Raw genomic sequence first — 55,814 nt, forward strand, 5'->3', positions numbered from 1 at the left:
AGCCCCTGCTCGGGCTGGAGCGGGTGCGGCTCTCCGTCCAGGTCCACCTCGAGCTGCCCGCACACCACGTACACGAACTCCTCGGAGTACGGGTGGTAGTGCTCACCGATCCGGTCACCGGGCTCGATGAGGGCCACGCCCATGAATCCACTGGTGGCGCCCACCGCGGCCGGAGTGAGCATGGCGCGCAGGTCACCGCCTCGCCGGCGGTTGGGCTCGACGTCGCTCAGGCTCACGATGTTGGGACGAGATGTGATCACGGGTTCCTCCGTTGAGGTGCTGCACCGACGCGGGAGAGGCGGTGCCGTCTCTCCCGCCGGATGGCGAATCAGGCGTCGGGCGACCGGCGGTCGGTGACGAGATCCATGCGCGCCAGTTCGAGCAGGCGCGCGAGGCTGCCGTCCTTGGACGCGACCACGTCCATGCCCGTGGTGTCGTCCAGCAGCGTCGTCAGCTCGGCCACCTGTGCCGAGTCGGACATGCCGAGGATGTGGGCGGGGTCGGCCGCCTCGATCCCGCCGTGCACGTCGATCAGCCGTACGACGACGTCGTCGCGCTGGAAGATCGTGCTGCGCAGCACGGGACTGTGCGGGTCGTCGGCCGCCGCCTCGTCACGATGGGCCAGGAGTTCGGCGAGCTGCATCCCGCGCTCCGGCCGCGTCGGGTAGTACAGGGCGTACCGTTCGGCCTGCGTGTGCTGCCGTTCGGCCATCACGTGGTGGACGGCCGGGAGTGCGGCCCTGGTGAAGAACACCCGGGCGGACTCGGGGTCGGCCAGGTCGCGGTCCTGCTCCAGATGCGGGTTGATGGCCTCTTCGACGGCCCGTACCTCGGGCTGGCGGGCGACGTGGCGCAGCGCGGCGAGCAGGTCGCCCCGCACCTCGACGGCCCGCACCACCCGGTTGCCGTGCATGAACAGCGAGGTGCGGCACAGGCGCGTGGTGTCGTCGACCCTGGGCTCGGGCGCGGCGTAGTCGGAGAGGATCTTGGCGACGATCTCCTCGCTGCCCGGCTTCACGGTGAAGGTGAGCGCGTGCCGGATCACGCCGTCGCCGACCCTGGGTGCCGACTGGAGCCTGCGATCCGCCTGGCCGGTGCCCTCCGCCGGGCCACCGGTCTCGCGGACCACGTGGAAGCGCAGTGAGCGGGTGTCGCGGACGCAGCTGTGCAGCGGCTCCACCATCCGCACGTGCTCCTCGCTGTTGACCCAGGCGAGGAAGGGCGGGGCGCTCTCCCACTCGCTGGTGATGAGCCACTGAGAAGGGTTCTCGATCGACTGGCACAGCTGGTCGCTGACATGTCCGGGTACGGACGCGACCTGGTTGCAGAGCTGTTCGTAAGCTTTGAGGAACTGGTGCTGGGCCCCGTCGTTGACGTCGACCAGGAGGACGACGCGCAGCCGGGAACCGTCGAACACGGACTGGGAGACATGGTGCGACGCCTGTCGGGCGCGCGAACCTTCCACCCGTTCGGACGTGGTGGTCATCCCGCACATCTCCTTCGCGGAGGGGAAAGTGAGCGCCGGTCGCGATGGTGCGTCGGCGTTCCTCGATCCTGTGGCCGTCCCCGCGCATCGCGCGACTCGGACGGCGTACGCGAGTGACGGGCGCCGGACGCCCAAGTGCGCCGAGAGGCCGGACGGATCAGCCGATCCGGCCGGTCCCGGACCGCCGGTCGCGCTCCCCCGCACAGGTGACGCGGACAGCGGCGGGGGCGGTCGACCGGACGCCGGCCGACCGCCCCCGCCGGCGCGCCCGGGTCTTCAGGCGACCGCCAGCGCGGTTCTCAGGACCTGGTGCAGTACCGCCTCGGCGTCCGCCTCCGGTCCCTGCGCCCGCCATACGACGAATCCGTCGGGCCGGACGAGCACCGCGCCGCCGGGGCCCGTGCCGTGGCGCTCGGCCCAGTCGGCGTCGTCCTCCGGCACCAGGTCCGCCTGGGCGCCGGTGCCCACCCGGTACGACGTGAGCGGGAGGGCCAGCCTGCCGGCGAGGCTGACGGCCGCCCGGTGCCACTCGTTCGGCTCGGCGGCGTCGCTGAGCAGCACGAGGGAGCGCTCGTACAGGTCGAGCGTGGAGAGCCGTTCGTCCCCTCGGCGCACCCACAGGTGAGGGGCCCTGCTGCCCGGTCCTCCGTTCAGGTCGAGGCGCTCGGGCACCACCGGGACCGCCGGATCGGCGCCGACGACGGCACCCTGCGGGTAGCGGTAGCCGAGGGCCACGTTGAGGATGCCCTTCTGGGGACCGCCGCCGCCCGCTCCGGGGGGTGGGGCGAAGCCGGGGTGGCTGTGCTCGGCCGACCGGGCCGCGGCCCGCGCGCTGGTGGCCTCGGCCACGGGGCGGCGCTCGGCGTCGTAGGTGTCCAGCAGCTCCTGTCCCGCCCACCCGTCGAGCACCGCGGCCAGTTTCCAGGCGAGGTTGTGCGCGTCCTGGATGCCGGTGTTGGAACCGAAGGCACCGGTGGGGGACATCTCGTGCGCCGAGTCACCGGCCAGGAAGACCCGTCCCGACCGGTAGCTGCGGGCGACCCGCTGGGCGGCGTGCCAGGGCGCCTTGCCGGTGATCTCCACGTCGAGGTCGGGGACCCCGACCGCACGGCGGATGTGCTCGACGCACCGCTCGTCCGTGAACTCCTCCAGGGTTTCCCCGTTCTCGGGGTGCCAGGGGGCGTGGAAGACCCAGTTCTCGCGGTTGTCCACCGGCAGCAGGGCACCGTCGGCCTCGGGGCCGGTCAGGTAGCAGACGATGAAGTGCCGGTCTCCCACGACGTCGGCGAGGGCGCGGGAGCGGAAGGTGAGGCTGACGTTGTGGAACAGGTCGCCGGGCCCGCTCTGGGTGATGCCGAGCTGCTCCCGCACTGGGCTGCGCGGGCCGTCCGCGGCGACGAGGTAGTCCGCGCGGACGGTGGTGTGCTCGCCCGTCTCGCGGCTCTTGACGACGGCGGTCACACCGCCCGCGTCGCTGTCGAACGACATCAGCTCGGTGTGGAAGCGCAGATCGCCGCCGTGCTCGCGGGCGTGGTCGAGCAGCACCGGTTCGAGGTCGTTCTGGCTGCACAGGCACCAGGCGCTCGGGCTGAAGCGGGCCAGGCCGCCACCCGGGTCGATGTCCCTGAACAGCCACTCGCCCGCGTCGCCGACCAGGGTGGGCGTCTGGAGGATGCCGTGGTTGACGGCCAGGGTGGCGGCCGCGTCCTTGATCCCCTGTTCGACGCCCGCCACGCGGAACAGTTCCATGGTGCGGACGTTGTTGCCGCGGCCCCGGGGGTGGATGGAGGTGCCCGCGTGCCGCTCCACCAGCATGTGGGGCACGCCCAGCCGTCCCAGGAACAACGAGGTGGACAGGCCGACCAGGGAGCCGCCCACGATGAGGACCGGAACGCTGACGGTGTGGGGGCCCGCCCGTCCGGCTCGTTCGTTCATCACTCTCGCCTCCAGCGCATCGATACCGCCGACCCGGCCGGATACGGCGGAGATCCTCATGCATGCCCCGGGAAGCTGACGGCGGCTCAGGCTTCACCCGCCTGCGCCGCGACGCACAGGGCCCCTCGGCGTCCGTAGACCGACGGCCGTCGACCCGGGAGATGCCTTGCCCGCCGCCCCGGGTTGGCCTGTACCAAAGCCTTGACAGCCGCTTGTGTCACTTCTTAACTCATGCATTGAGATAAGCCCCACTCCCCTCCCCTGCCCCCACTCACGCCGCTTCGCCGGCACAGGAGAAGACGTGCTCCGACTCACCCGACCATCCCTCGCCGGACGGCGGACCGCTGTCCTCGCGGCCGTGGCCACCACCGCCTCCCTCCTCATCGGCCTCCACCCCGCCCGGACCGCCCCCTCGGCAGCGGCGGCCCTGCCCACCGGCTGGTCCACGGTGGTCAACAACGGCAGCGGCAAGTGCCTGGACGCCCGCGCCGCCGCGACCGTCAACGGCACCGCGGTGCAGCAGTACGCCTGCAACGACAGCACCGCCCAGCAGTGGAGCTTCACCCCGACCAGCGACGGCTATGTACGCATCGGCAACCGCAACGACGCCCAGCAGGTCGTGGACGTCAGCGACGTGTCCACCGCCGACAACGCGGCGGTGCACCTGTGGAGGTACGGCGGTGGCGGCAACCAGCAGTGGCGGGCGGTCGACGAGGGCGGCGGTGCCTACCACTTCGTCAACCGCAACAGCGGAAAGTGCCTCGACGTGCCGTCCGCCGCCACGGCCGACAGCGTCCAGCTCGTGCAGTACACCTGCAACGGCACCGCGGCGCAGCGCTTCCAGGTCGCGCCCGTGAGCACCGCGCCCGGCGACGTCGACCTCGGTCCCAACGTGGTGGTCTTCGACCCGTCGATGCCGTCGTCCACGATCCAGAGCCGGCTGAACTCCATCTTCCAGCAGCAGGAGACGAACCAGTTCGGCTCCCAGCGCTACGCGGTGATGTTCAAGCCCGGCACGTACAGCAACGATGTGAACGTCGGCTTCTACACCCAGGTCCTGGGCCTGGGCCAGTCGCCGGACGCGGTCACCATCAACGGCGCCGTGCACGTCGAGGCCGACTGGTTCCCGCCGCAGAACGCCACGCAGAACTTCTGGCGCGGGGCGGAAAACCTGTCGGTGAACCCGACCGGCGGCACCGACCGGTGGGCCGTCTCCCAGGCCTCCGGGTACCGCCGTATGCATGTCCGCGGCAATCTCGAACTCAGCGACGGCGGCTGGTCGAGCGGCGGTTTCATGGCCGACAGCAAGATCGACGGCCAGGTCCGCTCGGGCACCCAGCAACAGTGGCTCACCCGCAACTCCCAGCTCGGCGGCTGGACCGGCTCCAACTGGAACATGGTGTTCGTCGGCAGCCAGGGCGTGCCGGGCAACACCTTCCCCAACTCGCCCTACACGACGGTGAACCAGACCCCCACCGTCCGCGAGAAGCCCTTCCTCCAGGTGGACGGGGCCGGGGCGTACAAGGTGTTCGTGCCGTCCCTGCGGTCCGACTCCTCCGCCACCACCTGGGCGGGCGGCAACGCGCCCGGCACCTCGCTGGGCATCGACCGGTTCCATGTCGTCAAGCCGGGCGCGACCGCGGCGCAGATCAACGCCGCCCTGGCCGAGGGCAAGAACCTCCTGGTGACCCCGGGCGTCTACCACTTGGACCAGACCCTGCGGGTGACCCGACCGGACACCGTCGTGCTGGGTCTCGGGCTCGCCACCTTCGTCCCCGACAACGGCGTCACCGCCATGACCGTCGCCGACGTCGACGGGGTCAAGGTCGCGGGTGTCCTCTTCGACGCCGGCACCACCAACTCGCAGACCCTGATGGAGGTCGGCCCGGCCGGGTCCGCCGCGGACCACGCGGCGAACCCGACGTCCCTGCACGACGTGTACTTCCGCGTCGGCGGCGCCGCCGTCGGCAAGGCGACGACCAGCCTGGTCGTCAACAGCGACGACGTCATCGGCGACCACATGTGGATCTGGCGCGGCGATCACGGCTCCGGGATCGGCTGGAACACCAACACCGCCGACACCGGGCTCGTCGTCAACGGCGACGACGTGACCATGTACGGCCTGTTCGTCGAGCACTACCAGAAGCACCAGACCGTCTGGAACGGCAACGGCGGGCGGACGTACTTCTACCAGAACGAGATGCCCTACGACCCGCCCGGCCAGGCCGCCTGGATGAACGGCTCCACCCAGGGCTACGCCGCCTACAAGGTCGCGAACTCGGTGACCAGTCACCAGGCCTATGGTCTGGGCAGTTACTGCTTCTTCAACGTCGACCCGTCCGTCACCGCCGAGCGCGCCTTCGAAGCCCCCAACCACCCGAACGTGCGCTTCCGGAACATGGTCACCGTCTCGCTCGGCGGCACCGGCACCATCCGGCACGTCATCAACGACCGCGGCGGCCCGTCGAACTCCTCGACCAACGTGGCGAATCTGGTGAACTATCCGTGACCCGGCTCCCGGCACGGCTGCTGCTCCTGCTGACGCTGGTGCCGGGGCTCACGGCCCCATGAACTACGACACGCCGCCGAGGAGGCCAGGGTCAGAAGAGCGAAGCCCAGGGCGAAACCCAGCATGGTGAGGACTCCTCGGGGCCAGAAGATGTGGCTGTCCCAGAACGACCAGCAGGCGGCCAGCAGAACCAGGGCAGCCGGCAGCACCCGCACGCCGTGCCGGCGCCAGAGCAGAGCGCTCGTGGCGAGTACGGCCACGACCAGCCCGGACACACCCGCCCGGCCCAGTTCGTCACCGGTCGCGAACAGCCGTCCGGCCGCCCCGTGGACGTGGTGGTCGACTACCACACCGGCCGAGATCCCGGCCACGGCGTCGAGCCCGGAGTAGAAGGCGGCGTAGCAGAGGGATCCGGCCCAGGCGAGCAGCGCCAGGACCCCGTCGATACCGCGAAGCGGCCTCCCCCTCAGGGGCAGGACCAAGCCGAGTACGAGGAAGGGAAAGACGGGCAACAGGGCGATGTGCATGGCGGTCCAGTGGCCCGCGGTGGCGGCGGTCAGATGCGCTGGATGCATGGAGCCTGCCACGGCCAGCAACAGAGGAGCGAAGGTCACCGGTGCCGTGGCACGCAGCGCGGGGAGGGATGTCATCGGGTCACCGTAGGAGACGCTTCGGTACGAGGAAGGTGTCGTCCACGGCGCGTAAGACACCCGTAAGCTCACCTAGCGCGCCACGCGATGGCGGAGAAGCACGACCCCCGAGCCGAAGGTGTGGGTCTCGACGAGTTCGAGACCCACCCGGCGCTCGTCCCGCGGGAAGAACGGGATGCCGCCGCCGACCAGGACCGGGTAGACCAGGGCCCGGTACTCGTCGATCAGACCGGACGCGGCGGCCTCGGCGGCGAGGTTCGCGCCGCCGAGGGCGATCTCCCCCTCGCCCGGCTCGGCGCGCAACCGCTCGATCTCCTCCGCCAGACCGCCGGAGACCAGGCGGGCCTGACCCCGCACCGACGTCAGCGTCCTGGAGAACACCACCTTCGGGAGCGGATTCCAGAGGTCGGCCCATTCCCGCTGCGCGTCGTCGAGCGCATCCCGATCGACGTCCTCCCAGTACAGCATCGTCTCCCACAGCCGTCGCCCCAGCAGATGGACGTCGACCTGCCGGATCTGGTCGATCCAGAAACGGAAGACGTTCTCGTCCGGCTCCGACCAGTCGAAGCCGCCGTCCGGCCCGACGATGTAACCGTCAAGTGAAACGTTCATCGAATAGGTCACGCTACGCATCGGAAGTCCTCCCGAGGGACAACGTTTCCCTCCATTCTTCACACAACTCCTCGAATTCTTCGCATAAGAACTCTCCCCCGCCGGAACGTTCGAACGGTCTGCTCTACCCTCATGTGCGTGGCCGATCACCGTCATTCGGCCTTTGAAGGGGATCGGCAGAGTCACCTGCGCCGGTAGGACCGCCGAAGCAGGGCTCGGACGCAGGCGTTGGCTCGCCTGTCAGGAGGACCGTTGCACCAGCACGAGCGGGCAGACCGGCCCGGCAGCCGCGGAGAGCACGAGATCCAGCACGAGTTGGCGACCACCGGCCGCGCCGATCGCTTCTACGACGACCAGGTGCTGGACCGGCTCAACCCCAGGATGAAGGAGTTCGTGGCCCGGCAGGAGATGTTCTTCCTCGCCACGTCGGACGGTCGCGGTGAATGCGACAGCACCTTCCGGGCGGGCCCACCCGGTTTTCTGCACGTTCTCGACGACGCGACCCTCACCTACCCGGAATACCGGGGAAACGGCGTCATGGCGTCGCTCGGCAACATCCGCGAGAACCCGCACGTCGGCCTCCTGCTCATCGACTTCTCCGTGGATCGCATCGGCCTGCACATCAATGGCCGGGCCCGCCTGGTGCCCGACGACAGCACGCGCCGCGACCATCCCGCTCTGCCCTTCGATCCGCTGCCGGGGCGCCGCCCCCAGATGTGGGTCGAGATCGAGGTCGAGGAAGCGTACATCCACTGCTCGAAGCACATACCGAGGCTGGTCAAGGCGCCTTTGCGACCTCGGACCGAAGGCAGACAGCCCACAGCCGGCACAGGTGAACAGGCCTGGGGCACGGACGACGTCAAACGCAAAGGCGGCGACTACTTCGAAGCGGCAAAGGAGAAGAACAGTCAAGCCCTGCGGTGATTGATCCGGGCGGATCCTGAGGCACACCCGGTCCGGGCGCCGTCGACGTCGCGTCGTGGAACAGTGGAGAGGGGAGTCAGGAGGCCGGGATGCGACTGCCGGTGCTGGTGGGTGTCGACGGGTCGGAGGGTGCCGGGGCGGCCGTCGGCCTGGCGGCGCGGGAGGCGACGCTGCGGGGCGTTCCGCTGCGGCTGTTGCACGCCTCTCCGCGGCTGCCCGGCGCCGTCGTCCCGGCTCCGGCCCAGCATCGGCTGCGTGACATCGGGGCCCGGTTGCTCCGGCGAACGGTCGCGGACCTCACCGAGCGCTTCCCGGACCTACGGGTGGAGAGCGCGCAGTCCGACGACGCCCCGGCCGGGGCGCTGGTCGCCGCGGCGGGTGACGCGGGGCTCCTGGTCGCCGGCATGCGCGGAACGGGCGGTTTCGAGGGGCTGGCGGTCGGCTCGGTGGCTCTGCGGGCGGCGGCAGCGGCCCCCTGCCCCGTCGTCCTCGTCCCGCACCGCCCCGGCACCTTCACCCAGGAGGGTCGCTCGGCGCACGGCTCCGGCCGGGTCGTCCTGGGCTTCGACGCGCACCGGCCGGTCGGTGAGGTGGCCGACTTCGCGTTCTCGGCGGCCGACGCCCACGGCGCGCGGCTGCACGTGGTGCAGGCCTGGGCCCTTCCCGCCGAATCCGTCTCGCCCCGGACCCTGGTGGTGACCGAGGAGGACCGGGCCGACTGGGAGGACCAGGAGGTGCTGCGGCTGTCCGACGTCCTGCGCCCGTGGCGGGAGAAGTATCCCGGGGTGAGCGTCGTCAGCGATCTCGTGCTGCTCCACCCCGCCGAAGGGCTCCTGAACGCGTCCGGGGACGCCGACCTGCTCGTCGTGGGGCGCCGCACCGAGCCGAGCGCGGCGGAAGGCCGTCTGGGCCCGGTCGCCCACGCCGTGCTGCACCATGCCCGCTGCCCGGTCGCGGTCGTGCCGTACGGAGGGGTCGTGCCGCGCGCAGGGTGAGCGCTCAGCCGTAGAAGTTCTCGAACTCGTCGTACAGCGACGCGTCCACCACCTTGTTCCGGGCGGTGGCGTCCGCGAGCGGGACGCGGACGATCCGCGTCCCCCGCAGGGCGACCATGCGGCCGAAGTCGCCTTCCCTGACCGCGTCGATGGCGTGCAGTCCGAACCGGGTGGCGAGCCACCGGTCGAAGGCGCTCGGGGTGCCGCCCCGCTGGATGTGGCCGAGGACCGTGGTGCGGGCGTCCTTCCGGGTGCGTGCCGAGATCTCCTGGGCCAGCCACTCGCCGATGCCGGACAGCCGTACATGGCCGAACTCGTCCAGGGACTGGTCCTTGACCATCAGCTGTCCCTCCTTGGGGACCGCTCCCTCGGCCACCACGACGATCGGCGCGTAGTTGATCTCGAACCGGCGCTTCACCAGCTCACAGACCTCGTCGATGTCGAAGGGCCGCTCCGGGACGAGGATCACGTTGGCGCCGCCCGCGACGCCGGCGTGCAGCGCGATCCACCCCGAGTGCCGGCCCATCACCTCCACCACGAGGGCGCGCATGTGCGACTCCGCGGTGGTGTGGAGGCGGTCGATGGCCTCGGTCGCGATACCGACGGCCGTGTCGAAGCCGAAGGTGTAGTCGGTGCCCGAGACGTCGTTGTCGATGGTCTTCGGCACGCCGACGAGGTTGATCCCCTGCCGGCTGAGCTCCGTGGCCGCTCCCAGCGTGTCCTCGCCGCCGATCACGACGAGCGCGTCCACCTCGTGCTCGGCGAGGGTGTCCCGCACCCGGCGCAGCCCGTCCTCGTGCTTGAACGGGTTCGTGCGGGAGGACCCGAGGATGGTTCCGCCGCGGGGCAGGATCCCCCGGACACGGGCGATGTCCAGCGGAACGATGTCGTTCTTGAGCAGGCCGAGCCAGCCGTCCCGCACACCGACGAAGTCGAACGCGTACTCCTGGACCCCCTTGCGGACGACACTGCGGATCACCGCGTTGAGGCCGGGACAGTCACCGCCGCCGGTCAGTACTCCGACCCTCATGGGCTTTCTCCCATCCGCTGCGCACCTTCGTCCGTCCGTCCGCCCGCGCCGCGCACGGCGCCCCGAGACGGCAGCCGGTCCTCGGAGGTCCGCCGCCTCCCCTCCAGCCTCCCTCGATTCGATCTGCGGTGGCCACTCGGGCGGGCCCGTCCGACGACGCTCCTGTGCCGCGGCCGTCGCGGCAGCGGGCACGTCGTGCGCGGGCCCCGGCCGGACAGTACGGTGCAGGAACGAAGGCCCGACGGCACCGCGGCGTGCGGAGGCGGCATGACGAACGAGCGGGCGGCGAAGGTGCCGCGCAAAGTGTACGAGAAGGAACTGCTGCGCTTGCAGACGGAGTTGGTGAAGCTCCAGGAATGGGTGCGCACCGAGGGTGCCCGGCTGGTCGTGGTCTTCGAGGGGCGCGACGCGGCCGGCAAGGGCGGGACGATCAAGCGGGTCGCCGAGCACCTCAATCCACGCGTCGCGCGGATCGCGGCGCTGCCGAAGCCCACCGAGCGCCAGCGCACCCAGTGGTACTTCCAGCGGTACGTCGAGCATCTGCCGGCCGCCGGGGAGATCGTGCTGTTCGACCGGTCCTGGTACAACCGGGCCGGTGTCGAGCACGTGATGGGCTTCTGCTCGAAGGAGGAGTACCAGCGCTTCCTGCGCCAGTGCCCGATCTTCGAGCGGATGCTGGCCGAGGACGGCATCCTGCTGCGCAAGTACTGGTTCTCGGTGAGCGACACCGAACAGCAGGAGCGATTCCGCCGCCGCCTGGAGGACCCGCTGCGGCACTGGAAGCTGTCACCGATGGACCTGGAGTCGATCACCCACTGGGAGGCCTACTCGCGGGCGAAGGACGAGATGATGGTGCACACCGACATCGCGGAGGCCCCGTGGTACGTCGTCGAGAGCGACGACAAGCGCCGCGCCCGGCTGAACATGATCGCCCATCTGCTGGACTCCGTGCCGTACCACGAGGTGCCGCCGCCCGTGCTGGAGCTGCCGGACCGTCCCCCCTCGACCGGCTACCAGCGCCCGCCGCGTGACCTGCAGACCTACGTCCCCGATCACACGGCCCGGCTCTGAGGCACACCGGTTCCTGGCTCTGCGGTCATCGGCCCTCTCGGCGAGCATGCGCCTCGGCGAGGAGGAGATAGCTGCTGGCCGTCCAGGTGTAGGCCCGGTCACGCAGGCCCGTTCCGGTGAGCGCGTCGAAGTTCTCGGCGAAGCCGTGGGCTTCGCACAGCGCGCGGAAGCGGGCGCTGATGTCGTCCGCGAGGCGCTCGTGCCCGGCGCGGCGCAGGCCGTCCTCGATGAGGACGGTGGCGGGGGCCCAGATCGGGCCGCGCCAGTAGCCGTCGGCGAGGTAGCGCGGTGAGGTGGGCAGTTCGGTGGCGAGGCCGTACGGCGTGAGATGGGCCTTGATGTGGTCGGCCAGGGTGCTGCTGATGTCGGCGGGCAGGTGTTCGCCGAGGACGACGGGCATCAGATCGAGGAGGCCGGCGCTGCTCCAGGTGTCCCCGGTGTCGACGGCCCGGGCCACGAACCGGTCGGTGTCCCAGAGCCGGTCCAGCAGCGCCGCCTGCGTCTGTTCGGCGATCCGGGTCCAGCGGCTCGCCTCGTCCGGCTTGTCCAGCGCGGTGGCCAGGGTGGCCAGTTCGTGGAGCTGGAGCACGAGGAAGGCGGCCAGGTCGGCGGTTTCGACGACCCGGGCGGGGTCGAAGGTCGTGGCGTTGTCCCAGCCGCTGTCGTTGCCGTGCTGGTAGTGGGGCAGCTCGGCGCCGGGGGCTCGCCGGGCGGTGAGCCAGAAGCCCGTCCAGCGTTCCAGCCGCCCGTAGGTCTCGGCGAGTTCGGCGGGGCCGGGTGGGGTGGGCAGGCGGCGGCGCAGCAGGCCGGAGGTCCAGCCGTGGATGGGCGGTTTGACGAAGTTGTACAGGACTTCGGAGTGGGTGACGGAGTCGGGCAGGGCGCCGGTGTCGTCCTGGTGGTCGAAGGGCAGGGCGAACTGGTCACGGGCCAGGTCGGGGCAACCGGGCGCGAGGGCGAGGGCGTTGAAGCAGTGGTCCCAGCTCCAGACCTTGTCCATCCAGTGCTTGGACATCAGCACCGCGGGCCGGGTGACGAGTCCCGTGGGACGCACGGTCGCCGACCAGACGACGTAGGCGGCGAGTTCGGCGGCGGGGGTGGCGGAGGAGCGCCATGGGGCCACCCGGTCGACGAACTCCGCGAACGAGCGCCGCTCGGAGTCGGTGATCGCGTCGAACGCCGCCGGGGACGCGTACGGCGGCCGGGCGGTGTCGAGTTCCTCGATCGCGATCTCCCAGGGGCCGCTCGCCTCCGCGGCCAGGGTGAGACCGCGGAGGCAGCCGCCCAGGCTCTGGGCGCCGGTGGCGGTGGCGGTGCCGGACAGCACGGTGACGCGGTAGCGGCGTCCGGTCTCGTAGGAGGTGAACACATGCGCGTCGGCGGCCGGGTCGCGGAAGAAGTAGGTTCCGCTGAACGGGGTGAGGGTCGGCGCGGCCGCCACCACGCCCATGCCCAGCCCGCTCCCCCGCAGGCGCACGGTGTCGGGCGATGCGTAGGAGAGATCGACGCGTCCGTCCGCGCCGATCCAGCTGAGCAGGCCCGGTGTGGTCTCGACGCGGGTCTCGGCCCGGTCGCCGGTCGCCGGGTCGAGCGGGACGAGGCGCAGGACGGCGTGCATGCCGTTCTGGTGCGAGACGAGGTGGAGGTCCTCGGCGTAGGTCTTCTCCGCCACCACGGGTGAGATGTCGAACCAGGAGCCGTGGGTGCTGAAGGGGATGTCGTGGACGGAGAAGGCCGGGCCGGATCGGGCGGCGGTCATGACGCTGACTCGTTTCTCGAGCAGGGGTCACCGGCCGGCTGACGCGCAGGCGGCCCGGTGGTGACGGGGAGGGTCGGGAGGGGGCGGCCGGGGGTCAGTCCTTGACGGCCCCGGCGGTCACCCCGGCGGCGATGTAGCGCTGGGCGAGGACGAGGATGACCGCGGCGGGCAGCGAGGCCACGACGGCGGTGGCCATGATGGCGTTCCACTCCTGGTTGTTGTTGCCGATGTAGTGGTAGATGCCGAGGGTGATCGGCTCGTGGGCGCCGCCGTTGACGAGGGTGCCGGCGAAGACGAAGTCGGACCAGGACCACAGGAACGCGAAAAGGGACACCGTGACGACGGCGTTGCGGCTCATCGGCAGGACGACGGACCAGAAGGTCCGCAGAGCCCCGGCTCCGTCGGTCTTCGCGGCCTGGAGCAGTTCGCCGGGGATGCCGGACATGAACGCGGTGAAGATGAGGACGCCGAAGGGCACGGCCAGTGTGGAGTCGGCGACGATCAGGCCGGGGACGGACTGGAGCAGGCCGAGGCTGAGGTAGATGGCGTAGAAGCCCATCGCCATGATGATGCCGGGGATCATCTGGGCGGCGAGCAGGACGAAGCTGAGGATGCCGCCGCCGCGGGGCCGCAGTTTGGCCAGGGCGTAGCCGGCCGGGGCGGACAGGGCGACGGTCAGGACGACGGTGCCCAGGCCGATGACGAGGCTGGTGCCGAGGTAGGGCAGCTGCTCGTGCAGGACCGTGCGGTAGCCGTCCAGCGTGGCGTGGGTGGGGAAGAGGTCGGGTGGGCTCTTGCGCATGTCCCGGTCGGGGGTGAGGGACACGTTGAGCATCCAGTAGACCGGGAAGAGCATGGCCGCGGTCAGCAGGAGTCCGAGGGCGGTCTTCCAGCCGGTGCGGCCGGTGCGTCGGGTCATGACAGCGCCTGCTTTCGCTGGACCTTGAGGTAGATCAGGCCGAACACCAGGGCGGTGACGACCAGCAGGTTGCCGACGGCCGCGCCGGGTCCGAAGGCGGGCAGGAGGTTGCCGAAGCCGAGCTGGTAGGACCAGGTGGCGAGGGTGGTCGACGAGTCCGCCGGGCCGCCCTTGGTCATGATCCAGATGATGTCGAAGACCTTGAGCGTGTAGATCAGGCCGAGGAGCAGGGTGATCGCGGAGACCGGGCGCAGCAGCGGGAAGGTGATGCGCCTGAAGCGCTGCCAGGCGTTCGCGCCGTCGAGCGCGGCGGCCTCGTACAGGCTGGCCGGGATGGACTGCAGGCCGCTGTAGAGCACGACCAGGTTGAAGGGCACGCCGATCCAGATGTTCGCGATGATCACCGAGGTCAGCGACCAGGACGGAGAGGTCAGCCAGTTCACCGGGGCGATGCCGAGGGCGTGCAGGGCGGCGTTGACGACACCCGATTCACTGTTGAGCATCCACGACCAGGTGGACGCCGACACGATCAGCGGCAGCAGCCACGGCACCAGGAACAGCGCGCGCAGGGTGGCCGACAGCCGGAAGTGCCGGCTGAAGAAGACCGCGAGGGCGAGACCGATGGCGTACTGGAAGACCAGGCAGACGCCGGTGAAGAGCGCCGTGTGGAGCAGGGCGGGGGCGAAGGTCGGGTCGTCGAAGACGGCCCGGTAGTTGTCGATGCCGGTGAAGGGCGCGTTGCCCTGGACGAAGGAGCGGACGGTGTAGTCGCGCAGGCTGAGGTCGAGGTTGCGGTAGAGCGGATAGGCGTAGAAGAGGACGAGGTAGAGGGTCACGGGGGTGAGGAACCCCCAGGCGGCCCACTGCGGGGAGGCCGGACGGCGCCGGACGGGCGCGGGGGCCGGGGGCGGGGCGGCGGTGGTCACCCCGCTCCGGGCGTGCGCGGCCAGGTGGTCCGGTGGGTGGGTGGTCTGCTTCATCGGACCCTCGTCACTTCACCGCGGTCTGCGCCGAAGTCAGGGCGTCCTCGGGTGACTTGGCCCCGCTGAGGGCGGACTGGACGGCCTTCCACAGCTGCTCGGAGATCTTCGGGTACCTGATTCCCAGGTCGTCGCTGGTGCGCCCCTTGGCCGACTTGACCGCCGCGACCCAGGGCTTCAGTTCGGCGTTCGCCGCGACCTGCTTGGCCTGCACCTCGCCGGTGGGGGCCACGTAGGACAGGGTGGTGTCGGTGTCGTAAAGGCTCTGGGTGCTGGTCAGGCAGGTCGCCAGCTTCCGGGTGGTGGCGTAGCGGCCGGTGTCGCCCTGGGTGGGGATGGTGACGAACTCGCCTCCGGTGGGCGCCGCTGCGCTGCCTCCGTCGGCGCCCGGTATCGGCAGGACGCCGTAGTCGAAACCGGCCTTCTTCGCGTTGGCGAGTTGCCATGTGCCGTTCTCGGCGAAGGCGTAGTCGCCGCCGGCGAACTCCTGCCAGCTGGTGGTCTGGGTGTTGTTGATGACGGAATTGGGGGCGTAGCCCTCCTTCAGCCAGTCCTTCCACAGCGACAGGGCGGACACGGCCTGCGCGGAGTCCAGTGCGGTCAGCTCGGCTCCCGCGCCCCAGAACCACGGCAGGAACTGGAAGCTGCCCTCCTCCGTGCCGATCGCGGAGAAGGTGATGCCCTTCTTGCCCGCCGCCTTCACCTTCGCCAGCGCCGCCGTCAGCGACTTCCAGTCCTTCACCGAGGCGATGTCCACCCCGGCTTCCTTCAGGACCTTCTTGTTGTAGTAGAGGGCGAGGGTGTTGGCGCCGATCGGGGTTCCGTAGGTCTTGCCGTCCGACTGGCCCGCGGCGAGCAGGTTGGGGTCGACCTTCGAGGTGTCGAGCTCGTTGTCCTCGGTGCTGGTGAGCACGCCGGCCTCGGCCAGGGTCGACACGACGGGGTTGTCGACGATGAGGATGTCCGCGGAGTTGTCCTGCTGGGCGGCCAGCAGCGCCTTGTTCGCCAGGTCGCTGGTGTCGTAGCCGGTCCTCTTGATCTTCACCCCGGCCTTGGCGCCGCACGCGTCCAGCAACTTCACCCAGGCCGAGCCCTTCGCGAACTGCGGGTAGGGGTCCCAGACGGTGTACGTGCCGCTGTCCGAGCCCTTCGCGTCGGCGCTGCCCGACCCGGAGGAACAGGCGGCACCGGTGACGGCGACGACGGTCGACAGGGCCACCGCGGTGAGCCGGCGCCTTGAGGAGCTGTGCATGGCGGGTCCTTCGTTCTGGGCACACGGGTGCCGTGGGAGGGGCGGCTGGGGGGAAGCGGGCACTCCGAACGGGCGAGGGTGAGGGGTCGGGTGCGCGTGAGGGAGGAGCGGAGCGAGGTGGCTGTGCGGTGCGGGTGCGGTGCGGTGCGGTCAGACTTCGGAAAGGGCGGTGCCGGTCGCGGGTCCGGTGCTGGCTCGCAGCGAGATCGGCGGCGCGAGCAGATGGTGCCGGGGCGGCGCGGCGGGGTGCTCGATCCGCTCGACGAGCAGGTCGACCGCGCGCCGGCCCATCACCTCGGCCGGTACGTCGGCGGCGGTGAGCTGCGGGGTGACCGTCTCCGCCCACCGGCTCGCGACGACCCCGGTGACGGAGAAGTCGCGAGGTACATGACGGCCCGCCTTCGCGAGCCCGCGGTACAGGCCGCCCAGTGCGGCCTCGTTCAGGGTGACCAGGGCGGTGGTGGCCGGGTCGTCGTACAGGATGCGCTCCAGGCAGGCCTGGCCGGAGGCCGCGTCGTCCCCGCAGCAGTACGCCCGTACCGTGAGCCCGCGTTCGGCCGCGGCCTTGGTGAAGCCGTCCAGGCCGCGCTGGGCGGACTCGTATCCGGCGCGCAGCAGTTGCTCGGGCCGGTTGACGAAGGCGACCCGGCGGTGGCCGAGGTCGGCGAGGTGGTGGACGCAGGCGGCGGCGAGCGCGGTGTGGTCCAGGCTCACCCACCAGCCGTTCTCCGGGTGGGCGGTGCGGCCGATGGCTACGGCGGGGAAGTCCAGCTCGGCCAGGTGGTCGACCCGGTCGTCCTCCAGCCTGATCTCCATCAGGATCGCCCCGTCGACCCTCCGCTCCCCCAGCAGCCGCTGGAACGACCGGTCGCTGTCGACGCCGCTGGGCGACAGCAGCACGTCGTAGTCGTGCACCGCCGCCGCCTCCACCACACTGCCGATGAAGTCCAGCTGCATCCCGGTGTAGTGGTTGCCCGCGGGCGGGAAGACGAGGCCGATGGTGCTGGTGCGCCCGTTGGCCAGGGCTCGCGCGCTGGCGTTGGGCCGGTACCCCAGATCGTCGATGACCTGCTGGATCTTGCGACGGGTCTCCTCCGACACCGAGCGCTTGCCGCTCAGCGCGTAGGACACGGTGCTCCGGGAGACACCGGCCCGCTTGGCGATCTCACCGATGTTCACGGGGCTGGCTCCTTGCTCGAACCGGTTCGACTCCTTGCCGGAAGGAGTGCTCGCCGGTTTTGCGTGTGAGGGGTGGGACAGGCGCGACGCGCGGCTGTCGAACCGGTTCGCGTGAAGTGAAGGTAGGAACTACCGGCAGGCATGTCAACATCCTGGGCGGCACTGTCTCGATCCGCTTGGGGAGCGGGCATCTCCTCGTGCCGCAGGGATTGCTGGGCGGGTTTCCCGGTGCTAGCTTCGCGAACCGGTTCGACGAAGTGATCCTTCCGGCGAACCCGGGCTGCTTCCGTGCCCGTGGGGAAGCGAGGAGCCGCCTCCACCATCCTGAGACGTGCTCGCGGTTCGGTCCGTCGAACCGATTCGACTTCCCTTCGACCTCGCTGCACCCACTGCTCGCCCGGCCGTCACACGCAGGAGCGGCCGGCCCGGTCCGGCCCGGAACCGCGTACCGCCGCTCCCGAAGCCCCCAGCCGCCGACTCCCACCACCGCCCCCTCAGAGATCGAGGACACCCTCCATGCCAACCGCTGACAGATCCGCCCGGCGGCGCGCACCCGCCGCCGTGACACTCGCGCTCGGCGCGGGCCTGCTGGCCGCACCGGCCGCCCCCGCGCAGGCGGCTCAGGCGCCCGAGCCCGCCGCCCGTTACACCTTCGACCAGGACGACATGGCGTCCGGGAAGATCACCGACAGTTCCGGCAACGGACTGACGGCGGACCTGGTGAACGGATCGACCGCCCGGTCCGTCGAGGGCACCGGCGGAGGCAAGGCCCTCGCCCTGCCCGGCGGCGCGTCCGACACCGAGGGCGCGTATGTGCGCCTCCCCCGCGCCGTGGTCGGCGACGCCACCGACCTGACGGTCTCCGCGCGCGTGAAGTGGAGCGCCGGCACATCGTCCTGGCAGCGGATCTTCGACCTGGGCACGAACACCACCAAGTACCTCTTCAGCACGCCGTACAACGGCAGCGGGCTGTTCCAGACCTCCGTGACCACCGGCGGTGGAGGCGCCGAGGCCCAGGTGCGCGGCTATGCGCCGCTGCCCGCCGACGAGTGGCGGACGGTCACCGTCACCCTCGACAGCTCCGCCGGCCGGCTCACCACGTACCTCGACGGTGTGGCGGTCTCCGCCGCGAAGACCGGCATCAAGGCCAAGGATCTGCTGGACGCCTCGGCCACCGCCGCCGGGTACATAGGCAAGTCCTTCTACCCGGACCCGTTGCTCAAGGGCGCGATCGACGACTTCACCGTGTGGCACGCGGCTCTGAGCCCCGAGGAGGTGGCCGGTACCGTCGGGTCCGTGCCGACCCTCCAGGAACTCTCGAAGACGTCCTTCGAGGCCCGCACCACGACCGGGACCGCCCCGTCGCTCCCCGTCGCCGTCCGCGCCTCCTTCTCCGACGGCTACGACCGCGACACGCCCGTCACCTGGGACGACGTCCCCGCCGACAAGTACGCCGCGCCGGGCACCTTCACGGTCGCCGGGACCGCGGCCGGACGCGCCGTGAAGGCCACCGTCACCGTGGTCCGCGAGGGGCAGCTCACCGTCGACCTCGGCTCGGACACCGGCGCGTTCCACGGCGGCGCCTCCGGCACCCTGTACGGCGTGTACGGACCGGACGTGCCGACCAACAACCTCATGGAGGGCATGGGCCTGCGCACGGTCTCCACCAAGGCGCAGGACGGCCCGCAGCACCCCGGTGCCGACGCCCTGGAGGTGGTCGAGCCGCTGGCCGACTCCACCGACGGTGACGTGTACATCTACATGACCGACATCCACCGCGGCTTCCCCTACCAGTGGCCGGGCGACACCCCCGCGGAGAAGCTCAAGACCTACGAGGAGAAGGTCGCCAAGCAGGTCGACCAAGTCCTGAAGCTACCGAAGCAGTACCAGGACAACGTCGTCTTCGTGCCGTTCAACGAGCCCGAGGGCAACATGTTCGGCACCGGCGAGTGGAGCTACGACAAGGTCAGCTGGCTCAACGACCCGGACGACTACTTCGCCGCCTGGGACCGGATGTACAAGCTCATCAAGGGCAAGATGCCGGACGCCCGCATCGCCGGACCCAACACCAGCATCCTGTACAACCAGGTGAAGGGCTTCCTCACCCACACCCTGGCCGCCGGTACCCTCCCGGACGTCATCACCTGGCACGAGCTGAGCCACCCGGAGGCGGTGCGCCAGAGCGTCGCCAAGTACCGGGCGTGGGAGAAGGACCTTTTCAAGGGCACCGACCGCGCGGGCACCCAACTCCCGATCAACATCAACGAGTACGCCTTCAACTACCACACCTCGGTCCCCGGCCAGATGATCCAGTGGGTGTCCGCGATCGAGGAGTCCAAGGTCGACGCGGACATCGCGTACTGGAACATCGACGGGAACCTCTCCGACTCCGCCGTGCAGTCCAACCGTGGCAACGGCCAGTGGTGGCTGCTGAATGCGTACGCCTCGATGAGCGGGCACACGGTGAAGGTGACCCCGCCGTTCCCCGGCGAGAACTACACCATGCAGGGCGTCGCCACGCTCGACGAGAAGAAGAAGCAGTCCCGGCTGGTCTTCGGCGGCTCCACCGGCAAGGGCCACATCGTCTTCGCCGGCGTACCGAAGACTGTCTTCGGCAAGCGTGTGCACGCCTGGGTGCGGGAGATCGAGTGGAGCGGGCAGATCGGCGACTCGTCCGGCCCGAAGCTGCTCGCCGAGTCGAACCTGAAGGTCGGCGCGGACGGCACGGTCACGCTCGACTTCGGCGACGGCACCCTGCCGAAGCTCAAGGAGTCCTCGGCCTACGAGGTGGTCCTCAGTCCGGCCGGCGAGGCGAAGGGCACGCAGGACCCGCCCGTGCGCTGGCAGTCCTCCTACGAGGCGGAGGACGCCGCGCACAGCGGCTCCGGCTGGTCGAAGAACGGGCCGGAGGGCTCGCCGCGTGACGTGTCGAAGTTCTACACCTCCGGCGGCTACGACGTCGGCGGCCTGCGCACCGGCTCGGACGTCACCCTCGACTTCACCGTGGACGTGCCCGAGGACGGCACCTACGACCTGAGCGTCTTCGCCAACTCCCTCAACACCTTCGACAAGGTCAAGGAGCAGGGCCCGACCAACGTCTTTCTGCGGGTGGACGGCAAGGCCGGCAGCGAGCAGGAACTGCACCTGCCGCTCGGCTACAAGTGGGTCGTCTGGGACCACACGGACACCAAGGTGCAGCTCACCAAGGGCAAGCACACCCTGACGCTCGCCGCGAAGAGCGCCGACGGCAAGCGCGCCACCCAGGGCGACGCGATCGTCGACCGCCTCACTCTCGCCCTCCCCCGCGCCTCGGCGGACACCCAGGTCTACGAGGGTGAACTGGCCTGGCCGGCGAACGGCGCACGTCCCGTCTACGACCTTCCGAAGCCGGCGGCGACCGGCTCCGGCGCGGTCCGGCTCGCCAAGGGTCAGAGCGCCACGTTCTGGGTCTACTCGCCGGCTGACCGCGAGGCCACGCTCAAGGTCGACACCCTGGGCGGAAGCGGCGCCCGGCTCGCCGTCAACGGCCATGACGTCCTGCGACTGGCCAAGGGCAGTACGCGTGCGGCGGTCTCCCTGTCCGGCGGTGTCAACAAGGTGACCGTGACCGGGGGTTCGGCCACGACCCTCGTCGACCGTCTCACGGTCACCCCGACCGAGGGCACGCTGCCGACGCGCACGTACGAGGCCGGGGAGGCGCGGCTCGCGGGCTCGGCCACGCTCACCCCGCTCTCCCTCGCCACCGGCGGCACGGCGATCACGGGCGTCGGCGGCGCCCCCGGCAACGGCAACACCGCGACGTTCACCGTCACGGCCGACCGGGAGGGCCTGTACGCGCTGCGCATCCGCTACTCCAACCCGGAGCAGTCCGAGGCCACCCACTACAACCCCGACCCGCTGGCCCGGCACGCCGACATCAGCGTCAACGGCGGCGCGGCGCGGCGCGTCGGATTCCCGCACAGCTTCCACCAGAACAACTTCTGGGAACTGACCGTCCCGGTGCAGCTGAAGAAGGGGAAGAACACGATCGGCTTCCGCTCCGAGGAGCTGCCGAACTTCGACGGCACCACCTACGCCTCGGACACGTTCCCGGGCGTGCTGCTCCGCTCCCGCTACGCGCCGCTGATCGACCGGATCACCGTCGCGCCGTATGCGCGGGAGGTGCGCTGAGGTAGTTCATTCGCTGAGGTCATCTCCTCCTGGAGGCGCCGCGGGAGCGCCGTGAGGCGGGGCAACTCCGGGTAGCCGCGTTCGTCGTCCCTGACAGCTGTCAGGGACGACGAACGCGGTTGGGTGCCTAGGGTCGGCCACAGGCGACGCCAGACCGGGCAACGGGCGGCTGTGCCGCATTCGTTGTCGCGCTTTCGGTGAGCCCCGGGTGGCCTGATGCGCCCCGGGGTCGGTGAGGAGCAGTCCGTGCGGTTCGACCGGCGTCTTTCCACCGTCGCGGGCGTTCTCCTGGCGCTGGCCGTGGCTCTGACGGGCTGTGGGGCGGTGGCGGAGCCCGCTGCCGGGACACGTCCGGCTGCGCCCGGGGGCGCGCCCCTCACCGAGGCGCAGCTCGCGGTGATCGACCGGGCGGAACTGGTGCTGACCAAGAAGTGCATGGCCCGGCACGGTCACCCCTTCTGGGTGGCCGCCTCGATGCGCGCGGACGAGCTGCGCGCGCCGGGATACGTGCTGGACGACGTGGGCTGGGCCCACCGGCACGGCTACGGCGGACGCATCCAGCGCAAGGCCCTCGCCACCAAACGGCACGACCGCAACATCGCCTACCGGGCAGGTCTGTCCGAGGCGGAAGCCCGGGCCTACGTCCGCGCGCTCTCCGGCGGCCCCGGCTCCGAGCTGCTCACCACGTCCCTGCCGGGCGGCGGAAAGGTCCGGGTGGGCAACGGCGGCTGCGAGGCCGAGGCGCGGAAGCGGCTCTACGGCGACCCGTCGGTCTGGTTCCGGGTGGACAAGGTCGCGACGAATCTGACGCCCCTCTATGTGCCGCGGCTGCTGCGCGACGAGCACTTCACGAAGGCGCAGCGGCGCTGGGCCGCGTGCATGCGCCGGGCCGGGCACTCCTACCCCGACCCCACAGCGATCCGTGCGGCGCTGCCCCGGCTCACCCAGGACCTCGACGCCGGCCGCGCGCACGCCACGGAGGTGCGGCTCGCCGTCGCGGAGGCCACCTGTGCCCGCGAAACGGGCTTCGCCGAGACGGCCCGCCGGCTGGAGCGGGAGCACAGCGCTCCGGTACGCGCCCGGTACGCGCGGGACATCGCCACGCGTGACCGTCTCCAGAGGGCGGCACTGGCCCGGGCCGAGCGGCTCCTCGGCGAGTAGAGCCCCCGCGGCGCACCGCCGCGGAACACTCAAGACACAGGAGAGTCATCCATGCGCAAGGCACGACACCTTCTGGCGACACTGGTCACCACGGCGGCGCTCGGACTCGCCCTCCCGCTGCCGTCCGCCCACGCGGCGGGCAGCGCCGCGACGGGGGCCGGCTGTGACGCCGAGTACTTCAAGTACAAGGGCGACGGCAAGGTCCGCGCGTACCACGAGACCGACTGCCGCGTCCTCCTCGGCGCCGACGCGGGTGACGACCCCAACTGGGGTGACGGCGCGGGCCAGTTCCAGGGCGGCGACAACGACAACGCCTTCTCGGTCCTCAACACCGGCACCTACTCCGGCGGTTACGACGTGGTCGCCTTCTACGTCAGCACCGACTACGACTGGCAGCGCGGCGGTTACAGCTGCCTGAAGCGCAGCGAGATCTACGTGGACGACCTCGCCCGCAACGACAGCACCGGCGGCTACCCCATGTGGTACAACATCAGCTCCCACCGATGGGTCACGGAGAGCGCCTGCGCCAAGTTCATGAGCTGACCTGCGCTCCACCTCCCCGCCGCACCAGGACAACGGCTGCGGCGGGCCTCAGCGGCCCGGCAACGCCCACATGCAGTACGCCTCCGGACACTCGAGGCAGAGACGCCGAGGCCCGTGCGTCAGGCGGCTCCGGCGAGCAGCCGGCACGGCAAGGCCCGCTCCCCCACGGTGTGGTCGTCCTCGTCCTGCACTCAGTACAGACACGCTCCCCGCCTCCGGCTGACGGCTTCCTCCAGGCGTCCCTCCACGAAGAGCGCCCCCACACCGTCCTCGACGGCCCACCCGGGGGACAACATGCCGGTCGCCACGGCTTCTCGGTACGAGGTGCGGCGCCCGGGTTCGCTGTCGTAGTGCGGGCACACCGAGCCCGGCAGGAGACCCAGGCCGTCCTGGAGAAACGTCAGCGGGCCGAAGGAGTCGGTGTGGGAGCCCCGGGCCCAGCAGTTGGCGCCGGCGCTGATCCCGCACAGCAGCGTTCCACGGTCGTAGGCGTCGCACAGTAAGCGGTCGACCCCGTGCGCGCGCCAGACCGCCAAGAGGTTCGCGGTGTTGCCGCCACCGACGTAGACCACGTCCTGGCTCAGCAGGAACGTCCGCAGGGAGTCGTCGTCCAGCTGTCGCCGGAACAGTGGCAGAACGGACGGCTCGCAGTCGCGTGGCTCGAACGCGCTCAGGAACTGGTCGACGTAGGCGGGTGCGTCACCACTGGCTGTGGGGACGAAGCACACTGCGGGGCGGCTGCTCCTGGCATGGCTGAGCAGCCAGTCGTCCAGCAGTCCGTCCTCGTCCGTCGAGAAGCCTCCGCCGAGGAGTGCCACGCCGCGAGCCGGGCCGCCCATCAGCCGTTCCTTTCCACCGTTTCGCCGCTCCTTCGACGTTCGCGGCGGCGGTTGTGCGTGTTCAGTCGAGGCAGAACTCGTTGCCCTCGATGTCCTGCATCACGATGCAGGACTCGTTGTCCTCGTCGGCCTCCAGCAGTCGCTGGCGTACCGCGCCGAGGGCGACCAGGCGGGTGCATTCGGCTTCGAGTGCGGTCAGGCGCTCCTCGCCCACGAGTCCGGTGCCGACGCGTACGTCGAGGTGCACCCGGTTCTTGACGACCTTGCCCTCCGGGACGCGCTGGAAGTACAGGCGCGGGCCCACGCCCGTGGGGTCGAGGGCCAGGAACCAGGCCCCTCGCTCCTCGGGCGGCAGGGAGCGATGGAAGTCGTCCCACGTGGTGAAACCCTCCGGCGGCGGCGGTACGACGTACCCGAGCACCTCGCACCAGAAGCGAGCGACCCGCTCGGGTTCCGCGCAGTCGAAGGTGACTTGAATCTGCTTGACCGACGGCATCGGGCCACCGTAGCAAGGAGCCCTGACGCTCACATCGGGTTTTTGATCAGCGCGCTGATGCGGCGAATGTGACGCGCACACGGACCTCGCCCTGCGCACAGCGATGAGTTTCATCAACGTGCCGGGTCTATTGGTACGTGGGGCACCGCAGGCCGCCGCAGGTGAAGGTGCCGGTCTCGCCACGGCCCACGCGCGCCGATCGGCCTCTCGTGAGGAGCACGACATGACCGCTGTCTACACGTTCGACGTCTTCTCCAGCCTCGACGGCTTCGGGGTCGCCGGTGGCGACTGGACCGGCTACTGGGGCAAGCAGGGGCCCGAGCTGCTCGACCACCGCCTCGCCCTCTACGGCGGGGAGCAGCGGATGGTCTACGGAGCCAACACGTTCCGGGCCTTCGCGGAGATGCTGGCCTCGAGCACCGGGGAATCCGACGTGCGGGACCCCTGGGTCACACGGATGCGGAACCTTCCCACAACCGTCGTGTCGACGACGCTGGAAGGCCCCCTCGACTGGCCGGACGCGACGGTGGTCAGCGGCGACGCCGTAGACGTCGTGGCCCGGCTCAAGTCGGAGTCGGACGTGCCGTTGCGCTCGCACGGCAGCCTGTCGTTGAACCGGGCGCTGATGGCCGCCGGCCTGGTAGATCGCCTGCAGGTGACGCTGTTCCCCGTCATCACCGGCCGCTCGGGGCTGGATCCGGTCTTCCGGGATGCGGCCGACTTCGATCTGGAGCTGGTCGAGCATCGCACGCTCGACGGTCACGTCCAGGAGCTCGTCTACCGGCCCACCCCGCATTGACCGGGCGTGGCCGAAGGTACGGATCGAGTCCGCTGCGACCGGTAGCCTCTCGCCATGGACGGACTGCCCCCGAGTGTGGACCACGACATCCTGGCGCACCGCAGCATCGCCGCGATCGCGACGATCCGCGATGCCCTGGGCTGCACGGTTCATCAGGCTGTCGATACGTATGCGCAGCGGTACGAGGAGCTGCGCCGCGACCGGCCGGGTGACTTCCGGCAGCAGCCGGGCCGTGACCGGCCCGACGACGACGCCCGGCCGCGCCCGGACGACCAGGGCCGCTGACGGCCCCGGGTCCGGGCTCCCGCCGTCAGGCGTTGGCGTGCCGGCGCCAGGCCGGCCTCCGGGGAGCGGCATGGTGCACGGGCTCCTCCGCACCGTCGTCGCCCTGCGCACGCTTCAGCCACAGGACGGTCAGGCCCAGCAGAGCGACGAAGACCACCAGGAACGCCACCGACACCCACATCGGCCGGCCCCCGGGGTCGTCCCATCCCGCCGACACGGCCGAGGCCGCCCACAGGACGGCGCCCCCGGCGTAGAAGGTGCGCATGCGGCGCAGCTGCCGCAGGGCTCGTACGGATGCCACGTGATCGGTTTGCGAAGCCATGCCGACGCAGGTACCCCGGAACGCGCTCCCTATCGGCCGTGACTTGCTGGATTCGCTCCTGCCCCGCTGGTGGGTAGGCCATAGTTGAGACTGCCATGGAAGGGCCGGGTCGCCGGCCAGGGGTGGGTCGGGGGGCCTGTGAGCGACTTTGACCGGATCTTCGAACCTCGGTACTCGGCGACCGAGTTGTTCACCAACCGTGTCGACGAGTACACGGCCTTCGCCACGGCACTCCGTGTGCACGGCGAGCGCGTCCGCGCCGGATCCACGGCTCTGGGGCATCCCGCTCGGCGGAACGTCCTCTCCTTCTACGGCATCGGCGGCATCGGCAAGACGGAGCTGTCGCGGCGTCTGGAGTCGTGGGCGCGGGGCGAGTTGTCCGATCCCGGTGACTGGGCGGGGAACGTGCCGCCCGAAGGCCCGCTGCACTCGGTGCGGATCGACTTCCACGGAAGCCGAATCGTCAACGCGGTGGACATCGTGCTGCGGCTGCGCGCCGCGGTCGCCGCCCGGGGGCGTCGCTTTCCCGCCTTCGACCTCGGCCTCGCCGCCTGGTGGTCACTGGCCCGCCCGGGAACGGCGCTGCCCGACCTGTCCGCCGGTGGTTTCGACGTCCGGGGGCAGATCACCGACACCCTCAACGAGACGCTCAGCGACGCCGGGGCGAGCTTCGGGCTCGGTCCCCTCACGGTCCGCACGGGCATCCGCATCGTCGAGGCGGTACGCGAGAACCGGCTCCGCAACCGGACGCTGCGCAGGTGCGAGCCGCTCGTCCACATCATGAACCAGACCCAGCAGGATCCGTCGGACTATGTCGCCGCGACGCTCGCCGGGCTGTTGTCATGGGATGTGGAGAACCTCGCCGCCGACAAGCGGCCGATCGCGGTCGCCTTCGCCGATGCCGCCGAGTACGTCCAGGGTGACGACCGTGCCCAGGAGCGTCTGTTCAACCGCATCGTGCACCTCACGCCGGGTGTGCTGTGGGTGGTCACGTCCCGTAACCGGCTGGACTGGGACTCGCCGCACCTCAACCAGTTGCTGCCCGCGACCGGCCCGCAGACCTGGCCGGGTCTGCGGCTGGAGACGCGGGAGGATCCCCGTCAGCATCTCGTGGGCAAGCTCTCCGACACCGACGTGGAGCAGTACCTGCGGGCCGCGTCGGGGACGGCGGGCAATCCGGAACTGGCTCCCGATGTGATCGCCCGGATCCGCGGCGGTGCGCACGGCCTGCCGCTGTACCTCAGCCTGTCGTTGTCCATCGCCCGCGCCGGGCAGGGAGAACGGCTCCCGGCGGCCGCCTTCGGCGGGCCCCTGCCGGAGCTCGCCACCCGTGTCTTCGCCAATCTGCCGGAACGGGAACGCGAGCTTGCCCGTGCCGCCAGTCTCGTCCCCCGCTTCGACGAGGACCTGATCAACCAGGCGACGGACGGGCTGATCGGGGACACGCACCGGTTCTGCCACCGCACGCTGGTGACCCGGGACGACCATCCGCTGTTCCCCTACCGACTGCACGACGCGGTGCGCGCCGCCATCGCCCACGAGTCGGTCGACGAGCCCGGAGCCTGGGCGCCCGACGACCGTACGGCCATGGCCCGGCGGCTGGTGGAAACGCTCGGAGCACGCAGCAAGTCCCTGCTGGGGGACAGCAACCGCCGGCTGGACGTACTGGAGCTAGCGGCCGGCCTGTGCGCGGACCACGACCTGGTCGCGCCCTGGCTGGCCGACGCGCTCACCGATCTGCCGGGGTTCGCCAGGACGGCGGAACGGCTGCCGCCGCCTTCGGCCGACAGCTGGACGGGGCAGCTTTCCGGCATGTTCGAGGCATGGCGTCAGGGGAGGTCCGGGTTGCGGCGGATCGCCTGCCTGGAGGAGTTCCTGGCGCAGCCGGTGCTGCGGGCGGACGTCCGGGCCCTCGCAGAGCTCAGGCTGGCCTATCTTCACAGGACCCGCTCCGCGTTCGACCCGTCTCTGCGACTGCTCAAGGGTTTGCTGGCGCAGACGCCCGAGTCGCAGTTCCTGCGCTACCAGGTCGCCCGCGGGCTGCAGATCAAGGGGGACTTCGACGCCCTGCATCGGCACCTGTCCGACTATCCCCTCGTCGATCCCACCACGGCACTGCGTATCAACAGCGACCTGGCCTATCTCCGTGGTCTCCTGGGCGAGTCGGTCGCCGGGCCGGTGACCCGCGCCGCCTACCTCCGCGAGGAGGGCAAGCACCAGTTGGCGCTTGACAACGACGCGACCGTCCTGTGGCGCAGAACCCTGATGGGCCGCAGTACACCGGAGGAGTGTGACACCGTCCTCTCCGAGGCCGACCGGTACGGCGAGACGCTGACCATGCGCACGGCTCTCGCGGCCAAGCTGATTTGCTCGGCAGGAGACATCTCCGCGGCTCAGGACGTCATCGCCCAGACCGACAGTGTCATCAGGACCGCCTCGGGGTTGCGCGGATGGCGCGAGTGGACGAGCAGAACGGTGTTCGGCCTGCGCCAGGGCGACCGTGGCTACCTCGACCAGCTCCATGAGACATGGCTCTCGAGGAACACCCCCTGGAGCCTCAACTCCCATGTGGTGGACCGCTTCTTCGTGTTCGCCGGCTACCCGGCCCGCTTCGGCCCTGTGCAGGTCATCCCCACGGAGGACCCGGCAACAGCCGACCGACGGTGGTACACCACGATCGCGTCCCTTCTCGAGAACCCGCAGCCCGGGCCGGGTTAGGCGGGGCCGTGGCCGGTGTGCCGCCGGCGCGCGACATGGCGGGTCTAAATCGGCGGTCATCTCGACCCGGTCCGGGAGGATGCGAGCGCACGCCCAGACACGGACCCGGGCGAGGTCGCGGCCGTCGCAGGGTTCCACGGCCCCGTGAGCGCCGGCGGGCCCGAGAGCCTGCGCCTCCTGCTGTCCCAGGCGTCGACCACAGCTCGGGGATCTACCCCGGCACCGCCCACGGCTTCACGATGTCCGGCACCGACGCCTTCGACCCCGCCGCGCCGCGCCGCCACTGGGACCGGCCGCTCCCGCTCTCGGAACGCACCCTGGCCGCACCGCGACCGCCCCTCAGGGACTGTCGCCGCGATAGTGGAAGCGGCAGGCCACTCCGGGTCCGGGTGCCCGCGGCTCGCCGTGACCGGGGTCGTACAGCGCGCGGCCGCCGGGGAACTGCCCGAGTTCGGTGGGCAGCGCGGCACCCGCGTCGATCTCGTCCGGCGTCCAGCCCGTGACGTCCAGCAGCAACCCGTCCAGCGGCCCTCCGACGAGGTGGGCATAGGTCTTCCCGGTGCGGGGCCCCGGGTCGGGGTCGTCGTGGTCGTGGCCGTAGACCCGGCCGCGCAGGAGTTGCTCGTCGCCGTTCATCCGTCCAGCGTCGCAGCCACCACTGACAACGCGGGTCGGCCGGGTGTCGGGGGCAGCGGGCCACGGGCGGGAGAAACCGGCAGCCCCGCGTGCCGGGGACGAAATCGTGGGCGTCGCGCGCACCGGGGCCCATGATGAAGACATGACCGACCGTGACGAATTCCTGGAGTGGGTCACGACCGACCTGTACGAGGCGGAACTCGCGCTGCACAACGGCGACGCGGCTCCCCGCCGGGCACTGTGGTCGCGCAACGAACCGGTGAGCGTCCTGGGAGCGTGGCGCAACGCCCACGGGCAGCAGGAGCTGGACGAGCTCTTCACCACCCTCGGCGGGAGCTTCTCGGACTGCACGTCGTACGTCTTCGAGTTGCAGGCGTACGACGTCGCCGGAGACATGGCCTACACGGCCGGTCTCGAGCACACCTCCGCCTCCGTCGACGGAGCGCCGCGTACGTACACCTTGAGGGCCACCCAGGTGTACCGCCGGGAGGAGGGCCGGTGGAGGGTGGCCCACCGTCATGGCGACGCCGTGCGCGAGTGAGCGTGCCGGGTGTTCTCCGGGGCCGCCGTCCATGGAGTGATGCCGTCTATGGAGTGATGCCGTCGATCAGGTGGGAGACCAGGGCGACGACGAACGCGTCGGTCACCGGTTCGTCCGGGACGAGCATCCGGTGGTAGACGGCGCCCCACAGCTGGTCGACGAGGATCTGCACGTCGACGTCGTCCCGGATCTGCCCCTGCTCCTTGGCGCGCAGCAGCCGCTCCCCCGCGAGTCGCCTGCGTTCGGAGGAGTACAGGGAGCGGAACGCGGTGGCCAGGTCTTCGTCGGTCTGGGACTGTCCGATCAGCTCGGTCACCACCCGCCCGGCCGGTGTGCCGGTCATGAGGCGCGCGAACGCACGCAACTGGCTGGTGAGGTCGGCGCGGATGTCGCCGGTGTCCTCGAAGGCGAGGGTCTCCTCGACGGCGTGGAAGTAGCCGTCGAGGGCGAGGGCGCCCTTGGAGGGCCACCACTTGTACAGGGTCGTCTTGCTGACACCGGACAGGCGGGCCACCCGCTCGAAGGTCAGGTCGGCGATGCCCTCCTCCATGAGCACCTCTCCGACGACGCGGAAGACGTCCGCGCGGACCTCGTCGGCCGGGCGGCGCCCACGACCGCGGGCCGGACGCCCGGCGGCGTCCTCGGCCTGCTGCGTCACGATGTCTCTCCCTCATGCGTTCCGGATGGGATCAGTCCAGGAAACCGTACGGGCGTACGGGCGCACGCCTCGGCCCGGGGGTCATGCCAGGCCGCCGTTGGTGTAGAGGACCTGCCCGTTGACCCAGCGGGCCGGGCCGGCGAGGAAGGCGACCGACTCGGCGACATCGCGGGGCTCGCCGAGCCGCTCCAGCGGGGTGGTCTCGGCGAAGTGGGCGATGGTGGCCTCGTCCTTGCCTTCGAGGAACAGTGGGGTGGCGACCGGGCCGGGTGCGACGGTGTTGACGGTGATGTCCTTGCCGCGCAGTTCGCGGGCGAGGATGAGCGCGATGCTCTGCACGGCGGCCTTGCTGGCGACGTACGCCGCGTAGGTGGGCAGCTGGGTGCGGGTGACCGAGGTGGACACGTTGATGATCGCGCCGCCGCTCCGCACCCGGCGGGCGGCCTGCTGGGCGACGACGAAGGTGCCGCGGATGTTCGTACGGTGCATCCGGTCCAGGTCGTCGAGGTTCATCTCGGCGATCGGCGCGAGCACCATGATCCCGGCGGTGTTGATCACGACGTCGATCCCGCCGAACGCCGTCTCCACCGCTTCGAAGGCCGTTTCCATCTGCTGCTCGTCGGCGACGTCACCGCTGACCGCGATGGCCTCGCCGCCGCTCGTGGTGATCTCCTCGACGAGCGCTTCTGCCTTGGCCTTGTTGCCCGCGTAGTGCACGGCGAGGGCGAAGCCGTCCGCGGCGAGCCGCTCCACGACGGCCTTGCCGATGCCGCCGGATCCGCCGGTGACGAGCGCGACGCGGCGCGTGGTGGTCCGAGGTGTGCTGGTCATGGGCTTCTCTCCTGGGCGAGATAGGGACGCCAAGATGTGGACGCTGAGTCCATATAAGCATCATATGAACGCCACGTCCACATCTTCGCCAAGATCCTTCGCCTGGGGCGCCAGCAGTACAGGCAGCGAGATCAGGTCAGGCGACGGCGGTGCCTTCGAGTTCGACCAGCTGGCCGGGGACGGCCAACCGTGTCACCCCGAGCATCGTGGTGGCCGGGGCCACCCCGGCGGCCCCCAGGCGCGACGCCAGCACGCCGTAGTGCGGGAACAGCCGATCCACGTCGGTGGTGTAGACGTTGAGCCGGACCAGGTTCGCCAGGGACATGCCCGCCTCGGCGAGCACGGCTTCCAAGTTGTCGATGCTGAGGGCAAGTTGCGCGGCCATGTCCCCCTCGTGCAGGGGCTTGCCGTCACCGCTCATCGCGGTCTGTCCGGAGCAGTACAGGGTCCGGGTGTGCCCGGTGACCGTCTCACCCTGGTTGAAGCCCATCTCCAGCGACCATGTCACCGGGTTGATCGCCGTACGTTCCACTGCCACATCAGCTCCATTCGACGCATGGGGAGTTCGACGGCCAACGGCGTGGGATGCGCCCTGGGCGTCGACGTCCTCGGTGGTCAAGAGCCTGCCAACGAATCATGACACCCTTCGTCATGTATTCGATAGGGTCCTCGCATGCGCGCCGATCGGCTGGTCTCGCTGGTGCTGCTGCTGCGTCAGCGTGGTCGGATGACCGCGGACACGCTGGCCCGCGAACTGGAGGTGTCCACCCGTACGGTGCTGCGCGACATCGAGGCACTGTCCGCTGCCGGTGTCCCGGTCTACGCCGAACGCGGCCGCAACGGCGGCTTCGCGCTGCTGCCCGGTTTCCGGACCGAGCTCACCGGACTCAATCACGACGAGACCGTCGCCCTGCTGACCGCGGGAGCGGGGCGCGGCGAGCAGGTGTTCGGCCTCGGCCCGGCGCTCGCCTCGGCGATGCGCAAGGTGACCGACGCGCTGCCCGAAAGCCATCGCGCCAGCGCGAGCGACGCGGCCCGGCGTTTCCTCGTCGAGCCGGAGACCGACCTGCTCTCACGCCGGCCGGCCCAGGAGGTGGCCCGAGCGACGATGAGCGAGATCCGGCGCGCGGTGCTCGCCGGGCACCGGCTGCGCATCCACTACACCGCGACGGGCCAGGCGCCGCGGTGGCGCACGGTGGACCCGATCGGCCTGGTCACGGTGCGCGACCGGAGTTACCTGCTGGCCACCAGATCCGGCGCGGACCGCACGTACCGCCTGTCGCGGGTACGGGCCGCCGAGATGCTTCCCGAACCGGCCCGGCGACCCGAACAGGTCGATCTGGACCGGGCCTGGCGGGAACGCTGCGCGCGGTTCCTGTCCGCCGACCACATCGTCGTGTCGGTACGGGTGACCCCGCGGCGGCGGGAGGACCTGCTGAGCAGCGCCGTCGCCGTACGCGCCACGACACCCGACCCGGACGGCAGGCTGCGGCTGGAGGTGACGTACCAGGATCTGCGGCACGCCGAGTGGGCGTTGTGGCAACTCGGCACGGATGCGGAGGTCCTGGCCCCGGGGGCGTTGCGCACGGCCCTGCACGACCGTGCCACCGCGATCGCGTCCCTCTACACAGACGTGGACCGAGCCGTCCGACACGAACAGGACGGGCCCCTCCCTCGACCAATATGAATTCAATCCCGGCGGCATTCAGTTGCTCGTCAAGGCGCCCCTAGCATCGAGCCCTCCGCGTGAGGGACGCGCCAGGAGGACCAAGGAGTGCGCCAGATGAGAGTGCCGCCGAGACCTGCCCGGACCAGACGCCTCAAGTTCGTTTTCCCCGCCGTCGTATCCACCGCTCTCGCCGTGTCCACGCTGTCGGCTCCTGTCGCGGCCGCCGCGGCCACCCAGGGACCGGCGCCCGCCGCGTGTCCGGCGAACCTGGAGGACTCGGCGAGCTGCTACACCGGGCGGAGTACGGACGGCGCCTACTACGCCATCGCCGTACCCGAGAAGTGGAACGGCTCTCTGGTCCTGCACGCACACGGCGGGCCGGACCTGGGCGAGGAGTCCGATCCCGAGCGCAGCATCGGCGACCTGGAACGCTGGTCGGTCATGGTGGAGCAGGGTTACGCGTGGGCCGGTTCCTCCTATCGCCGGGGCGGCTACGGAACCAGGATGGCCGCGGCCGACACGGAGAGCCTGCGCCGCCTCTTCACCGAGACGTTCCACCAGCCGAAGCGGACGTACCTCCACGGCCAGTCATGGGGCGGCAACGTCGCCGCGAAGATCATCGAGAGCTACGGCTCCGAGAAGCACGGCAGCCCCTACGACGGCGCGCTGCTCACCAACGGCGTCCTCGGCGGCGGCTCCCGCGGCTACGACTATCGCGTGGACCTGCGCGTGGTCTACCAGTACTACTGCCGGAACCACCCGCGACCGTCCGAGGTGCGGTATCCGCTGTGGGAGGGGCTGCGTGCGGGTTCGACGATGACGACGACCGGCCTGCGCGCACGGCTCCAGGAGTGCACCGGCCTGTCGTCGCCGCCTGAGGAGCGCACCGCCCTTCAACAGCGCAACCTCGACGACATCCTCACCGTCACCAGGATTCCGGAGCGGACCCTGGAATCGCACCTGAGGTTCGCCACGTTCACGTTCCGCGACATCGTGCACAACAGGCTGGGCGGGCGGAACCCCTTCTCCAATCAGGAGATCGTCTACTCCGGCTCCCATGACGACGCCGCTCTCAACGCGGGCGTCGAGCGCTTCGCCGCGGACCCCACGGCGGTGCGGGACCTCTCCTACGACAGCGACATCACCGGGAAGGTCTCGATTCCGGTCCTCACGCTCCACGCGATCGACGATCCGACGGCGTTCGTCGAGCACGAGGCCGCGTACCGGGCGAGTCTGCGCGGAGCCAAGCGCGACCAGCACCTCGTGCAGACCTTCACCGACGAGCACGAGCACAGCGGGCTGAGCACGTCGGAGTACGCCAACTCCATCTCGGCGCTGGACGCATGGGTGCGCAGCGGGAAGAAGCCGACCCCGGCCTCGATCGCGGCCTCCTGCCCCGCGTTCGACGCCTCGTACGGTACGGGCTGCTTCTACAGGCCGGGCTTCACGCCCGCTCCGTACGCCACACGCGTGAACCCACGCCCCGGCGGTCTGAACTGGCCGGCCCTGACGGCCCGCCAGGAGAGGAAGTGGAGCCGGCTGCCTTCGGTGGGCATCGCGCCCTGAGGTCGGCATCCCGGAACGCCGTTCCAGGCACTCTGCAGCTGTGCTGGTCAGCGCCTGTTTCAGTGTTCCGGCGTCCCGAAGTGACCGCATTGTGTGGCGGGTGGGACGGATCGCGGAGAACGCTGAGGTCGTCCGAGCAACCCGCTGGACAGACCACCTCGCACCATGGAGAACTCGATGCGTTCGCGCCTTGCCGCCCCCTCCGCCCGCCTCGCCCTCGCCGCCGTCGCGGCGGTCGCCGTCACCGCCGCCGCGGCCGGTACGGCCACCGCAACGGCCGACAGCCGCAGCGCCACCGTGCGGGCCTGTGCGACCAAGGACCTGAGCTTCAAGGTCAGCCTGAAGACGCAGGCGGGCGGCTACTACCTCGTCACGGCCAAGGCCAAGTCCGGTGTCACCTGCTACCTGGAGGGCGTCTTCCCCTCCGCGTCCTTCGGCTCCTCCGCCGACACCGAGGTGGCGCCCGCCGAGCACGCGGTCAGCGACCGGGTCACCCTGTCCGGGTCCACCGCCGCCTACGCCGGCATCAACCCCAAGACCACGAACGACGACTTCGGCAAGGAGTTCGACTTCCTGCACCTCTCCGTCGCGGGCGACGAGACCAACGCCGTCACCCTGACCCTGCCCGAAACGGCCAAGGTCGACCGGCCCGTCGCCACGAACTGGCACTCCGACCCCGCCGACGCGGTTCCCTTCGCGAACTGACGCCCCGCGCCTGACCTTTCGCGCACCCGCCCCCGTCCGGCGGACACCCTGCCGGCCGGGGGCGCAGCCCCGTCTCAGGCGATCGCGTCCTCGCCCGCGAGCATGCCGCGGCCGGCCGCGAAGAGGCGCGCGCAGCGTCGCGTCATGGCTTCGGGCGACTGGTCGGGGTGGTTGACCCACCAGCGGACCAGTGCGGTGCACAGGCCGCGCCAGGCGTAGGTGAGGGCATCGGCGTCCAGCGGGTCGTCGGATCCCGCCGTTCGCAGGAGGTCGGCGGTGCCGGTCGCGGCGAGGTCGTCGATGGCGCGGCGGTAGTGCGCCGCGCGGCGGGCGGCGTCGCTGCCGGGCGGCAGCGTGGCGTCGTAGAGGACGAACCAAGCCTCGCGCTGTCCGTCGAGCGCGGTGAACAGGGCGTGCAGCACACGCAGGGCGGTGGGCCGGTCCGCGGAGGCGGGTTCGGCCATGGCGGTGCGGATGGCGTGCAGGAGGCGGTCGCCCACAGGGTTCAGGCAGGCGAGGTAGAGGTCCTGCTTGCTGCCGAAGTAGTGGTGGACCAGGGGCTTGGTGACGCCGACCCGGGTGGCGACGGCGGCCACGGTGGTGGCCTCGTAGCCGCGACGGCCGAACTCCTCGGTGGCCGCCGCCAGAACCTGTCGTTCGCGGGCGGCCCTGGGGACTCCCTTGGTGCCGGCCTTCGAGGGTGTTGTCATGGCGCTCATATTACCCTACGGTAATTTTCCGTCGGGTAAATTCCTCGGACCTCGCTGGGAGCACGCGTATGTCCGCCTCACCGTCCGGTCACGGCACCTCCCGCACCCGCTCGTGGTGGGGCTGGGGCTACGCCGGCTCCCACCCGGACGACGCCGAGTGCGTCGCGCTGGGCGCTCTGCTGCCCGGCACCCTGGCCCGCCCGTTGCCGATACCCCGCGTCGCCGACCTGGCGATCGACCGACCCGGGGTGACACCCCCGCCCTCACTCGCGCACCTCGTCAGCACCGACCCCGAGGTGCGCGCCGCCCACGCCATGGGCAAGGCCTACCGCGACATCATCCGGGCGCTGCGCGGCAGGCCGGGCCGCATCCCCGACCTGGTCGCCCACCCGGCCGGCGACCAGGACGTGGCCGACCTGCTGGACTGGGCCGGCGGGCAGGGCGTCGCCGTCATCCCCTTCGGGGGCGGCTCCTCGGTGGTGGGCGGCGTGGAGTACCGCGGTGACGCCCACCGGGCCGTCCTGTCACTGGACCTGACGTCGATGGACCGGGTCCTGGAGATCGACACCGTCAGCCGCTCGGCCCGCATCCAGGCCGGGGCACTCGGCCCCGTACTGGAGGAGCAGGTACGGCCGCACGGTCTCACCCTGCGCCACTTCCCGCAGAGCTTCGAGTTCTCCACCCTCGGCGGCTGGCTGGCCACCCGGGCCGGGGGCCACTACGCCACCGGCCGCACCCACATCGACGACTTCGTACAGTCCCTGCGGGTGGTCACGCCCGCCGGAACCAGTACGTCCCTCCGGCTGCCCGCCTCCGGTGCCGGGCCGTCACCGGACCGGCTGTTCCTCGGCTCCGAGGGCACGCTCGGGGTCATCACCGAGGCGTGGATGCGCCTCCAGGAACGTCCGCGCCACAAGGCGTCGGCGTCGGTGGCGTTCGCCGACTTCACCGGCGCGCTGGAGGCGGTGCGTGATATCGCCCGGTCCGACCTCTCCCCCGCCAACTGCCGCCTGCTCGATCCCGGCGAGGCTCTGCTGTCCGGCGCCTCGCGGGACGGTTCGTCCGTCCTGGTGCTGGGGTTCGAGTCCGCCACCGCTCCCGTCGGCGAGCGCCTCGCGCAGGCCCTGGAGCTGGCGCGAGCATACGGCGGCCGGGGCGGAGTACCGGCCCAGGAGAAGGCGGCCACCTCCCCGGCCGCGGGCGAGGTCCCGGCCGACGCCGCGGTGAGCGCCTGGCGTTCGGCCTTCCTGCGGATGCCGTATCTGCGCGACGGCCTGGCCCGCATGGGGGCCGTCGTCGACACCTTCGAGACGGCGGCCACCTGGGACAGGATCCCCGCCCTGATCGACGCCGTTCGCACCGAGGTCGGCTCCGCCGCCTTGAAGACCACCGGGCACCCGGCTACCGTCAACTGCCGCCTGACGCACGTCTATCCCGACGGCGCCGCGCCCTACTTCACCGTGGCCGTCGCGGGCCGCCCCGGTGAGGAGGTCGGCATCTGGGACGACATCAAGGCCGTCGCGAGCGATGTCCTGCACCGCCATCGCGCCACGATCACCCATCATCACGCCGTAGGCCGCGACCACCGCCCCGGCTACGACCTCCAGCGCCCTGAACCGTTCGCGCTGGCGCTGCGCGCAGCCAAGGACGCCCTGGACCCGCATCACATCCTCAACCCGGGCGTGCTGATCGACTGACCGGGCGCGATGCACGCCCCCGAAGTCAGTAAGTGACCGCAGAGACCCTCGTCTCCCCGGCCATGTCAGAATGCCGACATGACATCGATCCGAAAGGGCAATGCCGCGTAGGCGCCCGAAGGCCGTCCGCGCCGAGCGGTGGCGGCCCCCCAAGTACCCGCCGGTGCGCCGGATTCCTGCCGTCTCGGCCCGAACCCGGGCCGCGGTGCGGCGCGTTGAGGCCGAGCATCTGTGGCCCGACGCGGTCGCCGTCGCCCTCAGCCGCTTCACATGGGCCTTCGCACAACCGGGGCGCTATCTGAGCGGCCCCTACGACAGTCCCGGCATCGAGATCGAAGACGCCCGGGACGACCTGGACGAGGCCCTGCGCTATCTGCCCGCCGGCGCCCGGGCCGATCTGGGTCGCCTGGTGGCGCGCATCGACGCGGAGTTCGAACGCCGCACACTCCCGGATCCGGGTTGGGCGAGCGAGTGGACCGCCGGGCGTTGGTGGTGGTGGCGCATCAGGGAACTGTGAGCCCTGGGGACCCGTGTTGTCCTGATCCGCCGCTGCCATGCTCCAACCCGGTGTAAGTATGGGCGGGTTGGAGGGGAACGGGCCGGTGGAGTTCACCAGGCTTCCCGAACCGCGCAGGCGAGCAGAGGGCTGGCGCACCGGACGGACCGGGCTCCACGAGGCTGCTGATCACCGCCTTCGTGCTCCTGATCGCGGGCTCGCTCCTGGCCGTACGGGCGGCGCACGGGGCCCCGGAACGCGAGATCCTCCTGAGTCGGCAGACCCTGCGGCGCTGGACCGAGCAGGAAGTGGCACGGGTGACGCGGGCACTCGCCTGGGCCTCCCTGTGCTGCGTCGTGGGGGTGAGCCTGGTAACCGGGGCATTTCGGGCGGCACGGTCGCGTTGCCCTGGGAGTCCGTCGTGAGCATGGCACCGGCCAGGACGTGTGGCTGAGTGCCGTGGCCGGGACGCGGGCGGAGTCCGGAGCCGTGAACGCGTTGATCTTGGGCAGACGGTGGAGTGATCTTGCTGTAGTTCCCAGGAGGGGGGATGTCGTGACCGTTCCCACGGCTCGTTCGGCCTTGGTGAGGCGCCGCCGTCACCGGTTCGACCTTCGGTCGACGGCCCTGTTCTTCGTGTTCCTCGCGGTGGTCGTGAGCCTTGTGGGCCTCGCCGCCCGGGTGGCGGCGAGCGCCGTCGAGCGGCGCCCGGCCTGGATGTTCGTACTGGCTCTGATAGGTGTCGCAAGCTGCCTCGCCCTGCGGCGCCGTTGGCGGGTGGCGGGAGCCGCACGTCGGGCCGCGGCCGCGCTCGACGAGGCGGCCAGGGAAGCGGCCGAGCAGCTTCAGGCTCCGGTGGCTCCTCCTGGGAGGGCGCCCGTCGAGACCGTCGCCGTCGACTACGCCGCGCCGGCGCCGGCACCGGCACCGGCGGAGATCATCGACTACTCCGCCCTGACGCCGGAGGAGTTCGAGGAGGCGATCGCCGCTCTCTGCGAACGCGACGGCTGCACCGGCGTCGAGGTCGTGGGCGGCGCCGGGGACCTGGGCGCCGACGTTCTGGCGGTCACGCCGGACGGGCGCCGGATCGTCGTCCAGTGCAAGCGCTACGACGAGTCCCACCGCGTCGGATCCCAGGATCTCCAGCGCTTCGGCGGCACCTGCTTCACCGTGCACGACGCCGATGTCGCGGTCCTGGTCAGCACCAGTGACTTCACGGCGCCCGCGCTGGAGTACGCCGAGCAGTGCGGGATCCTGTGCGTGGACGGGGAGGCCCTCGACGCGTGGACGGCGGGAACCGGCCCCCGACCCTGGGACGTCGCCCCCGAGGCCGGAACGGCCGGCTGTGAGACGGCCGGCGCCGGGTACTGAGCGGTACGCGCCGCCCGGGTCGCCTCCTCCTCTCTCTGAGCGGTACGCGCTGCCCGGCCGGTCGGTAATTCGCTTGATCGCGCACGAGCGGGCCCGGAGGCTTGCGCGGTGATACGTGATCTGGTTCCCGTGTTTCTGAGCTGGGACGAGGTGGATCCGGCGCGCCACCCCTTCGACGCCGCGTCGGCGGCCCGGGTGGTCCGCTCCCTGGGCCCGGCCCGGTGCGTGCCGCGCAGGCCGGACGTCGCCTTCGCCGATCCGGTGATGGGCGCCTGGAGCTGGGGGGAGGCACGGCTGTGGGCCGACGCCATGTCGCAGGCCCTGGTGGAGCGTTACGGCCGATGGGCCGCGGGCTTCCGCTGGTCGCACGACGAAGGGGACTTCGACGGAGGACCGGTCGGGCACTGGTGCTGTCCGCGCGATTCGATCACCACTGCCGAGGAGACGCTCACCCGCGTGACCGCGGCGCTGTGCGAATGGCGCGCCTGGCTGGAGAGCCTCGCCGGATGGATCGACGCCTACCCGCTGGATCTGGAGAACGTCGAGGACGACCGGCTGCTGTGGGACCGCGCGGCCCGCAACCTGATCCTCCAGGTGACCGACCGCACCGGGTGCGGCAGCGGCTGGCACCGGCACTGCCATCAAGTGCTCACCTGGTTCCTCGACCGCTGGGCCGTCGCACCCGGGGCCGGTGACGCCGCGTCGGGACGGCGTGGCCGAGGACATCCGAGGCTTTGACGGCGCTCTGGACCCGGCCCGGGCCGACGGTCTGCTCACCGCCCTGGAACTGTCGCGGGAGGACGCCGGGCGCGGCGCCCGCCTTGATTTCGAGCTGCTGCAACGCTGGCAGCGGCACGTCCTGGGCACGTCACAGCCACCGCCCCTGCGCGATCGGCCGGCCTTCGCGAAGGGAGGCCGGGAGCGCTACGGCATCGCCCCGGACCTGCGCGCCCGCCTGGACGCCTGCCTGGCCGAGAGCGCGTACGACGAGGCGCGGCCCCTCCCCCTGACCTCGCGCGCCGCACGCGCCTATCTCGACGTCTGCTTCTTCCATCCGTTCGACGACGGCAACGCCCGGGCCGCCTTCCTCGCGCTGGTCTTCGTCCTCGCCCGCGAGGGCATCGCCCTCGACGGGGTCGTCCTGCTGCGCCGCGTCACCTTCCAGGCCGACGAGCCCGAGGACGCACTCGCCCTCGCCCTGAACGTCGACATGCACATCACCGAGACCCGGCGCCGTGCCGAGTCCGCCGATCGAGTGCCGTGAGTCCGGCGCTGAATCCGGCGCGGCGGGGTAATGGATGTCGACCAGCACCCTGTTGCGAAGGAGCCGAGGATGACCGACGACGCCTATCTCTTCCTGCTCGACGACGCGTCCGCGCAGCTCGGCGTGGTGCCCGCCGCCGTCGGTGAACTCGCCTGCATGGACACCCCCGCCGTGCGCGCCTGGCTCGACGCCCAGGGCAGCACGCCGACCTCACCGCACCTGCGCCTGCTTCCTCCGGAGGAGACGGCGGCCGTGCCCGAGGGGGCGGAACGGCTGCCGGTTCCGCTGAGCGAGGAGGAACTGAACCGCCTCCGCCACCACCTGGTGCCGGAGCCGCTGGCCCGGGTCGAGGAGGAACTGCTCGCCTACCGTGACAGTGCCGACGGGCGGGACGGTCTGATCGGACGAGCACTGGCCGCCGGTGTGCCCCCGCACCGCATCGTCGAACTGACCGGCGTGGACCCGGCCACGGTGACCGCCGCCGCGAGCAACTGACGAAACCGGGGGCAGCAGCCCCTCCGGGGTGCCGGGCCCGTCCGCCGCGGGTCCCTTCCAGCATGCGGCCCCGCCGGGCGAGCACCACCCGGCGGGGCCCCGGGGCCCTTCACCGTGCGAAGGCGAGGCCGGCTCAGCCGCTGCGGGTGAAGACCCTGTTCTCCGTGGAGCCGCCGTCGCACAGCTTCTTCTCGTCGGCCGTCATCTTGCGGGACTTGACCACGATCGCGCTGTGCTTGCCGTCCGTGCCGTTGGGGGCCGGGCCGGTGACCGTGTCGGGCACGAACCAGTAGTAGTGGCCCCACTTGGGGTCGTCGTAGTGGGTCTGCCACGTGCCGGATATCTGCCGCATCACCTGGGCGCGGGAGATCCAGCCCACTTCTCCCGGCTTCACGGACACCGTGAAGGAACTCGTCTCCGTGTGCGAGCTCTGCCAGGTGTAGTTGTACGTCGCGGTCACACTGGCCGTGATGATGCCCTCGATGCCACCGCCCACGGTGACCGAGCCGCCCACCGAATGGGAGGAGCCCACGGTGTCGGCCCAGGTCATCGACTGGGAGGCGGGCGAATCGGTGCAGTTGAAGAGAAGTTCGGAGACCTGACGGGGCTCACCGAGATAGGCCTTGCCGAGCTGCGGGGAATTGAAACTGCACTTGCCTTCACCGGAAGCGCAGTCGGCCATGATCTGTTCCGCGGTGGGCTGCTCCTCGGCCGCGGCCGGCACGGCCGCCGCGATCACCCCGAGTGCGGTCGCGGTCAGCGCGAGCGTGCGGCTGCCGTACCGCAGGGCGTGGTTCATCGTCATCGTTGGTGCCTCTTACCATTGCGTGGGGGAAGTGACCACCATGACCCTTGTTTCGGCAGGAGTTGTGGTCACCGGGTGATGCCCACGAGGCTCACGTAATCGGCAGCCCAACTACACCAAGGAATCGCAAAGTTGTAATTGATTCCAGAACTGATGAATAGCCAACTTCGAGCACCGCAGATTGTTTTGGGAACAGTCCGCAGGTCAGTACGGCAAAACCGCCGGGACCACGATCGGAGCGCGGTCCCGGCAGCGAATGGAAGGCCCGTCAGTTGAGGGGTTCGAGCGTGAGGTAGGCCTGGCGCGGATCGCCGTCGTGCACGAGTGATTCATGGTGGCCGACGTCGTCGAAGGCGAAGGCGTACGCCTTCCCGTCCGCCATCTGGGCGTGGATCGCGCGGGCGTAGTGATTGGTGACGCCGTCCTTGTAGAAGTCGGTCGCACCGGCGTCGGGCTGGTTGGGGTTGACCAGGAGCGTGGACCTGTTGAAGCCGGCGCACAGGGTGCGTGAGATCGGGCCGCGCACCTGGTCGTTGGGGGCGTCCAGTTTCCCGTGACAGCCGAAGACGGAGGAGGCGTCCGGCTTCTGGAAGCTGGTGACGACAGCCCCGGCACTGTTGGTGAAGTTCATGACGCCGCCGGAGACCCGGCCGACGTACTTGGTCCCGGGCTGGTCGGCGAACGGAGTGACCGTGAGGGTCGAGCCGGCGTACTTCTGCCAGACGCGGTTGATGTAGTCGTCCATGACGGTGGCCGGCAGGGCACCGGTCTCCACGCCGTACAGCGGCGCCAGGGCGCGCAGTACGGTGCCGTCGGAACGGGTGTGGATCAGATTCCCCCAGCCGCCCGACTGCCCCCGGAGGGCGTTGAAGAAGCCGTGGTATCCGCCTGGCTTGAGCCGGCCGGTGGTCGCGGTGCTGCCGTCGGCGCGCTGCACTCCCACCGTGTACGGGGCGGAGAACATGTCGACCTGGGTGCTGTTGATCCACAGGCCCGAGTCGTTGAGCGTGTACTCCGACCAGTTGAACAGGATGTTCCGGTTGGGGTCGGACGGGTTCTGCACGGCGGGCTGGACGAGACCGCCGGTGGTGAGCTTGAAGACGAGCTTCTGACCGTAGGAGAAGTAGACGCGGCCGGAGAACTTCGGCATGCGGATCGTGGCCGACTGCCCTGCCGCCGGGCCCGCGATCGAGGCGTCGGGGGCGGGGGTCGGCGGATTGCCGCCCGCAGGCCAGGGATGGAACGTGCCGGCCGCGTCGGCCCAGCCCTGTCGTCCGGTCGAGAGTTCCGTGCCGAGGTTGTAGATGTACAACTGCTCGCCGCGGGCCGAATTGTTCGTGATCTTCAGTGGGATCGTCGCCGGCACGGCGGCATGGGCCGACGCGCCCGTTCCGCTCGCCAGCAGCGAGCCGGCGAGGGCCATCGCGAGGGACAGCCCCACGGCCGTGACCCGGCGCCTGAGAGTTCGCAACACGCTCTGCCTCCGTTCAACAGTCGAGCGATAGATGAGAGCGCTCTCAACATTGCGCTTTGGCCCGTACCTGTCAACAGTTCCCGGAAGCGTTCGTTCAGCTCGGGCACCCGTCACGCGGAGATCCGCGCAGACAGGAGAGAACCACCACGAACGGCCAGACGGACTGAAGGGTCGTCACGGCCCGCTCCGCCACCCCGGCCACGCCATGGAGATGCAACTCGACCAGGAACCAGACCGCGCCGACCGCCATGACCGCCGTGGCCCCCAGGGACGGAAACGGGCGCAGGGCCCAGGGCACGGAGGTTCCGGCCCTGGCCGCCAGGACGGGCCAGGCTGCGAGGACGGCGAACCCCACCGCCGCCACGGAGCCGTGACTCAGTGAGCCGCCGCTGCTCGGTGCCGGAACCACCGCCACGACCAGTGCCGCCACACCCCCTGCCGCAAGGGCCAGCCGCCCCGGGGACGCGGCCGGGCGCAGACCCCAGGCGGTCAGCAGATGACAGAAGCCCAAGGCGATGAACGCCGCCGTCATCACCCAGGATCCGCTGTTTCCGGGGGCCGCCAGAACACTGATCGTCTGGGCGGCGGGGTCGTAGGGCTGCCCCTGCAGTGACGCCGCCACCAGCCAGCCCATGATCAGGAAGACCGGGGCACACCCCGAGGACACCAGCGCCCATGTCGGAACAGATCGCATCGAAACACCGTAAAACGGCCCGTTCGCCTCTCGAGGTTCCTCCGGACCGCCCGCCCCGCATGGCGTAGCCGCACGACCCGGCCCCCTCGTCGAGCACACGGTGAAACCGCTGAGCCGACGGGGTCGTCCTACAGGGCACCATGATCCGTTCAAGCATCACCGGCCCCCTGGCCACACCGGTCCGTCAGCTGCTCGCTTTCGCCTGGACCCAGACGCGGGCCTGCGCCTTCGCCATCGCCCTGCTGTCCGGCGTGGCCGTGTCCACGCTGCTGCCGGAGCTGCCCGTGGCGCGCTACGACCTGCTGGTCGTCTACGGGGTGCTGCTCACGCTGGTGTTCTGGGCCCGCGGCTGGGAGAACGGACGGGACGTCGCCGTCATCGCGGCCTGCCATGTCATCGGCCTGGCCTTCGAACTGGTGAAGGTGTCGCTCGGTTCCTGGAGCTACCCGGAGCCGGCCGTGCTGAAGTTCGCCGGCGTCCCGTTGTACGGCGGGTTCCTGTACGCGGCCGTGGGCAGCTATGTCTGCCGGGCCTGGCACCTGTTCGAGCTGGAGATCGTGCGCTACCGGCCGCGCGCGACGGCCCTGGTCGCCGCCGCCATATACGTCAACTTCTTCAGCCACCACTGGCTCCCCGACGCGCGCTGGGTGCTGGCCGGGCTGCTCGTGGCCGTGACGCTGGGGACGTCGGCGCGGTTCACGGTGCGCGGGGTGCGCCGGCGGATGCCGCTGGCGCTGGCGTTCGTGCTGATCGGGTTCTTCCTCTGGGTGGCGGAGAACCTGGCGACGCTGGTCGGCGCCTGGCGGTACCCGTATCAGGAGCACGGCTGGGAGCCGGTGGGCGTGGAGAAGTTCGGGTCCTGGGCGCTGCTGATCAGCGTGACGTTCGTGCTGGCGGCGGTGGGGCGGCGTACCGAATCCGCGGCGGCACGGGAGGGCGGCGAGAGCCGCCGGGGAACGTGAGGTCGTCGAGGGGCCTGAAAGCCTCGAAGGGCGTGAAGTCGTCGGGGAGCCGTGTACTTGAGTATCATCCTATGGACGTAAATCGGGTGAATTGACCGATCCGGTCGTCACCCACCGTGGCCATCCTCGCCGGAGTGATCCATGTCCCGCACCGGCACGACGGACGACGGCGACGAGCTGCTGACCAGGCTCGGGGCCCTGACGGCTCAGGCGCGTGCGCAGGCCGAGATGCAGCGGTCCCGGGTCGAGCTGGCGATCGCGCTGCAACGCGGCATGCTCCCACGGGACCTCCCCCTGGCCCGGCGACTGCACCTGGCCGTCCGGTACACACCCGCGTGCCACGGCCTGAACGTGGGCGGCGACTGGTACGACGCCTTCACACTGGGCGACGGCCGGATCGGCCTGTCCATCGGCGACGTCCAGGGCCACAACATCGAGGCCGCCGCCTTCATGGGGCAGGTGCGCGCCGCGATGCGGGCGCTGGCCTCGGTCACCAGCGAGCCGGGCGAGGTGCTGGCGCGTACCAACGACCTGCTGCTGTCGCTGGGCTCCGATCTCTTCGCCACCTGCACGTTCATGCGGCTGGACCCGTGTGCCGGGGTACTGGAGAGCGCTCGCGCCGGGCATCTGCCCTGCGTCTGGGCCACGGCCGACGGCAAGTCCGCCATCACCGAGGACGAGGGCGGTCCTCCGCTCGGCGTGCAGCCGGGGACGCCCTACCCGGTCACCCGCTACGAGCTCACCACGGGCAGCGTGTTCGTGCTGCTCACGGACGGTGTCGTGGAGGGGCCGTCGATGCGGCTGGAGGAGGGCCTGGACCAGGTGACGCGGCTCGCGGGCATCGCGGCGGTGGCGGGCATGGACGTCGACGCGCTCGCGGCCGCCGTGATCAAGGGGGCCGAGCGCGTGGGGCACGACGACGACGCGGCCGTCCTGGTGGTCGGCCTCGACGGGCCGGACGCTCAGCCATAGGGCCGCACGGGGCCCGCTCCCGTCTCGCCGACCCGGCGCCCCCGGTGTCTCATGGCTGCTGTGGTGGGTAGCCAGGATCTGCGTACGCCGGTCGTCGTCGCTCTGCGAACGCTGGCCGTCGCTGCCTGCTACTACGGTTCGGCGCAGCTGGGGCTGCTGCGGGAACTGGTCGTCGAGGGCGCCGTCGTCACCCCCATCTGGCCCCCGACCGGAGTCTCGGTCGCCTGCCTGCTGCTCTTCGGGCTGCGCTGCTGGCCCGGGATCGCCCTCGGCGCCCTCTTCGTCATCCTGTCCCTCACCTCCCTGTCGCCCTCGTCCCTGGCCGTGCTGGTGGGGAACACGTCCGCGCCCGTCGTGGGGTACCTGCTGCTGCGCCGGGCCGGTTTCCGTACCGACCTCACCCGGCTGCGGGACGGGCTTGCCCTGGTGTTCCTGGGCGCGTTCACCGCCATGCTGATCAGCTCGACCATCGGCGCCGGCATCCTGATCGCCACGGACCGGATCGAATGGCCCGGCTTCTGGGCGGTGTGGCTCGCCTGGTGGGTCGGTGACGCGATGGGCGTACTCATCGTCACGCCGGTGCTGCTCCTGCTGTCCCGTGTGCGTCTGCCGCTGCGCATGTCGCGGTGGAAGGAGGCCGCGGGGCTCGCGGTCATCGCCTGCTGTCTCGTGCCGGTGGCGGCGCACAGCTCGGTCAGTCTGCTGTTCCTCGTCTACCCCCTGCTGATCTGGGCGGCTCTGCGGTTTCAGCTGGCCGGGAGTCTGACGTGCGCTCTGTTCGCCTCGGTGATGACCACGGTGGCGGCGACCGACCGGGACGGGCCGTTCGAACGGCTCAGCCGCGTCGAGGTGATGATGAAGCTCCAGGCCTTCAACGGGGCGATGGCGCTCACCGCACTGATCCTGTCCGCCGTGATCACCGAGCAGATCTACACGCGGCGGTCCGTGGAGCGTGCCTGCCAGGAGCTGGTCGAGGTCCTGGAGCACCTCACCGCGGGCGACCCGGACGTCCGGGCCCGGGTGGAGGACGGCGGACCGGGGCGACGGCAGGAGGAGTGACGGCCGCAGCCGGACGGGTCGCCCATGAGGGCCGCTGACCGTCCGGCCGCTCACGCCGGGCCCGGCCACTTTCAGGGTCGTGGCCGGGTCCGGCACCGGGTCATGGGAGCGCGCCCCGGGGTGGTCAGCCGCCCGACGGTGCCGTGCGGATGGCGGCGATGTCGAGTTGCAGCCGCACCTTCTCGCTCACCATCGCCCCGCCCTCGGCGAGCCTGCTGTTGTACGTCAGACCCCAGTCCGAGCGGTTGATGGTGGTGGTTCCGTCGAAGCCGACCCGGTCGTAGCCGAAGGGGTCGGTGACATTTCCGATGTACGTCATGTCGAGCACCACGGGGCGGGAGACGCCTTTGATGGTCAGCTCTCCCGACATGCTGAACAGGTCGGCGCCGGTCTGCTGAACCGCGGTACTGGTGAATCGCATACGCGGATAGGTCGCGGCGTCGAGGAAGTCGCGGCCGACCAGGTGCGCGTCGCGTTGTTCCACTCCGGTGTCGACGCTGGCGGTGAACAGAGTGATGTCGGCCCGTGACCGTGTGGGGTCGTGCGCGTCGAAGTGGAGACGGCTTTCGTACTCCAGGAAACAACCGCGCACGGTGGTCACCATGGCGTGCCGGACGGAGAAGCCGATTCTGCTGTGCGCGGGATCGACGACCCATTCGCCGGACAGATCAGCCAGGTTGGGGTTCGGCAGCACGGCGGTGGAGGACGCCGGTGCGCCGGTCGGGCGCTGCGGGGGGAGCGGCGCCTGCCGGCGGGACGGCACAACGCGGTTGAACAGGTTCATGATTCATCTAGGTACTTGAGTTTGGTTATAGCCGCAAGTCCCCTCCCGATTTGCGGCTGTTGAGAACACGCTCGTGACCTGTTATGCCGCCGCTTTCCACAAAATCCACACATCGTTGTCGCGGCGCATCACCGAAACGGCATCCGGAACTCCCGGGATTTTCATTTCGGGCATTTCGGGGATTCGGTCTCAGGTCACCTCTATCGCCAGGTCGTTGTCGACGGTGTAGTAGGGGCGGAAAGCGGATCCGTCCGCCTCGATCGCCGGGTAGACGTGTACGTGCTTGCGGTCCGCCACGTCGTCGAGGAGCCGGGCGACCCTGATCGGCGAGGCGTCGGCGGTGGGCCGGACGAAGACGTCCCAGATCCGGCCCGCTCCCCCACCGTCCGCCGTCAGGTCCCCGGGGCCGGCCGTGAAGGAGAACCCCTTGCCGTCGTCGTCGGCAAGGGGGCGGAGGGCGCGCACGGTGCCGGTGCCGCGCAGGCGCAGCCGGACGGTGGCGTCCTTGTGGAGCTCGGCTCCGTGCAGGCGGGCCGTGACCGTCAGGGCCCCGCCTTCGATGCCGATGGCGCGGGCCTCGGCGTGGGCGGTGCGCCGCCATGCCCTCAGGGCGAGGAAACCGTCCTTGGTGACGTACGGGATCCTCACCGTGACCGGCGAGGGGTGCTCGCGCAGGTGCCCGTCGACGAGGGTGCGCAGGTCCCGCAGGCCGGGGCGCAGCCGTCGGCGTTCGGCTCCGGGTTCCGGCAGCAGGTACAGGTCCCAGCGGCCCTCGTCGAGGACCGGGTCCGGTTCCAGGACGGCCTGCCGGTGGCCGTCGGCCCGGTCGGGCTCCAGGTCCAGGAGGTGCGGGGTCGTCTCGGGCCGGCCCTTCTGGGGGCGCAGGCGCAGCAGCAGCCGGGGCCGGGGCGCGGTGCCCGTCGGCAGGCGGAAGGTGATGCGGCCGTCGGTGTCGATCGCGCAGTGGGCGCGCGGGTGGGTGTCACGGGTGTCGCCGCGCGGGCCGACCGCCGTGGCGGGCGGTGCTGGGTCCGGGTTGTGCGGCGTCACGGCCCCCGTGGGTCCGGGGGCGCTGGTCGTCTCGTTGTCCGGCGTGCTCATCGGCGTCCCTTCCGTATCGAGCGCAGCACACCGGAGGCGGCGGCGTGGGCGGCGTCGCGGGCGGCGTGGCCCCGGCCCGTCAGGGCGCTGCGGGTGCCGCGGCTGTGCGGGGTGGTGGCTCTGGCCGCGGCGGCCGTCTCCAGGAGACGTTCGGCCTGGGCGACGACGGGCCCGGGGGCGAAGCGGCGCGCGTTGTCCAGGGCGGCTCGGCTCATGCGGCGGCGGCGCTCGTCGTCGCCGACGAGGTCCAGCAGGGCGGCGGCGAGCGCGTCACGGTCGCCGACCGGTACGAGCCGGCCGTCGGTCCCGTCCTGGATGATCTCGGCGGGGCCGTAGGGGCAGTCGGTGCTGACGACGGGGAGTCCGCACCGCATGGCCTCGACGATGGTCATGCCGAACGGTTCGAAGTTGGACGCGGCGGCGCCGATCGAGCCCTTGGCCCATTCCGCCTCCATGGGGGTGGCGGCGCCCATCAGGAACACGTTGTTCCACAGCCCGAGCCGCTCGATGAGCTCCCGCAGCCTGGGCTGCTCCTCGCCCTTGCCGTAGATGCGCAACTGCCAGTCCGGGTGCGCGGCGGCGACCGGGGCGAACGCCTCGATGAGGAGGTCGTAGCGCTTGACCGGGACCAGGCGGCCCGCGGCGATCACCACCTTGGCGGTGCTGTCGGCGGGCGGCAGGGCGGGGTCGGGGACGCTGTTGGGCAGGGCCTCCACATGGACGCCGGGCAGCCACATCTTGCGCCGGTAGGCGGCAGCGTCCGCCTCCGTCACGGTGGTGATCACGTCGAGGTGGCGGTAGGCGCGGCGCAGGGCCGTGCGCAGCCGCGGCGAGTGGTTGTCGAGCGTGAGGTGCTCCTGGCCGACGCGCAGGACGTGCCGCGGAGCCTGGCGGGCGATGTGCACGTTGAGGCCGGGACGGGTGCCGATGACGACGTCGGTGTCGAGCGCCGCGAGGCACTCTCCGATGCGCTGGTCGGTCAGCTCGCTGTACTGGCGGTGGCGGTACTCGGCGGCCGGGAACACCTTCGCCGGTCTCTGGTGCAGCGGATGATCCGCCTCTTTGCGCAGATCCACCAGGGCCCGCAGCCGCACCCTCGGGTCCAGCACGAGGTTGGGGTGCTCGCGGTGCCGTAAGGCGGAGACGACCTCCACGTCGTGCCGCTCGGCCAGGGCTCCGGCCAGGTTGAACGTGGTGGTGATCGTGCCTCCGATTCCATAGGCGTTGTGAATCAGGAAAGAGATCTTCATGGTGGCGTAGACCGCGTCAACGCCCGGTTCGTTGTTCGCCGTTACCACTCTGTGGCCGGGCCGGCGCAAGGGCCGGTTTCGCCCGTTCCGGAATGATCTCGGGCATAAGTGGTCTGGGCCATATCGATTCGACCCCGATGTGTGGATAGCTGGATGTGTTTGCCCGCAGCAGCGTCGCGTCACGGGTGCACCCTCGTATCGATCTTCAGGAGACCCATGCGCCCCCGTACAGCCTCCGTCCCGCGCATCACCTCCCTTCCCTCCCTCGCCCTGGCCGGCGGCGCGCTGGCCGTGGGGGTGGGTGGGCTGTATCTCGCCGGGCTGGTCCTCACGGGCGGCCACATCGACTCCGGTACGACCGTGCACGGCGTGGAGATCGGGGGGCTGAGCCGCACGGAGGCGGTGCGGAAGCTGGAGCGGGAGCTCGGGGCGGCCGGCGCCCGGGAACTGCCCGTGAAGGTCGGTGACCGCACCGGCGGCGTCGATCCGGAGCGCGCGGGCCTGTCCTACGACATCCAGGAGACCGTCGACCGGGCGGCGCGCACCGGCTCCGACCCGATCAGCGTGTTCGGCGGGCTCTTCCGCTCGGGCGGCGCCGTGGAACCCGTCGTGGACGTCGACGAGGGCAAGGCCCGGGCGGCTCTGGGAGAGCTGGCGAAGGGGCTCGACCAGAAGGTCAGGGACGGCGCTGTCGCCTTCCACGACGGGCAGGTGCGGACCGTCGCGCCGCGGACGGGGTACGCGCTGGACGTGAACACCGCGGTCGGGCCCCTGCGCGACTCCTTCCTGCACGGCCGCACCGAGGCGGCCACCACCCTGCCCACCCGCGAGATCCGCCCGAAGGTCAGCGCCGACCAGGTACGCCAGGCCGTGCGCGGCTTCGCGGAACCGGCCATGTCGGGCCCCGTCACGCTCACCGCCGCGGGCGAGCGGTTCACCGTCGGCCAGCAGGCACTGGGCGAGCATCTGACCATGCGGCCGGAGAGCGACGGCGCGCTGAAGCCGGAGCTCGACGCGAAGGGCCTGCGCGCCGAGGCCTCCGTGGCCGGCCCGCTGAACGCCGTCACCAGGACCGCCGAGAACGCGAAGCTGCGGCCGGAGGGCGACAAGGCCGTGGTCGCCGAGGACGCCACGGTGGGCCGTTCGGTCAGCGACAAGGCGCTCGGCAAGGCCGTGCTTCCGCTGCTCACCAAGTCGGGCGCCGAGCGCAGCGGCGAGGTGGAGGTGCGCCGGACCGAGCCGGAGGTGACCCGCGAGAACGCCGCGGAGCTGGGGCTGACGGAGAAGATGTCCTCCTTCACGGTCGACTTCGAAGCGGCCGAGTACCGCACGAAGAACATCGGCCGGGCCGTGGAGCTCATCAACGGCTCCGTCGTCGATCCGGGCGAGACCTGGAGCTTCAACCGGACCGTCGGTGAGCGCACCGAGGCCAACGGCTTCATGGACGGCATCATCATCCTCGACGACAAGTTCCAGAAGGCGTCCGGCGGTGGCGTCTCGTCCGTGGCGACGACCCTGTACAACGCGCTGTTCTTCGCCGGGGTCAAGCCCGTGGAGCACGGAGCGCACTCGTTCTACATCGAGCGCTACCCGGAGGGCCGCGAGGCGACGGTCGCCTGGGGCAGCCTGGACCTGCGGTTCACCAACGACTCCGGCGCATCGATCTACATCCAGGCCGAGTCCACGGACACCTCCGTCACCGTCTCCTTCCTCGGCACCCGCCCGTACGACGAGATCAAGTCGGTGACCGGCCCGCGCGAGAACGTGGTGAAGCCGGAGAAGAAGGTGAGCGACGACGAGGAGTGCGTGCCGCAGACGCCGCTCGAAGGGTTCGACGTGACCGTGGAGCGGGTGTTCTACGAGGACGGCCGGGAAGTGAAGCGGGAGCCGTACCGCACGCACTACACGCCGCGTGACGAGATCGTCTGCGAGTGACCCGCGCCCCCTTCGCGGCACTCGACAACTCTCCCTTCCGGCCAAGGCGTTGACCTCGCTCCGGAGCGCCAGCACAATGAGCGGCCACTGAGTGAGAGCGCTCTCAAAGGGAGATCCATGAACGGCAGACACGGCCCGGCCCTCAGCCGGCGTTCGCTCATCGGTGCCGGACTCGGCATCAGTGCCGCGGGGCTCACCGCCGCGGGCACGGGTCAAGCACGGGCGGCCGGGTCCTCCGGTGCGCGCCCCTCGCCGGGCCCGGCCCGGGGGCACGCTTTCCTCGCCGCCGCCATGGACGCCTACCCCGACCACGGCCCGCTCCGCCTGACGCAGAGCTACACCGACCAGGCGGGCCTGTTCAGTACCGCGTTCACCTACGACAACGCCCTCGCGATCCTCGCCCACCTCGCGGCCCGGACCCCGGCCGCCCTGACCCGGGCCAGGGCCCTGGGCGACGCCCTGCTCCATGCCCAGGAGCACGACCCGGCCCACGACGACGGCAGGCTCCGGCAGGCCTACAACACCGGGCCGTACACCTTCTACGACGGCACGCTCCAGCCCGACGGCTTCGTACGGGCGGACGGCACGGCCAACGTCGGGACCCAGTTCGGCTTCACCGGCACGGCCGTGGGCGACATGGCCTGGGCGGGCATCGCGCTCAGCGCCCTCGCCCGCCGCACCGGATCGCGCCGCTACCTCGCCGGGGCCGTCCGGATCGGCGAGTGGATCGAGCGGACCGGCCGGACCGACGAGCCCCTGGGCGGCTACAAGTTCGGGGTCGACGGGGCGAACCAGAAGCTGCCGTTCACCTCGACCGAGCACAACACCGATCTGGTCTGCCTCTTCGGGCGGCTCGCCCTGCTCACCGGCGACCGGGTGTGGCGGAAGCGGCGAGCGCGGGCAGAGGCGTTCGTGAAACGGATGTGGGAGCCGTCGGGGGGCTTCTTCTACACCGGCACGAACGACGGCGTGACGGTCAACAAGTCCCCGATTCCGGAGGACACCCAGACCTGGACGCACCTCGCGCTGGACTCCCGCCGCCACTCGCGCGCCCTGGACTGGGCCGTGACGCGGCTGGCCGTGCTGGACCACTCCGGGCGCACCAACAGCACGGTGCCCGAGGGGCAGTCGTACGAGGGCGTCACGTTCAGCTCGGCGAGCCTGCTCGCGGACGAGGGGGCGCCGATCGCCGACGGTCAGCCCAAGCCCGACCGCAACGGCGTGTGGTTCGAGGGCACGGCGCATCTCGCGCTCGCTCTGCGCGAGCGCGGGGCACGCGGCGACGAGGCGCGCGCACGGCGGCTGCTCACCTCGATCGAACGGGCCCAGGATCTGCTGGGTGGCACTCAGACCGTCGGGGGGAGGGAACTGCCCGGGCGTGCCGGGGTGGTGTCCGCGAGCAGCCCGCTCGACACGGGGTTCGGCTTCGGCTACTACCCGTACCGGCACACCGGCGCCACCGCCTGGTACCTGATGGCCGTGGCCCGCTTCAATCCGCTCCAGGCGTGAGGGCGGCCCGGTCCGCCGCCGGGTGCGGCGGACCGGGCGGCGTCTCAGGCGAGGCGGTTCACGGCCTGGGTCGTCAGTTCGTAGCGGGCGCCGACGACCGCCAGAACGCCGGTGGCGATCCTGGCGGCGAGTTCCGGCTCGGCGGCCAGCCGGGAGCGTACGAGGCGGACGTTGGCGCTCACGGTCGCGTCGATCCGGGCGTCCCCTTCCCGGTCGTGGTCGATGGCCGGGCCTATCTGGTCGACCAGGTACTGCATATGGGCCGGCAGGTGCTCTCCCGATTGCTCCGCCGCGACGGCGGCGCGTACCGCGCCGCACGACTGGTGACCGAGGACGACGACCAGCGGTATGCCGAGTTCCAGCACGCCGTAGGCGACGCTGCCGAGCACGGCCTCGTCCAGCACCTCACCGGCCGTGCGCACGGTCATCAGGTCCCCCAGCCCCTGATCGAAGACCAGCTCCGGAGGCACGCGCGAGTCGATGCAGCCGAGCACGACCGCGAAGGGGTGCTGGGAGGTGGTCAGCGTCCGCCGGACGGCGGGGTTCTCGTGCGGGTGGCGTTCCCGGTAGGTGCGCCAGCGGCGGTTGCCGGCGGCCAGCTCCCTCAGGGCCTCGTCGGGGGTGACGGGCCGGTGCGGTGCGGTGACGGGGGCGGCGGTGGCCGTGGTGGTGGCTCCGAGGCCGGCGCCGAGGGCCGTGGCCCCGGTCAGCGCGGTGCGCAGCAGGGTGCGGCGGGCGGTGCCTCTGTGGGAGGTGGCTTGTGAGTTCACGGCCAGAACGTATGCCCGAACCCACGAGCGGCCGGGATCCTTGCCGTTTCATGGTGAGAGTTGGGTGAGTGATGTTCTTACCTTGAACGGCCTTTGACGGTCCCTCAGGCGGCGAACGGGAACGCCCGGGCCTCGCGGCCCGGGCGTCCTGTCATGCGGGGGTGATCAGACCAGGTCGAACCGGTCCAGGTTCATGACCTTGACCCACGCCGCGACGAAGTCGTGGACGAACTTCTCCTTCGCGTCGTCGCTCGCGTAGACCTCGGCGAGGGCGCGCAGCTCGGAGTTCGAGCCGAAGACCAGGTCGGCGCGGGAGCCGGCCCACTTGACCTCGCCCGTGGCGGCGTCGCGGCCCTCGAAGGTGGTCTGGTCCTCGGACGTCGCCTTCCAGGTGATGCCCAGGTCGAGCAGGTTGACGAAGAAGTCGTTCGTCAGCGAGCCGGGCGTCTTGGTGAGGGCGCCGAGCTGGGACTGCTGGTGGTTGGCACCCAGCACCCGCAGGCCACCGACCAGGACGGTCATCTCGGGGGCGCTCAGGGTGAGCAGGTTCGCCCGGTCCAGCAGCAGGAACTCGGCCGGGAGGCGGTTGCCCTTGCCGTGGTAGTTGCGGAACCCGTCGGCGGTCGGCTCGAGGGCCTCGAAGGACTCGGCGTCGGTGTGCTCCTCCGTCGCGTCCACGCGGCCCGCGGTGAAGGGGACCTGCACCTGGTAACCGGCTTCCTTGGCGGCCTTCTCGACCGCGGCGGTGCCGCCGAGGACGATCAGGTCGGCCAGGGAGACCTTCTTGGCGCCGGCGCCGGAGTTGAAGTCCTGCTGAACGCCTTCGAGGACCCGCAGGACCTGAGCCAGCTCGTCGGGCTCGTTGACCTCCCAGCCGCGCTGCGGCTCCAGGCGGATACGGGCGCCGTTGGCACCGCCGCGCTTGTCGCTGCCGCGGAAGGTGGACGCCGAGGCCCACGCGGTGGACACCAGCTGCGAGACGGACAGACCCGACTCGAGGAGCTTGGTCTTGAGGAGCTCGATGTCACCGGCGTCGATCGGCTCGCCCTCGGCCTCGGGCAGCGGGTCCTGCCAGATGAGGGTCTCCTGCGGGACCTCCGGGCCGAGGTACAGCGACTTCGGGCCCATGTCACGGTGGGTCAGCTTGAACCAGGCGCGGGCGAACGCGTCGGCGAATTCCTGCGGGTTCTCGTAGAACCGGCGGGAGATGGGCTCGTAGATCGGGT

51 protein-coding genes and 2 pseudogenes (2 of these 53 only partly in view) are annotated in these 55,814 nt (G+C 70.8%); 26 read left to right on the forward strand and 27 right to left on the reverse strand.

The features are described 5' to 3' along the window. The 3 genes from ACFZDE_RS30850 to ACFZDE_RS30860 form a co-directional block, all read right to left on the reverse strand. Positions 1 to 260: the 5' portion of a cupin domain-containing protein gene (locus tag ACFZDE_RS30850; protein WP_391205399.1), read on the reverse strand. 181 nt of this gene lie to the left of the window's left edge; only the first 260 of its 441 coding nucleotides appear in the window; it begins with the start codon at positions 258 to 260; its stop codon lies beyond the left edge, outside the window. Positions 261 to 328: 68 nt separating this feature from the next. Next, complete coding sequence (locus tag ACFZDE_RS30855; protein ID WP_391001591.1) at positions 329 to 1,486, reverse strand: SchA/CurD-like domain-containing protein; 1,158 nt, start codon at positions 1,484 to 1,486, stop codon at positions 329 to 331. Positions 1,487 to 1,762: 276 nt separating this feature from the next. Beyond that, on the reverse strand, positions 1,763 to 3,421 hold the full coding sequence (locus ACFZDE_RS30860) for an FAD-dependent monooxygenase (RefSeq protein ID WP_391205402.1): 1,659 nt from the start codon (positions 3,419 to 3,421) through the stop codon (positions 1,763 to 1,765). Between the two features lie 301 nt (positions 3,422 to 3,722). Here ACFZDE_RS30860 and ACFZDE_RS30865 point away from each other — a divergent pair, with 301 nt between their 5' ends. Next, complete coding sequence (locus ACFZDE_RS30865; protein WP_391205405.1) at positions 3,723 to 5,930, forward strand: RICIN domain-containing protein; 2,208 nt, start codon at positions 3,723 to 3,725, stop codon at positions 5,928 to 5,930. On the opposite strand, the gene ACFZDE_RS30870 is transcribed toward ACFZDE_RS30865, so the two are convergent. Together ACFZDE_RS30870 and ACFZDE_RS30875 are read right to left on the reverse strand one after the other, a co-directional pair. After that, positions 5,921 to 6,580 (reverse strand): hypothetical protein, encoded by a 660-nt coding sequence (locus ACFZDE_RS30870; protein WP_391205408.1) that lies wholly within the window; start codon positions 6,578 to 6,580, stop codon positions 5,921 to 5,923. The genes ACFZDE_RS30865 and ACFZDE_RS30870 overlap by 10 nt on opposite strands. Positions 6,581 to 6,652: 72 nt before the next feature. Beyond that, positions 6,653 to 7,213 (reverse strand): dihydrofolate reductase family protein, encoded by a 561-nt coding sequence (locus ACFZDE_RS30875; protein WP_391205411.1) that lies wholly within the window; start codon positions 7,211 to 7,213, stop codon positions 6,653 to 6,655. A 231-nt stretch (positions 7,214 to 7,444) separates the two neighbouring features. Here ACFZDE_RS30875 and ACFZDE_RS30880 point away from each other — a divergent pair, with 231 nt between their 5' ends. Beyond that, complete coding sequence (locus ACFZDE_RS30880) at positions 7,445 to 8,116, forward strand: pyridoxamine 5'-phosphate oxidase family protein (protein ID WP_391205414.1); 672 nt, start codon at positions 7,445 to 7,447, stop codon at positions 8,114 to 8,116. An 89-nt stretch (positions 8,117 to 8,205) separates the two neighbouring features. Beyond that, entirely contained in the window at positions 8,206 to 9,111 is a 906-nt protein-coding gene (locus tag ACFZDE_RS30885; RefSeq protein ID WP_391205417.1) for a universal stress protein, read from the forward strand. A 4-nt stretch (positions 9,112 to 9,115) separates the two neighbouring features. Here ACFZDE_RS30885 and ACFZDE_RS30890 read toward each other — a convergent pair whose 3' ends face one another. Next, a complete protein-coding gene (locus tag ACFZDE_RS30890; protein WP_391205420.1) occupies positions 9,116 to 10,141 on the reverse strand; it encodes an ATP-dependent 6-phosphofructokinase in 1,026 nt (341 codons plus the stop codon). A 267-nt stretch (positions 10,142 to 10,408) separates the two neighbouring features. On the opposite strand from ACFZDE_RS30890, the gene ppk2 reads away from it, so the two are divergent. After that, positions 10,409 to 11,212 carry a polyphosphate kinase 2 gene (ppk2, locus tag ACFZDE_RS30895; protein WP_391205423.1) on the forward strand — a complete coding sequence of 268 codons (804 nt, stop codon included), beginning with the start codon at positions 10,409 to 10,411 and terminating at the stop codon, positions 11,210 to 11,212. A 25-nt stretch (positions 11,213 to 11,237) separates the two neighbouring features. Here ppk2 and ACFZDE_RS30900 read toward each other — a convergent pair whose 3' ends face one another. From ACFZDE_RS30900 to ACFZDE_RS30920, 5 genes are all read right to left on the reverse strand, one after another. Continuing rightward, positions 11,238 to 12,971 carry a trehalase family glycosidase gene (locus ACFZDE_RS30900; RefSeq protein WP_391205426.1) on the reverse strand — a complete coding sequence of 578 codons (1,734 nt, stop codon included), beginning with the start codon at positions 12,969 to 12,971 and terminating at the stop codon, positions 11,238 to 11,240. A gap of 94 nt (positions 12,972 to 13,065) precedes the next feature. After that, entirely contained in the window at positions 13,066 to 13,890 is an 825-nt protein-coding gene (locus ACFZDE_RS30905; RefSeq protein ID WP_391001571.1) for an ABC transporter permease subunit, read from the reverse strand. Next, on the reverse strand, positions 13,887 to 14,870 hold the full coding sequence (locus ACFZDE_RS30910) for an ABC transporter permease subunit (protein WP_391205429.1): 984 nt from the start codon (positions 14,868 to 14,870) through the stop codon (positions 13,887 to 13,889). The genes ACFZDE_RS30905 and ACFZDE_RS30910 overlap by 4 nt, the downstream gene beginning before the upstream one ends. Positions 14,871 to 14,880: 10 nt before the next feature. Next, positions 14,881 to 16,122, reverse strand: a complete 1,242-nt coding sequence (locus tag ACFZDE_RS30915; protein ID WP_391205432.1) for an extracellular solute-binding protein — start codon at positions 16,120 to 16,122, stop codon at positions 14,881 to 14,883. Positions 16,123 to 16,272: 150 nt separating this feature from the next. Further along, positions 16,273 to 17,301 carry a substrate-binding domain-containing protein gene (locus tag ACFZDE_RS30920; RefSeq protein WP_391205436.1) on the reverse strand — a complete coding sequence of 343 codons (1,029 nt, stop codon included), beginning with the start codon at positions 17,299 to 17,301 and terminating at the stop codon, positions 16,273 to 16,275. A 516-nt stretch (positions 17,302 to 17,817) separates the two neighbouring features. Between ACFZDE_RS30920 and ACFZDE_RS30925 the strand changes: the two genes are divergently transcribed. From ACFZDE_RS30925 to ACFZDE_RS30935, 3 genes are all read left to right on the forward strand, one after another. Next, a complete protein-coding gene (locus ACFZDE_RS30925; protein WP_391205439.1) occupies positions 17,818 to 21,471 on the forward strand; it encodes a LamG-like jellyroll fold domain-containing protein in 3,654 nt (1,217 codons plus the stop codon). Positions 21,472 to 21,687: 216 nt separating this feature from the next. Next, entirely contained in the window at positions 21,688 to 22,632 is a 945-nt protein-coding gene (locus tag ACFZDE_RS30930) for a hypothetical protein (RefSeq protein ID WP_391205442.1), read from the forward strand. A 51-nt stretch (positions 22,633 to 22,683) separates the two neighbouring features. Beyond that, the gene (locus ACFZDE_RS30935) at positions 22,684 to 23,175 is read left to right on the forward strand and encodes a hypothetical protein (protein WP_391001559.1); all 492 of its coding nucleotides are present in this window, start codon (positions 22,684 to 22,686) and stop codon (positions 23,173 to 23,175) included. 194 nt (positions 23,176 to 23,369) lie between these two features. Here the strand turns inward: ACFZDE_RS30935 and ACFZDE_RS30940 are convergent. Together ACFZDE_RS30940 and ACFZDE_RS30945 are read right to left on the reverse strand one after the other, a co-directional pair. Continuing rightward, positions 23,370 to 24,014, reverse strand: a pseudogene (locus ACFZDE_RS30940) (Type 1 glutamine amidotransferase-like domain-containing protein); the annotation flags it as partial. A 61-nt stretch (positions 24,015 to 24,075) separates the two neighbouring features. Then, positions 24,076 to 24,510, reverse strand: coding sequence for a VOC family protein (locus ACFZDE_RS30945; protein ID WP_391001557.1), 435 nt, complete (start codon positions 24,508 to 24,510; stop codon positions 24,076 to 24,078). A 223-nt stretch (positions 24,511 to 24,733) separates the two neighbouring features. Between ACFZDE_RS30945 and ACFZDE_RS30950 the strand changes: the two genes are divergently transcribed. Both ACFZDE_RS30950 and ACFZDE_RS30955 read left to right on the forward strand, forming a co-directional pair. Beyond that, positions 24,734 to 25,309 carry a dihydrofolate reductase family protein gene (locus ACFZDE_RS30950; protein WP_391205445.1) on the forward strand — a complete coding sequence of 192 codons (576 nt, stop codon included), beginning with the start codon at positions 24,734 to 24,736 and terminating at the stop codon, positions 25,307 to 25,309. A gap of 54 nt (positions 25,310 to 25,363) precedes the next feature. Beyond that, a complete protein-coding gene (locus tag ACFZDE_RS30955) occupies positions 25,364 to 25,594 on the forward strand; it encodes a hypothetical protein (protein ID WP_391205448.1) in 231 nt (76 codons plus the stop codon). Between the two features lie 25 nt (positions 25,595 to 25,619). On the opposite strand, the gene ACFZDE_RS30960 is transcribed toward ACFZDE_RS30955, so the two are convergent. After that, positions 25,620 to 25,895 carry a hypothetical protein gene (locus ACFZDE_RS30960; protein ID WP_391001551.1) on the reverse strand — a complete coding sequence of 92 codons (276 nt, stop codon included), beginning with the start codon at positions 25,893 to 25,895 and terminating at the stop codon, positions 25,620 to 25,622. A 159-nt stretch (positions 25,896 to 26,054) separates the two neighbouring features. Here ACFZDE_RS30960 and ACFZDE_RS30965 point away from each other — a divergent pair, with 159 nt between their 5' ends. Both ACFZDE_RS30965 and ACFZDE_RS30970 read left to right on the forward strand, forming a co-directional pair. Continuing rightward, positions 26,055 to 28,634 (forward strand): hypothetical protein, encoded by a 2,580-nt coding sequence (locus ACFZDE_RS30965; RefSeq protein ID WP_391205451.1) that lies wholly within the window; start codon positions 26,055 to 26,057, stop codon positions 28,632 to 28,634. A gap of 105 nt (positions 28,635 to 28,739) precedes the next feature. Further along, positions 28,740 to 28,957: pseudogene (locus ACFZDE_RS30970) on the forward strand (dienelactone hydrolase family protein); the annotation flags it as partial. 16 nt (positions 28,958 to 28,973) lie between these two features. Here ACFZDE_RS30970 and ACFZDE_RS30975 read toward each other — a convergent pair. Further along, positions 28,974 to 29,270, reverse strand: coding sequence for a hypothetical protein (locus ACFZDE_RS30975; RefSeq protein ID WP_391205454.1), 297 nt, complete (start codon positions 29,268 to 29,270; stop codon positions 28,974 to 28,976). Between the two features lie 142 nt (positions 29,271 to 29,412). Between ACFZDE_RS30975 and ACFZDE_RS30980 the strand changes: the two genes are divergently transcribed. After that, positions 29,413 to 29,811 carry a DUF4440 domain-containing protein gene (locus ACFZDE_RS30980; protein WP_391205457.1) on the forward strand — a complete coding sequence of 133 codons (399 nt, stop codon included), beginning with the start codon at positions 29,413 to 29,415 and terminating at the stop codon, positions 29,809 to 29,811. Between the two features lie 46 nt (positions 29,812 to 29,857). Here ACFZDE_RS30980 and ACFZDE_RS30985 read toward each other — a convergent pair whose 3' ends face one another. The 3 genes from ACFZDE_RS30985 to ACFZDE_RS30995 all read right to left on the reverse strand — a co-directional run bounded on the left by ACFZDE_RS30985 (position 29,858) and on the right by ACFZDE_RS30995 (position 31,832). Further along, on the reverse strand, positions 29,858 to 30,469 hold the full coding sequence (locus ACFZDE_RS30985; RefSeq protein ID WP_391001543.1) for a TetR/AcrR family transcriptional regulator C-terminal ligand-binding domain-containing protein: 612 nt from the start codon (positions 30,467 to 30,469) through the stop codon (positions 29,858 to 29,860). A gap of 81 nt (positions 30,470 to 30,550) precedes the next feature. Next, complete coding sequence (locus tag ACFZDE_RS30990) at positions 30,551 to 31,300, reverse strand: SDR family oxidoreductase (RefSeq protein ID WP_391205460.1); 750 nt, start codon at positions 31,298 to 31,300, stop codon at positions 30,551 to 30,553. A 136-nt stretch (positions 31,301 to 31,436) separates the two neighbouring features. Further along, positions 31,437 to 31,832: a Rid family hydrolase gene (locus ACFZDE_RS30995; protein ID WP_391205698.1), complete on the reverse strand. Its 396-nt coding sequence runs from the start codon at positions 31,830 to 31,832 to the stop codon at positions 31,437 to 31,439. Positions 31,833 to 31,973: 141 nt separating this feature from the next. Here ACFZDE_RS30995 and ACFZDE_RS31000 point away from each other — a divergent pair, with 141 nt between their 5' ends. From ACFZDE_RS31000 to ACFZDE_RS31010, 3 genes are all read left to right on the forward strand, one after another. Then, entirely contained in the window at positions 31,974 to 32,987 is a 1,014-nt protein-coding gene (locus tag ACFZDE_RS31000) for a WYL domain-containing protein (protein WP_391205463.1), read from the forward strand. 96 nt (positions 32,988 to 33,083) lie between these two features. Next, the gene (locus ACFZDE_RS31005; RefSeq protein ID WP_391205466.1) at positions 33,084 to 34,535 is read left to right on the forward strand and encodes a hypothetical protein; all 1,452 of its coding nucleotides are present in this window, start codon (positions 33,084 to 33,086) and stop codon (positions 34,533 to 34,535) included. 177 nt (positions 34,536 to 34,712) lie between these two features. After that, on the forward strand, positions 34,713 to 35,240 hold the full coding sequence (locus ACFZDE_RS31010; protein WP_391205468.1) for a DUF4232 domain-containing protein: 528 nt from the start codon (positions 34,713 to 34,715) through the stop codon (positions 35,238 to 35,240). A gap of 74 nt (positions 35,241 to 35,314) precedes the next feature. Here the strand turns inward: ACFZDE_RS31010 and ACFZDE_RS31015 are convergent, their stop codons facing one another. Further along, entirely contained in the window at positions 35,315 to 35,950 is a 636-nt protein-coding gene (locus ACFZDE_RS31015; protein WP_391205471.1) for a TetR family transcriptional regulator, read from the reverse strand. A 68-nt stretch (positions 35,951 to 36,018) separates the two neighbouring features. Here ACFZDE_RS31015 and ACFZDE_RS31020 point away from each other — a divergent pair, with 68 nt between their 5' ends. The 6 genes from ACFZDE_RS31020 (at position 36,019) to ACFZDE_RS31045 (ending at position 41,273) form a co-directional block, all read left to right on the forward strand. Then, the gene (locus ACFZDE_RS31020) at positions 36,019 to 37,647 is read left to right on the forward strand and encodes an FAD-linked oxidase C-terminal domain-containing protein (protein ID WP_391205474.1); all 1,629 of its coding nucleotides are present in this window, start codon (positions 36,019 to 36,021) and stop codon (positions 37,645 to 37,647) included. Between the two features lie 100 nt (positions 37,648 to 37,747). Then, the gene (locus ACFZDE_RS31025; RefSeq protein WP_391205477.1) at positions 37,748 to 38,164 is read left to right on the forward strand and encodes a hypothetical protein; all 417 of its coding nucleotides are present in this window, start codon (positions 37,748 to 37,750) and stop codon (positions 38,162 to 38,164) included. 534 nt (positions 38,165 to 38,698) lie between these two features. Continuing rightward, on the forward strand, positions 38,699 to 39,514 hold the full coding sequence (locus tag ACFZDE_RS31030) for a restriction endonuclease (protein ID WP_391205480.1): 816 nt from the start codon (positions 38,699 to 38,701) through the stop codon (positions 39,512 to 39,514). A 108-nt stretch (positions 39,515 to 39,622) separates the two neighbouring features. Next, positions 39,623 to 40,252 carry a hypothetical protein gene (locus ACFZDE_RS31035; protein ID WP_391205483.1) on the forward strand — a complete coding sequence of 210 codons (630 nt, stop codon included), beginning with the start codon at positions 39,623 to 39,625 and terminating at the stop codon, positions 40,250 to 40,252. Further along, the gene (locus ACFZDE_RS31040; protein ID WP_391205486.1) at positions 40,227 to 40,778 is read left to right on the forward strand and encodes a Fic family protein; all 552 of its coding nucleotides are present in this window, start codon (positions 40,227 to 40,229) and stop codon (positions 40,776 to 40,778) included. Before ACFZDE_RS31035 ends, ACFZDE_RS31040 begins: the two co-directional genes overlap by 26 nt. A 69-nt stretch (positions 40,779 to 40,847) precedes the next feature. Then, on the forward strand, positions 40,848 to 41,273 hold the full coding sequence (locus tag ACFZDE_RS31045; protein ID WP_391205489.1) for a DUF6003 family protein: 426 nt from the start codon (positions 40,848 to 40,850) through the stop codon (positions 41,271 to 41,273). 133 nt (positions 41,274 to 41,406) lie between these two features. Here the strand turns inward: ACFZDE_RS31045 and ACFZDE_RS31050 are convergent, their stop codons facing one another. The 3 genes from ACFZDE_RS31050 to ACFZDE_RS31060 all read right to left on the reverse strand — a co-directional run bounded on the left by ACFZDE_RS31050 (position 41,407) and on the right by ACFZDE_RS31060 (position 44,246). After that, on the reverse strand, positions 41,407 to 42,078 hold the full coding sequence (locus ACFZDE_RS31050) for a hypothetical protein (protein ID WP_391205492.1): 672 nt from the start codon (positions 42,076 to 42,078) through the stop codon (positions 41,407 to 41,409). A 268-nt stretch (positions 42,079 to 42,346) separates the two neighbouring features. Then, positions 42,347 to 43,552, reverse strand: coding sequence for a beta-1,3-glucanase family protein (locus ACFZDE_RS31055; RefSeq protein ID WP_391205495.1), 1,206 nt, complete (start codon positions 43,550 to 43,552; stop codon positions 42,347 to 42,349). A 94-nt stretch (positions 43,553 to 43,646) separates the two neighbouring features. Further along, entirely contained in the window at positions 43,647 to 44,246 is a 600-nt protein-coding gene (locus ACFZDE_RS31060) for a DUF998 domain-containing protein (protein WP_391205498.1), read from the reverse strand. A gap of 140 nt (positions 44,247 to 44,386) precedes the next feature. Between ACFZDE_RS31060 and ACFZDE_RS31065 the strand changes: the two genes are divergently transcribed. From ACFZDE_RS31065 to ACFZDE_RS31075, 3 genes are all read left to right on the forward strand, one after another. Further along, positions 44,387 to 45,208, forward strand: a complete 822-nt coding sequence (locus ACFZDE_RS31065; protein ID WP_391205501.1) for a DUF817 family protein — start codon at positions 44,387 to 44,389, stop codon at positions 45,206 to 45,208. 141 nt (positions 45,209 to 45,349) lie between these two features. Further along, a complete protein-coding gene (locus ACFZDE_RS31070) occupies positions 45,350 to 46,180 on the forward strand; it encodes a SpoIIE family protein phosphatase (protein WP_391001499.1) in 831 nt (276 codons plus the stop codon). A 51-nt stretch (positions 46,181 to 46,231) separates the two neighbouring features. After that, positions 46,232 to 47,239 carry an MASE1 domain-containing protein gene (locus ACFZDE_RS31075; protein ID WP_391205504.1) on the forward strand — a complete coding sequence of 336 codons (1,008 nt, stop codon included), beginning with the start codon at positions 46,232 to 46,234 and terminating at the stop codon, positions 47,237 to 47,239. A 124-nt stretch (positions 47,240 to 47,363) separates the two neighbouring features. Here the strand turns inward: ACFZDE_RS31075 and ACFZDE_RS31080 are convergent, their stop codons facing one another. The 3 genes from ACFZDE_RS31080 to ACFZDE_RS31090 all read right to left on the reverse strand — a co-directional run bounded on the left by ACFZDE_RS31080 (position 47,364) and on the right by ACFZDE_RS31090 (position 50,374). Next, positions 47,364 to 48,023 (reverse strand): YceI family protein, encoded by a 660-nt coding sequence (locus tag ACFZDE_RS31080; RefSeq protein WP_391001495.1) that lies wholly within the window; start codon positions 48,021 to 48,023, stop codon positions 47,364 to 47,366. Between the two features lie 189 nt (positions 48,024 to 48,212). Beyond that, complete coding sequence (locus ACFZDE_RS31085; RefSeq protein ID WP_391205507.1) at positions 48,213 to 49,124, reverse strand: transferase; 912 nt, start codon at positions 49,122 to 49,124, stop codon at positions 48,213 to 48,215. Continuing rightward, the gene (locus tag ACFZDE_RS31090; RefSeq protein WP_391205510.1) at positions 49,121 to 50,374 is read right to left on the reverse strand and encodes a glycosyltransferase; all 1,254 of its coding nucleotides are present in this window, start codon (positions 50,372 to 50,374) and stop codon (positions 49,121 to 49,123) included. Before ACFZDE_RS31090 ends, ACFZDE_RS31085 begins: the two co-directional genes overlap by 4 nt. Positions 50,375 to 50,590: 216 nt before the next feature. Between ACFZDE_RS31090 and ACFZDE_RS31095 the strand changes: the two genes are divergently transcribed. Then, positions 50,591 to 52,309 carry a VanW family protein gene (locus ACFZDE_RS31095; protein ID WP_391205513.1) on the forward strand — a complete coding sequence of 573 codons (1,719 nt, stop codon included), beginning with the start codon at positions 50,591 to 50,593 and terminating at the stop codon, positions 52,307 to 52,309. Between the two features lie 117 nt (positions 52,310 to 52,426). Further along, the gene (locus ACFZDE_RS31100; protein ID WP_391205516.1) at positions 52,427 to 53,818 is read left to right on the forward strand and encodes a Tat pathway signal sequence domain protein; all 1,392 of its coding nucleotides are present in this window, start codon (positions 52,427 to 52,429) and stop codon (positions 53,816 to 53,818) included. Positions 53,819 to 53,862: 44 nt separating this feature from the next. Here the strand turns inward: ACFZDE_RS31100 and ACFZDE_RS31105 are convergent, their stop codons facing one another. Beyond that, positions 53,863 to 54,588 (reverse strand): carbonic anhydrase, encoded by a 726-nt coding sequence (locus tag ACFZDE_RS31105; protein ID WP_391205519.1) that lies wholly within the window; start codon positions 54,586 to 54,588, stop codon positions 53,863 to 53,865. 165 nt (positions 54,589 to 54,753) lie between these two features. Continuing rightward, on the reverse strand, positions 54,754 to 55,814 hold the final stretch of the coding sequence (gene katG / locus ACFZDE_RS31110) for a catalase/peroxidase HPI (protein WP_391001477.1). It continues 1,165 nt past the right edge of the window; 1,061 of the gene's 2,226 nt are visible here — the last part of the coding sequence; its start codon lies beyond the right edge, outside the window — the gene reads right to left on this strand; its stop codon occupies positions 54,754 to 54,756.

The sequence above is a fragment of the Streptomyces sp. NPDC007929 genome, from assembly GCF_042959065.1.
In the GTDB taxonomy this organism is placed as follows: Bacteria; Actinomycetota; Actinomycetes; order Streptomycetales; family Streptomycetaceae; genus Streptomyces.

Coding starts and splice junctions, on each gene's coding strand:
- ACFZDE_RS31085 (WP_391205507.1), bottom strand. CDS start 49,124: ATGAGCACGCCGGACAACGAGACGACCAGCGCCCCCGGACCCACGGGG.
- ACFZDE_RS31095 (WP_391205513.1), top strand. CDS start 50,591: ATGCGCCCCCGTACAGCCTCCGTCCCGCGCATCACCTCCCTTCCCTCC.
- ACFZDE_RS30945 (WP_391001557.1), bottom strand. CDS start 24,510: ATGCCGTCGGTCAAGCAGATTCAAGTCACCTTCGACTGCGCGGAACCC.
- ACFZDE_RS30910 (WP_391205429.1), bottom strand. CDS start 14,870: ATGAAGCAGACCACCCACCCACCGGACCACCTGGCCGCGCACGCCCGG.
- ACFZDE_RS30935 (WP_391001559.1), top strand. CDS start 22,684: ATGCGCAAGGCACGACACCTTCTGGCGACACTGGTCACCACGGCGGCG.
- ACFZDE_RS30950 (WP_391205445.1), top strand. CDS start 24,734: ATGACCGCTGTCTACACGTTCGACGTCTTCTCCAGCCTCGACGGCTTC.
- ACFZDE_RS30955 (WP_391205448.1), top strand. CDS start 25,364: ATGGACGGACTGCCCCCGAGTGTGGACCACGACATCCTGGCGCACCGC.
- ACFZDE_RS31090 (WP_391205510.1), bottom strand. CDS start 50,374: ATGAAGATCTCTTTCCTGATTCACAACGCCTATGGAATCGGAGGCACG.
- ACFZDE_RS31075 (WP_391205504.1), top strand. CDS start 46,232: ATGGCTGCTGTGGTGGGTAGCCAGGATCTGCGTACGCCGGTCGTCGTC.
- ACFZDE_RS31070 (WP_391001499.1), top strand. CDS start 45,350: ATGTCCCGCACCGGCACGACGGACGACGGCGACGAGCTGCTGACCAGG.
- ACFZDE_RS31050 (WP_391205492.1), bottom strand. CDS start 42,078: ATGACGATGAACCACGCCCTGCGGTACGGCAGCCGCACGCTCGCGCTG.
- ppk2 (WP_391205423.1), top strand. CDS start 10,409: ATGACGAACGAGCGGGCGGCGAAGGTGCCGCGCAAAGTGTACGAGAAG.
- ACFZDE_RS31000 (WP_391205463.1), top strand. CDS start 31,974: ATGCGCGCCGATCGGCTGGTCTCGCTGGTGCTGCTGCTGCGTCAGCGT.
- ACFZDE_RS31025 (WP_391205477.1), top strand. CDS start 37,748: ATGCCGCGTAGGCGCCCGAAGGCCGTCCGCGCCGAGCGGTGGCGGCCC.
- ACFZDE_RS30915 (WP_391205432.1), bottom strand. CDS start 16,122: ATGCACAGCTCCTCAAGGCGCCGGCTCACCGCGGTGGCCCTGTCGACC.
- ACFZDE_RS30855 (WP_391001591.1), bottom strand. CDS start 1,486: ATGACCACCACGTCCGAACGGGTGGAAGGTTCGCGCGCCCGACAGGCG.
- ACFZDE_RS30930 (WP_391205442.1), top strand. CDS start 21,688: ATGCGCCCCGGGGTCGGTGAGGAGCAGTCCGTGCGGTTCGACCGGCGT.
- ACFZDE_RS30890 (WP_391205420.1), bottom strand. CDS start 10,141: ATGAGGGTCGGAGTACTGACCGGCGGCGGTGACTGTCCCGGCCTCAAC.
- ACFZDE_RS30990 (WP_391205460.1), bottom strand. CDS start 31,300: ATGACCAGCACACCTCGGACCACCACGCGCCGCGTCGCGCTCGTCACC.
- ACFZDE_RS30975 (WP_391205454.1), bottom strand. CDS start 29,270: ATGAACGGCGACGAGCAACTCCTGCGCGGCCGGGTCTACGGCCACGAC.
- ACFZDE_RS31010 (WP_391205468.1), top strand. CDS start 34,713: ATGCGTTCGCGCCTTGCCGCCCCCTCCGCCCGCCTCGCCCTCGCCGCC.
- ACFZDE_RS30875 (WP_391205411.1), bottom strand. CDS start 7,213: ATGCGTAGCGTGACCTATTCGATGAACGTTTCACTTGACGGTTACATC.
- ACFZDE_RS30925 (WP_391205439.1), top strand. CDS start 17,818: ATGCCAACCGCTGACAGATCCGCCCGGCGGCGCGCACCCGCCGCCGTG.
- ACFZDE_RS31015 (WP_391205471.1), bottom strand. CDS start 35,950: ATGACAACACCCTCGAAGGCCGGCACCAAGGGAGTCCCCAGGGCCGCC.
- ACFZDE_RS31100 (WP_391205516.1), top strand. CDS start 52,427: ATGAACGGCAGACACGGCCCGGCCCTCAGCCGGCGTTCGCTCATCGGT.
- ACFZDE_RS31005 (WP_391205466.1), top strand. CDS start 33,084: ATGAGAGTGCCGCCGAGACCTGCCCGGACCAGACGCCTCAAGTTCGTT.
- ACFZDE_RS30980 (WP_391205457.1), top strand. CDS start 29,413: ATGACCGACCGTGACGAATTCCTGGAGTGGGTCACGACCGACCTGTAC.
- ACFZDE_RS31080 (WP_391001495.1), bottom strand. CDS start 48,023: ATGAACCTGTTCAACCGCGTTGTGCCGTCCCGCCGGCAGGCGCCGCTC.
- ACFZDE_RS30905 (WP_391001571.1), bottom strand. CDS start 13,890: ATGACCCGACGCACCGGCCGCACCGGCTGGAAGACCGCCCTCGGACTC.
- ACFZDE_RS30885 (WP_391205417.1), top strand. CDS start 8,206: ATGCGACTGCCGGTGCTGGTGGGTGTCGACGGGTCGGAGGGTGCCGGG.
- ACFZDE_RS30900 (WP_391205426.1), bottom strand. CDS start 12,971: ATGACCGCCGCCCGATCCGGCCCGGCCTTCTCCGTCCACGACATCCCC.
- ACFZDE_RS31060 (WP_391205498.1), bottom strand. CDS start 44,246: ATGCGATCTGTTCCGACATGGGCGCTGGTGTCCTCGGGGTGTGCCCCG.
- ACFZDE_RS31065 (WP_391205501.1), top strand. CDS start 44,387: ATGATCCGTTCAAGCATCACCGGCCCCCTGGCCACACCGGTCCGTCAG.
- ACFZDE_RS30870 (WP_391205408.1), bottom strand. CDS start 6,580: ATGACATCCCTCCCCGCGCTGCGTGCCACGGCACCGGTGACCTTCGCT.
- ACFZDE_RS31020 (WP_391205474.1), top strand. CDS start 36,019: ATGTCCGCCTCACCGTCCGGTCACGGCACCTCCCGCACCCGCTCGTGG.
- ACFZDE_RS30860 (WP_391205402.1), bottom strand. CDS start 3,421: ATGAACGAACGAGCCGGACGGGCGGGCCCCCACACCGTCAGCGTTCCG.
- ACFZDE_RS31045 (WP_391205489.1), top strand. CDS start 40,848: ATGACCGACGACGCCTATCTCTTCCTGCTCGACGACGCGTCCGCGCAG.